Genomic DNA, 57,091 nt, shown 5'->3' with positions numbered 1-57,091 from the left:
ATCGTGCGCAGCCACCGCACGCTGCACGCGGCCGGCCTCGCCGTGCCGCACTGGCCCGCGGAGTGGGGCGGGCGCGACTGGAGCTCGCTGCGCCGCCACCTGTGGCACGAGGAGATGCAGCGCGCCTGCGTCCCGCCGCCGCTGGCGTTCAACACCTCGATGATCGGCCCGGTCATCGCCCAGTTCGGCAGCCAGGAGCAGAAGGAGCGCTTCCTGCCGGCCACGGCGAACCTCGACATCTGGTGGAGCCAGGGCTTCTCCGAGCCCAACGCCGGCTCCGACCTCGCCTCGCTGCGCACCTCCGCGGTGCTCGACGGCGACACGTGGGTCGTCAACGGCCAGAAGACGTGGACCACGCTGGGGCAGTACGGCGACTGGATCTTCACGCTGGTGCGCACCGACCCGTCCGTGAAGAAGCAGGCGGGCATCTCGATGCTGCTCATCGACATGACCAGCCCCGGCGTCGAGGTCCGCCCCATCGAGCTCATCGACGGCAGCCACGAGGTCAACGAGGTCTGGTTCACCGACGTGCGCGTGCCCGCGGAGAACATGGTGGGCGAGGTCAACTCCGGCTGGACCCAGGCCAAGTTCCTGCTCGGCAACGAGCGCGTCGGCGTCGCGCCCGTCGGTGCCACGAAGCGACTGCTCGCGCAGATCAAGGAGTGGGCCACCACGGTGACCTCGCCCCACGGCACCCTGCTCGACGACCCGTTCGTCGCCGCCCGCATCGCGGAGCTGGAGAACGAGCTGAGCGCCCTCGAGCTCACCGCGCTGCGCGTGGTCGCGCACTCGGCCGACGGTCGCCCGCACCCCGCCTCCTCGGTGCTCAAGCTCAAGGGCAGCGAGTTGCAGCAGGCGGTCTCCGAGCTCGCGATCGACGTCGCCGGCCCGGGCGCCCTGGCCTCGGGCGCGGACGACGAGACCAGCGACCTGCCGGCCTGGCAGCGACGTGGCACCCCGGCGTACCTGAACCTGCGGAAGGCCTCCATCTACGGCGGCTCCAACGAGGTCCAGCGCCAGATCATCGCCGGCACCATCCTCGGGCTCTGACCCGCACGCGAGAGGACGAGACGTGGACTTCACCTACGACGAGGAGCAGGTCGCGCTGCGCGAGGCGGTGCGGGGACTCCTCGGCCGGGCGTACGGCGACTTCGAGAACCGGCGCCGCGCGGTCGCGGACGACCCGGGGTACGACGCGGCCACCTGGGGCCGGATGGCCGAGATGGGCCTGCTGGCCCTCCCCTTCGCCGAGGACGACGGCGGCGTCGGCGCCGGCCCGGTCGAGGTGGGCGTGGTGGCCGAGGAGATCGGCCGCGTGCTCGCGCCCGAGCCCTACCTGGCGGCCGTCGTGCTGGCGGGCGGCCTCGTCGCCGCCCTCGGCACCGACGAGCAGCGCGCCGAGCTCGTCGGCGGCCTGGCCTCCGGCGAGCTGGTGCCGGCCCTGGCCCACGCGGAGCCGGGCAGCCGCTGGAGCGCCGAGGCCACCGCGGTGACCGCGCAGCAGGCCGGCGACGCCTGGACCCTCGACGGGGTGAAGGAGCCGGTGCCGTTCGGCGCCTCCGCCGACGTCCTGCTCGTGACCGCGGCCCTGCCGGGCGGCGGCACCGGGGTGTTCGTGGTCGACCCGTCGACCGACGGCGTCACCCGCGACGGCTACCGCACGCCCGACGGCGGTCGCGCCGCCCGGGTGCGCCTCGCGGGCGCGACGGGTACGCCGCTGGGCGAGGCCGGCGTCGACCGCACGGCCGCGGTCGCGGCGGCCCACGACGCCACCCGCGTCGCGGCCGCGCAGCAGGCGGTCGGGGCGATGCAGGTCGCGCTCGAGACGACGGCGGGGTACCTCAAGAGCCGCGAGCAGTTCGGCGTGCCGCTCAAGACGTTCCAGGCGCTCACGTTCCGCGCCGCGGACATGTACGTCGCGCTCGAGCTGGCCCGCAGCCTCGCGCTCTGGGCCACGATGGTCCACGCCGACCCCGACGCCACCCCCGAGGAGAAGGCCGACGCGGCCCGCCGGGCCTGGGCCCAGACCTCCGCGGCGGGGCGCCACGTCGGCCAGGAGGCCATCCAGCTCCACGGCGGCATCGCGATGACAGCGGAGTACTCGACGGGCTCCTACACCGCCCACCTCACGGCGCTCGACCACCTGCTGGGCGACGCCCGGCACCACCTCGGCCTCCTGGCGCTCGACGTCGCCGGCCACGGTGAGGTCGACCCGCTGCGCTGAGCCCCGCCGTACCCCCGGTTCGTGGTGGCAGCGCCAGGCATTCCGCGGCGCTGCCACCACGAACCGGGCAACGGGGCTGCCTAGCGCGGCAGCGGCACGACCCACTCCAGCAGCGTCCCGCCGCCGTGCTCGCTCATCACGCGCGCGGTCCCGCCCAGCGCCTCGGCGCGGCGGCGCACGTTGACGAGCCCGCTCTCGACCGCGTCGTCGAAGCCGACGCCGTCGTCGAGCAGGCGCAGCGCCACGATGTCGTCGTCGGCCTGCAGGTCGATCGTCACCGCGCTCGCCCGCGCGTGCCGCACCACGTTCGACAGGCCCTCTCGCAGCGTCGCGAGCAGCTCGTCGGACTCGCGGTCCGGCACCGTCGTGTCGACCGGGCCGCGCACGTGGACCTCGGGGGTGAAGCCGAGCGCGTCGGCGTACTCCGCGGCGAGCTGCAGCACCTCGGCGCGCAGCGAGGTGCCCTGGAGTCGGCTGAGCTCGAAGATCGTCGTGCGGATGTCGCGGATCGTCTGGTCGAGCTCGCGCACGGCGGCGTCGAACCGGGGCCGGGCGTCCGGCGCGACCTGGGCGCGCAGGCCCTGCAGCTGCAGGCCGGTGGCGAAGATGCGCTGGATGACGACGTCGTGCAGGTCGCGCGCGATGCGGTCGCGGTCGGCGAGCACCATCAGCTCCTGGCGCTCCCCCACCGCCCGGATGCGGTCGATGGAGGAGACGGCGTGCGACACGAACGACTCGAGCAGCTCGAGCTCCTCCTCGGCGGGGGCCCGGTCGCCCGGCCGCAGCGCGACGCCCAGCACGAGCGGCTCGGCGAGCTCGGAGCGGAACGGCACGAGCACGACGACCGTGCTGTCGGCCCGGGCGACCACGGAGCGGCGGGACCGGTTCGCGGCGTGCACCGCCTCGAACACCGCGGCGCCGGGCGCCAGGTGCTCGGCGGGCACCAGGTGCTCCGTGCTCGACACGTCGTCCTCGGCCACCACGACCACGGCGTCGGCGACGAGGCGCACGAGCACCACCGAGCGCGCCCGGAAGACCCAGCTGACGAGCTCGGTGACGTGGGCCAGCGCGGCGTCGGCAGCGATGGGCGGCTGCAGCAGCTCGGCGAGCCGCTGCGAGACCGTCAGCCACTCCGAGCGCCGCACGGCCCGCTCGCGTGCGCCGGCGACGTCGAGCACGTGGGCGGCGCGGTCGGCCAGCCAGCCCAGCAGCCGCTCGTCGTCGGGGGTGAAGGGGGCCCGGTCGTCCTCGTCGCCGAGGTAGAACATGCCGAGCCGCCGCTCGCGCCGGTCGATGCCGACGCCGACGAACCGCTCGACCGGCGGGTGGCCCGGGGGCAGCATCGTGGCCAGCGGGTGGGCCGTGACGTCGTCGAGTCGCATCGGCTCGTCGGAGCGCAGGAGACAGCCGAGGACGCCCCGACCGACCGGGAAGTCGCCGATCTCGTCGCGCGCGGACTCGTCGAGGCCGTGGAGGTAGAAGTCGCCGAGGCGCCCGTCGATGTCGAGGACGGTGAGGACGCCGTACCGGGCCCCGACCAGATCGCAGGCGCTCGAGACGACGTCCTGCAGCAGCGTCCGGACGTCGCCGTCACCGGTGAGCCGGGCCAGCAGGTCGAGGACGTGCGGCAGCCGGTCGCCACCGACGATGCCGGTGATGGAGCGCGGGGTGGGCCGGGGGCTCGAGGCCATGCCCGCCACCCTAGGTCGTCGCTGCGCGCGGCGGCGGAAATAGGACGACCCGCAGGCGTGGCCCCTCGGGAGGGGCCGTCTCCAGTAGGACAAGGTCTGGAGCGCCTGCGGGCCGGGTGACTGCCCTCGTATTGCCAGCGGCTCGACGCCGCCTACTGCGTTCCGCGCGACCGGCACCTCGCCGGTCGGGCGTCCCGCGTCTGGTGCGGAGCTGCTAGCGAGCAGCCACCTCACGCGTCCTGGAAGAACTCATTCTCCGGACCACCTCCTTTCCCGTGTACCCCAGAAAGTACGCCGGTGCCCGGGGGGTCTCAAGGGGTTTTTCGGGCCGTTCGCCGAGGGCGAATCAGGTGCCACGTCACGGCGCCAGGCGCCGCACGGTCCAGCCGTCGCCGGAGCGCTCGTAGACGAGCCGGTCGTGCATCCGCCCGGTGCGGCCCTGCCAGAACTCGACGGCGTCGGGCACGACGTCGTACCCGCCCCAGCCGGGGGGCGCCGGCACGTCGTCGGTGTCCGCGAAGCGGCGTTCGGCCTCGGCGTAGGCGGCGGTCAGCTCGTCGCGCGAGGCCACCTCGGCGGACTGCTGCGAGGCCCAGGCGCCGATGCGGGAGCCGCGGGGGCGGCGCGCGAAGTACTCCTCGACCTCCGCCCGTGGCACGGGTACGGCGTGCCCGTCGACCCGCACCTGCCGCTCCAGCTGGTGCCAGGGGAACAGCAGCGCGCAGCGGGGCTCGGCCGCGAGCCCACGGCCCTTGCGGGAGCCCGTGTGGGTGAAGAAGCGGAAGCCGTGGGGGCCGAACCCCTTGAGCAGCACGAAGCGCGACGAGGGCGCGCCGTCGACGTCGACGGTCGAGACGACCATGGCGTTCGGCTCCCCGATCGCGGCGGAGGATGCGTCGTCGTACCAGCGGGAGAACATCGACACGGGGTCGGGCGTGAGGTCGGCCTCGGCGAGCCCGCCGCTCGCGTAGTCCTCGCGCAGGTCGGCCAGGTCCCTCTCGTCGCTCATGCCCGCCACGGTACGGCGGAGCGCGCCCGACCACCGCCCGACCACCGCTCGGACGCCCCCGTGGCGGGCCCGCGGAGCGCGCGGGCACAATGCGACGCGGCACACACGCCACCAGCACGCGCACGTGAGCACGCGGGAACCGCGCCGACGAAGGAGTCGCCCCATGACCGAGGTCCACCACGGCCTGGAAGGCGTCGTCGCCTTCGAGACCGAGATCGCCGAGCCCGACAAGGAGGGCTCCGCGCTCCGCTACCGCGGCGTCGACATCGAGGACATCGTCGGCCGGGTGCCGTTCGAGAACGTGTGGGGCCTGCTCATCGACGGCAGCTACACCCCCGGCCTGCCGCCGGCGGAGGCCTACAACCTGCCGGTGCACACGGGTGACGTGCGCGTCGACGTGCAGGCGGCCATCGCGATGCTGGCGCCGGCGTTCGGCTTCGGCCAGACCTACGACATCAGCGACGAGCAGGCGCGCGACGACCTGGCGCGGGTGGCGGTCATGGTGCTGTCGTACGCCGCGCAGTCGGCCCGCGGGCTGCACCAGCCCGTCGTACCCCAGAAGGCGGTCGACGAGGGCGCGACGCTCGCCGAGAAGTTCCTCATCCGCTGGAAGGGCGAGGCCGACCCGAAGCACGTCAAGGCGATCGACGCCTACTGGTCGTCGGCGGCCGAGCACGGCATGAACGCCTCGACGTTCACCGCCCGCGTCATCACCTCGACGGGCGCCGACGTGGCGGCCGCGTTCTCCGGCGCGATCGGCGCGATGAGCGGCCCGCTGCACGGCGGCGCCCCCTCCCGCGTGCTCGGCATGATCGAGCAGGTGGAGCGTCGCGGCGACGCCCGCGCCTACGTCAAGGAGCTGCTCGACGGCGGCGAGCGCCTCATGGGCTTCGGCCACCGCGTCTACCGCGCCGAGGACCCCCGCGCCCGCGTGCTGCGCCGCACCGCCCGCGAGCTCGACGCCCCGCGCTACGAGGTCGCCGAGGCGCTGGAGCAGGCGGCGCTGGCCGAGCTGCGCGAGCGTCGCCCCGACCGCGTGCTGGAGACGAACGTCGAGTTCTGGGCCGCGATCGTGCTCGACTTCGCCGAGGTGCCGGCGCCGATGTTCACGTCGATGTTCACGTGCGCCCGCACGGGCGGCTGGTCGGCGCACATCCTCGAGCAGAAGCGCACGGGCCGCCTGATCCGCCCGTCCGCGGTCTACACCGGCCCCGCCGCCCGTCCCGCCGACGCGGTCGACGGCTGGCAGGAGGCCTGGGGCGCCTGAGCCCCCGGCCCCTCCCCAGGGCCGAGCAGGTACGACGACGGGCGGGTCCCGCAGCCAGCGCTGCGGGCCCGCCCGTCCGTCGTACCAGGGGTGACCGGGGCTCAGCCGCCGGTGTACCAGCTCGTGAGGCCGCGCGCGCCGGCCCAGCTCAGCGAGACGTGCACGTGGTCGACGTGGCGCAGCGTGGGCGAGCACGCAGCGACGCTCGTGCAGTTGGCGTGCAGGTAGGGCTTGACCTGGAAGCCGTTCCAGGCCGACCAGATGCGGTCGTTCCAGATGACGTACATGACGCCCTGGCGACGGGCGCGGGCGGCGACGTTGCCGGCGGCGTCGGTGGCCTGCAGCTCGGCGAGGAAGCGGTAGAACGCCTGGCGCTGGTTGGCGTTGCGGGCGTCGAGGTTCCAGTCGAGCGCGCGGCTCTCCTTGTGCTCCGAGCGACCGCCCGAGCTGCAGGCGCGGGTGATGCCGATGATGCGGCCGCCGTAGCGGGCGGTCAGCTGGCTCGAGTACGCCTGCATGCCGGGCATGATCTTCGACGTGCAGCCGGTCTGCGGCTCGTAGCGGGCGAAGGGCTCGACGGGCGACGCGACGCGGGCGTCGGCGGTCGTCGGCTGGGGGCCGATGACGGCGACGAGGGCGAGCAGGACGGCGCCGACGATCGTGAGCAGGCGCGGGTGACGCAGGGACATGACAACTCCTCCGAGGGGACTCGTCACCCTTTCGGCCGTGTCGCTCCCGACCTGAGCACCCCAACGGGTGGTATCGGGCCCGGGCGCCTCAGGTGCCCGGCTCCGCCTCTTGATCGGGTACGACGCGCGTCGTCGCCGCGAGGTAGGCCCGGCCGCGCGGCGACAGGTCGTAGCCCACGTCGAAGCTCTGCGTGAGCCCGAGCCCCTTGAGCTTGCGGACGTCGATCTTGAACGGGTCGCGCTCGCGTCCGACCTCGGCGGCGAGGTCGGGGGCGCGGGTGTGGGGGCGGCGGCGCACCAGGTCGAGGGTCTGCATCGTCCACGGGCCGTGGCTGCTGGCGCGGTCGAGCCGCTCGAGGCGGCGGTCGATGTCGGCGACGTCGTCGGCGGTGAGGTCGGCGGACTCGCGCAGCGCGATGCGGGGGTCCTCCCCCGCCCAGGTGAGGCCGACGCGGTAGACGACGGGCTCGCCGGCGCCGGGCCGGGCGGCCTCGTCGACGGGGCGCAGGCGGCGGCGCAGCGCGTCGGCGTCGGGGAAGCCCGCCGCGCGGGCGTCGTCGGGGGTGATGGCGTGCTCGTCGACGACGTCGACGCTGGTCACGCGCACGACGCCGGCGGAGCTGCGGAACTCCGACCCGACCCGCACGTCGGGGCGCGCCCACCGGCGGAACGCGAGCGTCACCGACCCGTCGGCGACGCCCTGGGCGACCTTCGGCGGGAGGCGCACCGGCTCAGCCCGCCTGCTCCAGCGGCGAGAGCCGCCGCCCGAGGTGCACCGACTCGGGCGAGCACCTGTAGTGCCCGTACGGCGTCACCGCCGCGTAGCCCGCCGCGGTGTAGAGCGCGATGGCGGTCGGCTGCATCGTTCCGGTCTCGAGCACGAGGGAGTCGAAGCCGGCGCGCAGCGCGTCCTGCTCGAGGTGGGCGAGCACCAGCTTGGACAGCCCGCGCCCGCGGTGGGAGGGCACGACGTACATGCGCTTGATCTCGGCGATCCGCCCCAGCCCCGGCTCGTCGAGGTCGAGGTGGGAGCGCCAGGCGCCGGTGGCGACGGGCACCTGCGCGCCGTCCTCCTCGACGTACCCGACGAAGAAGCTGCCGGTCGGCGGCTCGAACATCTCGGGCTCGAGCGGGGTCTCGTCGGGGCCGCCGTAGAGGCTGCGGTACTCGTCCTGCACCTGCGCGACGAGCCGCGTCGCGTCCTCGTGCCCGTAGCCCACGCGCTCGAGCCGCAGACCGCTCATCCCTCGTCCTCCTCGCCGTGCCCGATCCCGCCGGTGGGAGACTAGCCCGGTGACCCGCGCGCTCGAGATCCCCGCCGACCTGCTGCCCGCCGACGGTCGTTTCGGCTCCGGCCCGTCGAAGGTGGCGCAGTCCGCGCTCGACGCGCTGGCGGCGTCGGGCCGCTCACTCATGGGTACGTCGCACCGCCAGGCCCCGGTCAAGGACCTGGTCGCGCGGGTGCAGGGCGGGCTGGCCGACCTGTTCGCGCTGCCCGACGGCTACCGGGTGGTGCTGGGTCTCGGCGGGTCGACCGCGTTCTGGGACGTCGCGACGTTCTCGCTGGTGCGCGAGCGCAGCGCGCACGGCGTCTTCGGCGAGTTCGGCGGCAAGTTCGCCACCGCCAGCGCCGCCGCGCCGTGGCTGGGCGAGCCGGTGGTGGCGCGGGCCGAGCCGGGCTCGGTGGCGCTGCCCGAGGCGGTCGCCGGGGTCGACGTCTACGCGTGGCCGCACAACGAGACCTCGACGGGCGTGATGGCGCCGGTACGGCGGGTGCCCGGCGCCGACTCGGACGCGCTCGTCGTCGTCGACGGCACCTCGGCCGCCGGCGGTGCGGCCGTCGACCTGCGCGAGACGGACGTCTACTACTTCGCGCCGCAGAAGGGCTTCGCCGCCGACGGCGGCCTGTGGTTCGCGCTGATGTCGCCGGCCGCGCTGGCGCGGGTGGAGGAGGTGAAGGGGTCGGGGCGCTTCATCCCGGCGTTCCTCGACCTCGCGACCGCGGTCGACAACTCGGCGAAGCACCAGACGCTCAACACCCCCGCGATCGCGACGCTGTTCCTCATGGAGCGCCAGCTCGCCTGGATGCTCGCCGAGGGCGGGCTGGAGGCGATGGCGGCGCGGACCGCCGCGTCGTCGGCCGCGCTCTACGGCTGGGCGGAAGCGTCGTCGTACGCGACCCCGTTCGTCGCCGACCCCGCGATCCGCTCGCAGGTCGTGGGCACGATCGACCTGGCGACGTCCGGTGACCGGGCCGTCGATGCCGCGGAGGTCGCGACGGTGCTGCGCGCCAACGGCGTCGTCGACGTCGACCCCTACCGCAAGCTCGGCCGCAACCAGCTGCGCGTCGCGATGTTCCCGGCCATCGACCCGGGCGACGTCGAGGCGCTGACGCGGTGCGTCGACTGGGTCGTCGAGCGGATCTGAGCGGCGTCAGCCGGCACGGCCGCCCGGGTGGCGTGTGCGGAGGTCTGCTGCGACACGTCTGCTCAGCGGATCTCCGCACGTGCCCGGCTGGCGGCTCGCCGCCGTTCACGCTCGCCGACGAGCTGGGCGACGGAGAAGCTCCCTGCCCCGACGAGGTAGAGCCACATCACCCACGCGTCTCCGCGGCCGTGCGCAGCCGCAGCCAGGTAGAGCCAGAGGGTGATGGCCACGGCGGCGCAAACGCGGCTGACCCACTCGCGAGCCGGCCGCCGGGGCCGCGCGGGGGATGCACCGGTCACCAGGGCCCCCCGGTCGGGGCGGGAGCCGACGCGGCAACAGCCTCCCGGCGGGCGTGACGCACTTCCCTGACGAGCGAGGAGGCGAGCCAGACGACGCCGACGGCGTACCCCGACGCCCAGAGCATCTCGTCCCGCTGCAGCGCATCGACGGCGAAGAAGACCCACGCGACCGCCACCACGACGGTCGACGCGCAGCGGAACGCGTCTCGAGGTCGCCAGCGCGGCGGGTCGGTCGAGGTCACGGACCCATGATGGCGGACCGCCGGGGTGCCCCGCCGGTGTTTGGGCCGGCCACGCTGGTCGGCCGTCAGGGTCCGTCCGCGTCGGTCCCGGCGGAGGGCGCCCGCTTGTGCGGGGGTCTGCTGCTCGACGTCTGCTCAGCGGACCTCCGCACATGCCGGGCGACCGGCGGCTCGCCGCCGCGCCTCAGCCGTCCTGCGCGTCGGCGGGCGGCGTACCACCGCCGGGGGGCGTGCCACCCATGCCGCCGCCCATGCCCGTCGACTCCTGCTGGGTGGCGCTGCCTGCGTAGTCGTTGGTCGGGTCGCGGTAGATCGTGTGCACGTGGCCCCAGCCCGACGTGGTGACCCCGTCGACGTCGGCGCCGGCGGAGCCCTGCTGGGCGGCGAACTCGACGTACGCCTTCGGCCCGGAGATCTGGAAGTAGATGCCGTCGCCCTGCGTCATGTCGTAGACGGTGGCGCCCGACCAGTTCACGTAGGTCTCGTCGAGGGTCGCCTCGATCGCGGCGAGCTCGGCGGCGGTGGTCTCCTCGTCGGCGAGGCCCACCCAGTTGGCGATCACGTCGAGCAGGAGCTGCTTCTGCTCGTCGGTGAGGTCCGCGCCGGACAGGCCGGTGCCGGTCGGGTAGCTGCAGGTGCTGCCGGGCGCGCACACCATCGCCGCGACGGACTCACCCTGGTAGAGCGCGGCCTTCTGCTCGTCGGTGAGGCTGTCGTAGAACGCGAAGGCGGTCTCGTAGATGGTCCCGAAGGGCTGCACCTCCTCGCCGTCCTCGTTCGTCCAGACGGCCGGCTGCACCCCGAGGTGCGTGGGCGCGAAGGTGATGGCGTCGGTGCTGCCGTCGAGCGTGGCGTTGATGCCGAGGTGGTGGCCGCCGAACTGCACCTCGAAGGCCGTGGTGTCGGACGGGTCGCCGAAGAAGGCGATGTAGTACTGCCCCAGCGACTCCTCCGTGCTGCTGCTGTTGTCGAGGAGGTACTGGTCGCCCGCCATGATCCCGGTGACCGTGGCGTACCCCTCGTCGCTCAGCAGCGCCTCGAGCACCTCCATCGCGGCGACCTGCTGCTCCTCGGTGAGGTCGGCCAGGTTGAGGCCCGCACGCTCCACGAAGGTGACCGGAAAGTTCGACCACGACGTCGTCTTGGTCTCGTCGTCGTAGTCGTAGAGCACCTGCTCCCGCTGCTCGTCGGACAGCGTCGCGAGGAACGCCTCGGCGGCCGCGGCGGTGTCGGTGATCGTGGCGGCCGTCGTCGTGGCGTCGGTGGTCGACGTCGTACCGGCGGCGGCAGCGGCCGACGACACCGCCGACGACGTGCCGGACGAGGACGACGTGGTCTCGGCGGCGCACCCCGTGAGGGTGAGGCCGAGGGTCAGCGTGGTGGCCGCGATCCAGCGGGCGGTACGGCGGGCGCGCGGGGCGGCGGTCGCGCCGCCGGGTCGGGTGTTCACGTTCATGGCGGGGACGTTAGGAACGGATCCTGTCCGGTTCCTGTGCGTCGTCTTTGCGCCCGCCACGAGCCCGTGGGCGGTCGCACGCGCCGCTGTAACGCGGTGTCCGGGCTACTGAACACGCCGCAGACCGCCGCACCAGACACCCCAGCGCCGCAGGAGACATCAGCGCCGCACCAGAAGGACCGCCCGAGGTACGTCGCGGGCCCGCCGTCGCCGAAGCCCGAGCGTTCCGAGCATCGCGGCGCTAGCCTGCGGCGATGCGGGTCGTCAGCGTCGTCCACGTCATGGCCGAGTACTTCGCCTCGCCTCTCTGGGACCGCACGCCGGACGGCCCCTACGGAGAGATCGAGCTGGACGAGCTGCCGATCAGTCCCGACCTCGCCGAGGCGCTGACGGCGTGGAACGACGCCTACGGCGTCGAGTCGGAGTCGCCGTTCGAGGTCGACCAGGTGGCGGAGGCGTGGCGCTGGTGGAACGACGGCCTGCAGCTGGCGAAGCGTCTCCAGGGCGAGCTGGGCTCGGACGTCGAGGTCGTCTACTTCGAGGAGGAGCCCCCGCGCCCCTGACGCCCTCGCGCTGGGCGCGACGCCCGGCCCGCCGCTGTAACGCGGTGTCCGGGCTACTGCACACGTGGCGGGCCACCGCACCCGACACCCCAGCGCCGCAGGAGACACCACCACCGCACCAGAGCGCCCCTCGAGCAGTACGCCGCGCGTCAGCCGCCCTCGCCTCGACGCCCCTCGCGTTCCAGGGCGGCGTCGAGCCAGGACCGCAGGCCGTCGCCGGCCACCGCCGCGTCGTCGACGGCTATCCACCCTTCGCCCATCGACCGCCCGGCGCCCATCTCGGCCCGGCGAGCGCCCGCCGCCCGCACCAGCTCGGCGTCGCGGGCGGGCGACACCCGCACCAGCAGCGCTCCCCCGCCGGTCGAGACGCAGACGGCCATGGCGCCGTCGACCATGAACGCGAGGCCGCCGAACATCTTCACCTCGCGGACCTCCGACTCCCCGGCCAGGGCGCCCCGGACGCGGGCGGCGAACTGCTCGTCGTACGCCACCGGGGTCAGGCCAGACGCTCGCGCAGCGTCGCGACGCCGTCGCCGGCGAGGTGCTCGAGCGCGGCGGCGCGACCGGTGATCGCGAGCAGCAGCGCCTCCGCGCGGCCGCGCACGACCGGGCCGCTGCCGTGGGCCCAGTCGACGTCGTCGGCCTCGAACCGCAGTCCGTCCAGCGCCCCGCGGGGCACGAAGCTGCGGTCGCGCGACGAGGCGAGGAAGTTCAGAGTCGCGGTCAGTCGTTCCGCCGGTACGTCGCGCGCCAGCCCGAGCGGCCACCGGACGTCGAGGCCGTGCACGAGGAGGTCGGTCAGGGGCGCCTCGGGGCCGTGGCCGGGAGGGGTGAACCGGGAGTCGGCCTTCGCCCGCAGCACCCCGGCGAGCTCGGCCAGCGGGCGGCGCGCCTGCTCGTGGGCCAGCCGCACGTTCGCCCGGTGGAAGCTGCCGCGCGCGACGATCATCGCCCGCGCGAACCCGCCGAGCCCCACCTCGAGCGGCACGACCAGGTGGGCGGCGACGTCGTGCACGGTCCACCGGTCGCAGAGACTCGGCGTCGCGGCTTGCGCGGGGGTGAGCCCCGTCAGCAGCGCGGCCAGGGCTCGGCGCTCGTCGGCGATCGCGGCGAAGGTGTCCACGCGGTCATCGTCGCGCGCCGGCCCGGCCGCGTCCGCGTGTCGCGGCGACGTGCGCCGTACCTCTCCGCTTGACGGACGCCGGCGCCGGACGGGACCGTTGCCCTCGGCGGCCGAGCGGCAGCCGGGGCGACAGGGGTACGTGATGGTGCGCAGGACGTGGACGGCAGCAGCCCTGGTCGCGACCGCGATGGGGCTCGGTGCGGCGCCCGCCGCCAGCGGCGCGGCGACGGCCCCCACGATCGTCGTCGACGACGCCCGCGGCGACGTCACCCTCGACCCCTACGCCAGCTCGGGTCCGTCGTTCACGCCGCGCATCGACCCGGCGGCGGTCGACCTCGAGCGGGTCACCGTCACCTCCAACCGGGACACGATCTTCGTGCGCGTCGACCTGAGGAAGTTCTACGGCGCGGCCAAGGTGGCGAACCGGCAGCAGGGCGCGCAGTCGGTGGTCGTCGACCTGTACGACGGCACGTCCGCCTTCCTCACCGGCACGGCCATCTGGGAGGTCGGGGCCCGTCCCCAGGTCACGGCGACCATCTCCGAGCGCGACGGCGTCTGCCGGAGCCCCGCCACCGTCAGCACGTCGACGGTCGACCACTGGATCCTGCTGCGCCTGCCCGCCGCCTGCGTGCGGTCCGGCGCCACCCTGCGCGGCGCCGAGGTGCAGTCGTCGCAGGTGCTCGAGCAGCGCAACGGCGCCGGCACGGTCACCTCGCGGCGCGTGTACGGCGACGCGGCCACCTCGCCGGGTATCTGAGCAGCCAGACGCGATCCACAGTCAGGAAGCCGACCCGCGCCGACCCGCCTCGGCGGCCTGCCGCTTCTTGCTGTAGACCGCCCGGATATTTGCGATCTTGCGGCGCTGTCCCTCGGTCAGAGGATCGCGCTGGGACGACGACCTCACCGGGACGCTCGCACCCGCTGCCGAGGACTTCTGGTCCTTGCTCATCTCGCCTCGCCTCTCCTGAGCGTTCTGCGCGACGCTCGTCGCGCCCGGTCCACCCACGACGGACCGTCCACGGTACTCCGCGACGACAGCCGCGTCGGCGGGTTCCCGGGGACGTCGAGCTCCTCGATGGCCTCGACCACGGCACGCTAGGGGAGGCCACCGACAGCGACCCCAGGCGCCGTGGTCACCAGTTTGCGGACGGCGCCCCGAAGAGCTGCGGCTGCCCGGCGACGACGGCCTGCACCGCGGGCCACAGGCCGTCGAAGCTGAACTCGTCGTACGCCGCGTCGCCCGATCCGCGGACGGACAGGTCGACGTCCGGCACCGCCGCCGGCGGGTCCGACACCAGCGCAGCACGCCCCGAGAGGATGGCCTCGGCTGCGGCCGACATACCGAGCAGGCGGCAGCTCGCGATGACCCGGTCGAGGGGGAAGCCGACATCGCCGTCGAGCTCGGCCACGGCGGCCCACAGGCTCCGGTCCATCGCCAGGTCGTCGAACGTGAGGACGTCCCGGAGGGCTCGGTCGCCCACCTCGAACGTCTCGGCCGGGAAGTGCTCGGCGAGCGCCTCGTCGTACACCCCGACGGCGTCCTTCGCGCGGCTGAAGACGACGGTGTCGAAGGACAGCTCGAAGAGCGGCGGCCCGTCCCACGGCTCGACGTCCCGCTCCGTCGGCTCGGCCTCGAACTCGGTCACACCGCGCTCGCGCAGGCCCTCCAGCACCCGGGCGCTCACGGTGAGCATGGAGTTGCGCTGCGTCGTCAGCCCCGCGCGCACCTCTCCGCGCCCGATGGGCTCGACGAGCCCCAGGTAGTCGGCCTCGATCACGCGCCGACGGCGGTCCAGTATCGCCGCCGGGTAGGTCATGAGGTCGTCGAGCACCCCGAGCTCCCCGAGCGCGTCGACGAATCGTCGCGAGACCACCTTGGTCCTCGATCCGCCGCCCCAGAGGAGGTCGCCGCGGCGCCGCCCACGGGAGCCCTCGACCTGGCGGAACCAGAACGGGAAGCCGAGCTCGTCGGCCTGGCCGTCCTCGATGAGCCGCGGGATCTCGCGCCCGTCGGGCAGGAGCCACGGCCCGAGCTTCGGCTGGCCCTCCCACTCCGGCGCGACCCACAGGTCCCTGATCGCCGACTTCCCGCGCAGCGAGAACCACTCACCGTCCACGTCTCCCCCTCACTCGATCGCGCTCGCCGCGAACTGCGACCGGTAGAGCGCGGCGTACGCGCCGTCGGCCTCCAGCAGCTCGCCGTGCGTCCCCTGCTCGACGATGCGCCCGGCCTCCATCACGAGGATGACGTCGGCGTCGCGGATGGTGGAGAGCCGGTGGGCGATGACGAACGACGTCCGGTCCTCGCGCAGCGCGCCCATCGCCTTCTGCAGCAGCAGCTCGGTGCGGGTGTCGACGGAGCTGGTGGCCTCGTCGAGGATCAGCAGCGCCGGGTCGGCGAGGAACGCGCGGGCGATGGTGAGCAGCTGCCGCTCGCCGGCCGACAGGTTCTCGCCGTTCTCGGTGACGACGGTGCCGTAGCCGTCGGGCAGCGAGCCCACGAACCGGTCGACGTACGTCGCGCGCGCGGCCTCGAGGATCTCGTCCTCGCCGGCGCCCGGGCGGCCGTAGGCGATGTTGTCGCGGATGGTGCCCTCGAAGAGCCAGGTGTCCTGCAGCACCATGCCGGTCTGCGCGCGCAGGTCGTGGCGCGACAGCTCGGTGACGTCGACCCCGTCGAGCGTGATGCGCCCGGCGTCGAGCTCGTAGAAGCGCAGCACGAGGTTGACCAGCGTCGTCTTGCCGGCGCCGGTCGGGCCGACGATCGCGACGGTCTGGCCGGGGCGCGCGACGAGCGAGAGGTCCTCGATGAGCGGCCGGTCGGCGCTGTAGGAGAACGAGACGTGCTCGAACGCGACCTCGCCGCGCCCCCGGGGTGCCTCGGCCGCGGCGGCGGCCCGGGCGGCCACGATGGTGGCGTCGACCTCCTCGTCGGCGTCGAGCAGCTCGAAGACCCGCTCGGCGGACGCGACGCCCGACTGCAGCAGGTTCGTCATCGACGCGACGGTGGTCAGCGGCTGGTTGAACTGCCGGGAGTACTGGATGAACGCCTGCACGTCCCCGATCGTGATCGCGCCGGCGGTCACGCGGAACGCGCCGACGACGGCCACCACGACGTACGACAGGTTGCCGATGAGCATCATCACGGGCATGAGGAGCCCGGAGACGAACTGGGCGCGGTAAGCCGCGTCGTAGAGCGCGTCGTTCTGCTCGGCGAAGACCTCCTCGGCGGCTCCCCGGCGACCCATGACGGTGACGAGCGCGTGCCCGGAGATGGACTCCTCGACGTGGGCGTTGAGCGAGCCGGTGCGGCGCCACTGGGTGACGAACTGCGGCTGGCTGCGCTTCATCACCGCGCCGGTCAGCACCAGCGAGACCGGCACCGCGATGAGCGCCACGACGGCGAGCAGCGGCGAGATCCACAGCATCATCGCGAGGATCCCGACGACGGTGAGCAGCGAGGTGAGCAGCTGGCTCATCGTCTGCTGCAGGGTCTGCCCGACGTTGTCGATGTCGTTGGTGACGCGGCTCAGCAGCTCGCCGCGCGGCGCCTTGTCGAAGGTCGCGAGCGGCATGGCGTGGATCTTGCGCTCGACGTCGGCGCGCAACTCGCGGATGGTCGACTGCACGACGTCGTTGAGCAACCACCCCTGCAGCCACGCGAGCGCGGCAGCTGCGACGTACACGGCGAGCACGACGAGCAGCGCCTGCCCGACGGCCCCGAAGTCGACCCCCCGACCGGGCACGAGGCCGTCCATCCCCGACACGAGGTCGGCGAGCTCGCCCTGGCCGCCGGCCCGCAGCACGGTCTCGGCCTGCTCCGCGGTCTGGCCGCCGGGCAGCTGGCGGCCGATGTAGCTGGCGAACACGAGGTCGGTGGCGCGTCCGAGCAGCCACGGCCCGAGCGACATGAGGGTGACGCTGCCGATGGCGAGCAGCACCACGAGGGTGGCCTTGGCACGCTGGGGGCGCATGCGGCGCAGCAGCCGGCGGGCCGACGGCACGAACGCCATGGCCTTCTCCCCCGCGCCCATGGCGCCGGCGGGCCCGGGCCCGCGCTGGGGTACGGCGATCCGCTCGGTCGCGCGCAGCCCGCCGCCGTGCTTCTCGTCGGTGCGCTGCTCCTGGTCGGTGCTCATGCCGCCTCCTCCGCGCTCAGCTGGGACGCGACGATCTCGGCGTACGTCGGGCAGTCGTCGACGAGCGTCTCGTGGGTGCCGGAGCCGACGAGGTGCCCGTCCTCGAGCACGAGGATGAGGTCGGCGTCACGGATGGTGGAGATGCGCTGGGCGACGACGAGCACGCACGCGTCGGTGGTCCACGGCTTCAGCGCCGCGCGGAGCCGGGCGTCGGTGGCGAGGTCGAGGGCGGAGAACGAGTCGTCGAAGAGGTAGACCTCGGGGCGGCGCACGAGGGCCCGCGCGATGGCGAGGCGCTGGCGCTGGCCGCCGGAGAAGTTGGTGCCGCCCTGGGCGACGACCGAGTCGAGCCCGTCGGGGAGCGCGGCGACGAAGTCGCGGGCCTGGGCGACCTCGAGGGCCTCCCACAGCTCGTCGTCGGTCGCGTCGGCCTTGCCGTGGCGCAGGTTGCTGGCGATGGTGCCGCTGAAGAGGAACGCGCGCTGGGGCACCAGCCCGATGCGCGACCACAACAGCTCGGGGTCGACCTGGCGCACGTCGACGCCACCGACGAGCACGCGGCCCTCGGTGGCGTCCATGAGCCGGGGCACGAGGTCGACGAGGGTCGACTTGCCGGAGCCGGTGGAGCCGATGACGGCGACGGTCTGGCCGGGGCCGGCGGAGAACGAGACGTCGGTGAGGACGGGCTTCTCGGCGCCGGGGTGGGTGAAGCCGGCGTGCTCGAAGCGCAGCGTCGCCGACTCGGGCAGGTGGGTGACGGGCTGCTCGGGCGGGTGGACGCTGGAGGAGGTGTCGAGCACCTCGCTGATGCGATCGGCGCAGACCGCGGCGCGCGGGATCTGCATGAGCATGAAGGTGCCCATCATCACCGACATGACGATCTGCATGAGGTAGGCGATGAACGCGGTCAGCTGGCCCACGCCCAGCTCGCCGGAGTCGACGCGGTGGCCGCCGAACCAGATGACGGCGACGCTCGCGACGTTGACGACGAGCATGACGAGCGGGAACAGGGTGGCCAGCCAGCGGCCGGCGCGGATGGAGACCTCGGTGAGCTGGGCGTTGGCGTCGTCGAACCGGTCGGTCTCCTCGCGCTCGCGCACGAAGCTGCGCACGACGCGGATGCCGGTGATCTGCTCGCGCAGCACGCGGTTGACGGTGTCGATGCGGCCCTGCTGGGCGCGGAAGCTCGGCACCATGCCGCGCACGACGATCGCGACGACCACGAAGAGGGTGGGCACGACGACGGCGAAGATCCATGACAACCCGACGTCGGTGTAGAGCGCCATCGCGATGCCGCCGAACATCATGATCGGCACCGACACCGCGATGCTGCACGTCATCAGGGTGAGCATCTGCACCTGCTGCACGTCGTTCGTCACCCGCGTGATGAGCGACGGCGCCCCGAACTGCCCGACCTCCCGCCCGGAGAACCCGGTGATGCGTCCGAACAGCTCCGCCCGCATGTCCCGCCCGACCGCCATCGCGGTGCGCGCCGAGAACCAGACGGCCGTCACCTGGCAGGCGATCTGCCCGAGGCAGATGAGCAGCATGAGCGCGCCGATGCGCAGCACGTGGCCCGTGTCCCCCTGGGTGACGCCCTCGTCGATGATCGAGGCGTTGAGGTTGGGCAGGAACAGCATCGCCCCCGTCGACCCCAGCTGCAGCAGCCCGATGACGAGCAGCTGGCGGCGGTAGGGACGCAGGTGGTCACGCAGCAGGCGGAACAGCAAGTGGGCCTCGGTTCGAGCGGTGGGGGTACGGCGGCAGTCGCGGTGGCGGCGCGTCTGCGGCGGGGTGCGAGGCCCGTCAGGCGGCGCGTCGCGCGCCGGTCGCCCACGATATCGGGGGTGGCCTCGCCGGGCTTCCGACTTTCGGCGGGGTTCGGGGGTCTCGGGTACGGCGTGCGGGTGCGGCGTTCGCGGCACGTGGGCGGGCGAGGGGCCTACGGTGGCGCGCGTGGGATACACGAGATGGCGGACGAGCCGGATCATCGCCTGGCCGGGGATGCTCCTGGTGCTCGCCCTGTTCCTGAGCCCGGCGCTGGACCACCTGTCGTTCCCGCTGCGGATCCTCATCGGTCTCGCGGCGCTCGGCGTCAGCGCCACCGTGCTCGAGCGGGTGATCTACCGCGTGTGGACCGCGGTCGACGAAGCCGCCGAGCGGCGCGCGGCCGCCCGACTCCCCTGAGGCGCCCGCGGGATCGCGGGTGAGCAGCACCCGGCGGTCTCCGTGAGGGGTCAGTCGGTGGCGAGGCCGAGCGCCTCGCACTCGTCGGCGACGTCGTCGAGGGCACCGGACAGCGCGTCGGTGTCATAGGTCTGCAGGGACCTCCCGATGACCTGCGCCGCCTCGGCGAGGTCGGCGTACTCGTCGTCGGCCGTCCCCGCTGCGCTGGCGAGCGGCGCCATCGCGGACAGCTCCCAGAAGGCGGGGTCGTCCATGGCGGAGTCCTCGGTCAGCGGCTCGTCGCGGTCGATGTCGACAAGTAGCCCGCAACCCGTCGAGGCGTTGCGCTCTCCTCGGTCGTCGCTGCCGCCACCCTCGATGAGCAGCCCGATCGCGATGCCCGCGCCGACGCCCACCAGCGCGGTGGCGAGCGCGAATAGGGGCCAGGCGAGGCTGCGGCGGGCACGGCTGTGGGGAGGCTGCTGGCTCACGGGGCCCACGCTCCCCCGGTACGACGGCACGAAACGCCCCGCCTCGTCCGACCGCCCGGCTACTGCCTGTACGTGCTGGCGCTGTCGAAGGCGTAACGCCTGGACTCCGAGACGGTGCGCGTTCCGACGACGACCTCACGGGTCAGCACCATGTTCACCCCCGCCGAGAGGTGGTCGTACCACAGCTCGTCGGGGAGGCACGCGTCCGGCAGCGTGAGGCCGACCAGGTCGTGCACGCGGGAGAACGTCACCTGCCCGGCGGTCGCGCAGCGCTCCCTGCTGCCGTCCGCGTGCCAGGTGACGGTGGCCTCGACGAAGAACGCCGTCCCGGCCTGGGTGGGGCGCACCGAGACCTCCACACCGCGGTACACGCCGTGCACGCGCTGCTCCGCCACGTTCAGGTCCCGCCTGTCGCCGGACCGCGCGTACTTCAGGAGGTAGACGAAGACGTCCTCCACCTTGATTTCCAGCAGGTGGTTGGCTCCCACCTGCTTCACCGTGACCCACTCGACGTCCACGCTGCTCATGGGCACGGCGGGCGTGAAGCTGGGGCCGTACGCGCCGACGTAGCTGACGCCGACGTCGCCCCGCTCGTCGTCGATGCGCTCGATCACGGCCGCGGCGCCCGCCGGCATGGCGGTGACTGCCGTGAGCGACAGCGCGGCCGCTGCAGCACCTGCCCCGACGATGGTCTTGCGGATCCAGCCCATGATCTCCCCCGTTTCGGCTCACGCCCTCGCGGCGCTGCACGCCCATAATGAGAACGCAGACACAGGCGACTCGTCTCGCTTGTCACCGGTCTGGCGGCGGCGTGAGCACTGCCCAGCGGTTCTGGCCCCCGTCTCGGCACGACGGGCGCAACCACCAAGCGCGGGAGCGGGTGGCGCTCCTAGTGATCGGCACGTCGTTCCTGCTGCTCGCCGCGTTCGCCTCGTTCGTCGCCGTGCGCGCAATGCTCGGCGGCCACGAGGCGGAGCACTCGAGCGTCGGCATCGCCATCGCGGCGCTGAGCCTGGCGATCATGCCGCTGCTGTCGTGGGCCCAGGGGCGGGCGGGGCGCGAGCTCGGGTCGCCCTCGGCGGTGGCGGACTCCCACCAGACGCTGCTGTGCACCTACCTCTCGGCGGTGCTGCTCGCCGGGCTGCTGCTCAACAGCCTGTGGGGCATCAGCTGGGCCGACCCCGTCGCCGCGATGGTCATCGCCGCAGTCGCGGTGCCGGAGGGCGTCGGGGCGCTGCGCGGGGACGCGTGCTGCGCGCCGACGGCGCCGCGGGACCTTGGCGCCGACGGGTCCGTCGAGGCGGAGGCGTGCGGCTGCTGCGCCTCCTGCTGAGGTACGGCGGTCAGCCGAGCGCCGCGGCGATCTCGTCGTAGGCGCGGCGGCCGTAGGCGACGAGCCGGGCCTCGCGGACCTGCGTCGGGGTGGTGCGCAGCGTCTCGACCGCGCAGGCGATGGCGTCCTCGCGCGGCCAGCCGTAGATGCCGGCGCTGACGAGCGGGAACGCCACCGTGCTCGCCCCGAGCTCGTCGGCCACCTCGAGCGCGCGGCGGTAGCAGGACTCCAGCAGCCCGCGGTCGCGCTCTCCGGCCGAGTAGTTCGGACCCACGACGTGAATCACCCACCGCGCGGGCATCACTCCGGCGGTCGTCCAGCCGGCGTCACCTGTGGCAAGCCCGTCGGGGAAGCGGCGCGCGCAGTCGGCCAGCACCTCCGGCCCACCCGCGGCGTGGATCGCGCCGTCAACGCCTCCCCCGCCCCGCATGCGCCGGTTCGCGGCGTTGACCACCGCGTCGACCCGCTGCTGCGTGATGTCGCCCTCGACGACCGTCACCTCGGCGAACCTGATCATCAGACCTCCCTCAGTACGACGACCCTCGCCGCGACAGTACGCCCGGGCGGACGACACTTCGGAACACCGGACGCTGCGGCGCAAACTTCGACGCACCGCCCGCGAATGACAGAGCAAATGACTGGACCCGGCGGATGCCCAACCCGGACACGTAGCCGCAAATCCACCGCATGTACCCCTGCCGACGGTCGTTGCGCGTCCCCGCGCGGGATCGGTCCTACTCGCTGCGCGCGTTGCCATCGGTGGTCAGCCTGCTTTGAGGGTCATCCTGTTCCGTAGGCTGCCCGCGTGAACGCAACAAACCTCGTCGAGCAGGCCGAACTCCGCCGCTCGACGACCTTGGCCAGACTGAATCCGGAAGATCGGGCGCGGCGGGGTCAGTACTTTACGCCGGCGAAGGCTGCTGAACTGCTCACTAACATGGTCACGCTCCCGTCTGACGGCACATTCCGAGTGCTCGACCCAGGAGCCGGAACTGGATCGCTGAGTGCTGCGCTTGTAGCTCGGCTCATCTCACAGGCTCCGGGAGTGCACCTTCACCTTGTGTGCTACGAACTAGACCCTGTGCTCCTCGGCCCACTTCAAGAGACTATCGCGGAATGCGAAACCGCTGCCACTACCGCTGAGATGTCACTGACATGGGAGATCATCAACGCGGACTACATCCAGTCTTCAGTTGGCATAACTCGGCACTCCCACCTGGGTGGCTTCGATCTGGTTCTCATGAACCCCCCCTACGGCGAGTTGGCCGGGATACACCCTGCTAGGCGCGAACTGGCAGGACACCTAGTCGACACACCAAATCTCTACGCGGCCTTCATGGCCCTGGGTGTGAATCAACTAAATGACGGCGGTCAGTTGGTTGCCATAACTCCCAGGTCTTTTGCCAATGGGCCCACATTCGCCCCATTTCGCAGATACCTGCTGAGCGTCGTTCACCTTACCCATATTCACGACTTCGCCTCCCGCTCGGCGGTCTTCTCCGACAGCAAAGTCCTTCAAGAAACAATTGTCATTGCCGCACAGAAGGGCCGTCACGCTGACCAAGTGATCCTGTCAACGAGTTTCGGGCATCTCGATGAGCCTCTCCGCCGGCTGGTCCGCGCCACGGACGTTGTCGATCCCAGTGATTCCGCCCAGTTCATACGGATCCCCACGGAAGATGCCGATGTCGCAAAAGTGCTCGCTTTGCCAGGCGATCTGGCCTCTTTGAACATTTCTGTCTCAACCGGAAAGATTGTAGACTTTCGCTTGCGCGAAAACCTGATGACCGAGGCCGACGAGACGTCCGTTCCGATGATCTATCCACTCCACTTTGACGCCGGCGTCATTCGATGGCCGGTTGCCCGGGCGAAGCCGCAGCACTACGCGCTGCGAACCGAGCGAGACGCCCGACGCTTGCTGCCCTCTGGCAATTATGTAGTTGTGAAGAGATTCTCCACGAAGGAAGAGAGGCGACGCGTAATCGCCGCAGTTTGGTCACCCGAGGTCTCGGACTCGGGCATAGCGTTCGACAACAAGACCAACGTTTTGCACATCCGCGGCGCAGGAATGGACCTGGAACTCGCCCGCGGCTTGTGCATCTGGCTAAACAGTACGCCGGTTGATAAGTTCTTTCGAACCTTCTCCGGCCACACTCAGGTGAACGCAACTGACATGCGGATCATGCGTTTTCCATCGGACCAGACGCTTCGCGTCTTAGGCGCGTCTTGGTCCCCCCCGCTCGTGCAGAACGAGGTCGACGAACTCGTCGACAGATGCGTCTTTGGCAGTGTCGGAGCTGTTAACTGACTCCAGGCGTCTCAGGGCTTGCCGGACACACCAGGATTGGCGACCCCGACCAAGCTGGCTCCGCGATGCTTGTGGTGGAAGCACATGCCCATGACCACGACCATGCGTCATATCTGCCACCGCGGCTCATCTAGGGATCGACGACAACGGCACCTCTAGCCTGCTCTCTCGACACTGATAGCGAATCGAGAACCTCTGAGTAGACCAGAACCTTCTGTTTAGGCCCTCCATTCTTCAACCTACTCTTCAATCTATCTGCGTAGTCGTTCGCTATGTAGTTCAACACAGACCTGTAAGGCGACCAGTCTATGCTGTGGGCGCCCGAACTCCTCGCCTTGCCAGATGACAATAGCTCCGAGAGAATCCTGGGCCGGTTCGCATTATGACTTTTGTCCACGATCTGTAGCAAGTGAGAAATCGACTCCGCGAGCCTGCGCACATCCCCTGGCAACAGCTCGGATTCCCACTCGGCTTTGAGTATCGAGATAATGGCATTGAGTTCGTCAATTTCGGGACTCGCAGCCGGTAAGGCTGGTGTCGCCGCGAGGGTCTCGACGCTTCCGATCACTACTTCGGCTTGCTCAAGGGTCGCCCGAATTTGATGCGCGATCCGTTCTCGGCGCCAGTCTCGTTGCTCAGTCTTATAGATCAGGTCATGGGTCGCCACGCCCCACGCGTGCTGCAGAAAGGTTTTTATCTGAATCTCAAAGAGCGCACCATCAGGGATGCTCGTCCGTTCGCCCTCGGTGCGGATGTATCGCACGTACAGTCGTACGTCATCGAACCGAAAACTATCCGGAGACTTGCTCGTGGATTCCGGCGAGGGGGGGCGCCTTTCGTGCAGTGCGTACTTGGACGTCACGACGTCTTCGGCAACTGAAACTTGAGTGACGTCGGGCACGACTAATGTAGCGGCGAAAACGTCCTCGATTTCATGAAGCGCAGAAATCCGTCCAGTCTCAACTTTGAGTGCAAAACTTTCCAGGTTCTTGACACGACTGACGTAGTGCCAGGATGGAAGTTTTCGCGTCTGCAGGTCGCGGTCAACCTCTTCACGGAGGCTCTTCGCGATCCGCTCTTGGCGGTTGAAGGACTCGCGCAGATTGGGGTCAATTTTCAACACAATTAACTCAACTGCATGGCTTCGCGCAGAGCGTTCAATCGGGCGACGCGCTGGGGCTCTTCGGTAGTAGCGCCAACAGAGGCGGCCTTGTACCGCGCTGCTAAGAGTTCGACGGCGCCTTTCTCGGCTTGCAAGGCCGACTCATCGTCCCCGGTCGTCAAGTCGTGTGCAGCTACTGCTTCCATGAATTCTCGGTAGCGGATGCTAAACGCAATAGCATCACCCGGCGCATCGCCGAGGCCATCGAGGTAGGCCCAAAGAGTATAGAAGTGCAAGAATGGCTGAGCAGCCTCAGATACCACGCCGGAACGTTTGTCGAGATCGTCCAACCAGTCACGGGTAGCAAAAAACTTGCCAGTAAATTCTTCCAGGTCGAAGGCCGAATCTTCGTCTTCGGCCTCATCATGCTCCGCAAAGAAGGCATCAAGGTCCTCCTGGTCAAACCCAGAAACCCGATTTCGAATCGTCACCATTGCAAGTTCAGCCAAATTCTGAACGTCCGCCATTCTCTTCTCCTTGGCGGTGGTATGGATTTTGAATCTCTTCCACACCGGCTGAAGAATCTCTTCCTCGAGAAAGTTGATGAGCCAACCGTCGAATCTCGCGTGCCTAAGTTCCTGTGGGGTCAGCTTCCGAGAGTTCTTATTGAGACGTTCGAAAACCTCGCGAACGAACGTGGGTGAGACGTCGTCAATTTCTTCCACCGTCACCCGGTAGTTCCATAGCCGCAAACGCGCCTCGTCATCGACCGCCAGATCGCGCCATCGTTTCCCATCGAATCGCGAATCGCCAAAATCGTTAGGCAAATATACTTTGTTCTGAATGAACTGGAGGACTGTGCTTAACCTCTGTTTCCCGTCCACTACGTGATACATCGCTTGACCCGTGGCAAGATCGATTGTCTTGTGCAAGAAAATTGGGGGAGATGGGTAATTCTTAAAGATTGTATCCATGAATGAGCGCCGATCTCTTGGAGTCCACACACTCCGGCGCTGATACGGCGGATCCAAGTCGAGTTGGTTTCTGCGGTTCTGTTCAAGCAGCCAACTCATGTCCTGCGTGGTCACTGTTCTATTGACCGTCTCGTATGGCTGCTCTGACACAATTCCTCATTCCTATGCGAACGTGACTGTAGTCGACCATGACGACTCGGATTCCGCAAGGCTATCAAGCCGCATCGGTGGCCCATGCTGCTCCTTGACGTCAAGCCCGTGCTGACAGAGACCCGCGCCACAACGACTCCCGGTTGGGTCCGAAGGTAGACCGGTAGGCAGTTGATTGGCCCGCACGGTTGTCGGCCCCTGGCGTTCTGGAACAATCGGACGAACGTGGCCTGCTATCACGATCACGTCACGCGGCGCCGAACGCTCCGCCAACTGGCGGGCAGAGTCGTTCGAATCCGTTTTACGCTCGAGTTCTAGGAGGGCAAACAACATTCTTAAATGTACCCGCTAGCGGCCGGAAACGGCGTCCCGTTCGAATGCGTGGCGTTCACGGTCGCATTGACTTGCTGTCGGACGCCAAGTGAACCGTCAATCTTGTCGCGGGACCGTGACGGCGCCCGCAGCAGGGGACCTGAACCTGATTCCGCACATGGAGACAGGGTCAGGCGTTGCGGAGAGTCGACCGACGAAGTCTTGGTTGACCGCGCTAGTTCGAGCAGCTGAGATCGTAGTCCTTCTCAATACTATTCAGTGACCTCACGCTTGGCGTTCCCAATGTCAGGCATCTATTCCCCACCGGTGGGCGTCTCCGTGTCTGGGCTAAGAACGTCCTCCCGTGGCGACGGTAACTTCCGTACGCTCGTCCCGTGGCAAAAGACATCAGAGAGTTCGACGGCTGGCTCGACGAGTACGACTGGCCGCGAGTGGCCTGCCCTACGTGCGTCTACGGCAGCCTCTCCTTCAATCCGGCCGAGATGACAAGGTCGACCGACACCCACAGCACCGAGCTTGTCGATCTGCACCTCAAGAACCTGGGCCCGCCCGAGGAACTCACAGGGACCTTCCACGGGCACTTGGACTGCGACAACACTGGGTGCGGGGAACGCGTCACCCTCGCCGGCGACTGGCAGCTGGTCTTCAACGAGGGTTTCGACCCAAGTCGCGGCCAGCTCGGCAACATCTACCGGGTTCGGTACGTCAACCCGCCGCTGCGGCTCATTAGGCTCCCCAAAGACACTCCTCCTAAGGTCGCTGATGGCGTGACGAGCGCCGCCAAAGTTATCTGGGTGAGTCCGAGTTCGGCCGCCAACCGTCTGCGTTACGCGGCAGAGGCATTGCTGGCTCATGAAGGCGTGCCGCCCACTAGCCCGAGCGGCGGATTGGTCCCCCTCGGGCGGCGCATCAGTGAGTACGCGAAGACGGAGCCCGAGCTGGCGAAAGCACTGAAAGCCGTTTCGTACATCGGCAATGAGGGCAGCCACGACGAACTGCTGACTATTACCCAGGTCCTTGAGGGAGCGACCATACTCGCACACGTGATCGCGGCACTCTATGACAAGTCAGAGGCTGCTATGGCCGCCAGAATCAAGGCCATCAACGACGCCATGGGGGTACTCAACCTGCCGTGAAGCCTCCCGATGTCGCACGAGTTGCGACAGGATGGCCTATCGGGCCGCCTTTCCAAACGGAACCTGAACCAACGCCGACCCCGCACGGGGACGAATCTCGCCAAGGGCTTCATTCGCTATGAATCCGCGGCGGCGCTATCCATGCCGGCGACCGTTACGTCTACGGACGACGCAAACCACCCTCAATACAGCGGTCGAATGTAGATACTACTGAAAGTCCAGTATCCACCCAGGTGGGTCACTCGGCCGCTGGTACCGCGCTCTAAGCGGAAGCGCTTAACTCATTACAGGGCAACGACACCTAGCAATCCGCAGCGGTAGGCAACCCACGCTAGCCCTCTCCTTTCCTCCCTCTGCATGACGGCGTCACGCTGATGGGCGGCGCTGGGCCGCTCTCACCTGCTTTCAACAAGTCGGGCTTACCGGAGGGGAGGGCGTCGTACTGGCGTGCCCCCTCACACCACCGACAACGGCAACAACTTCCGACCGGTCGGGCCCACCTGGATCTCGGTGCCCATCTCGGGGCAGACGCCGCAGTCGTAGCAGGGTGTCCAGCGGCAGTCCTCGACCTCGACGTCGCTGGAGCCGTCGGCCACGGCGAGCGCGTCCTCCCAGTCGGCCCACAGCCAGTCCTTGTCGAGGCCGGAGTCGAGGTGGTCCCACGGCAGGACCTCGTCGTACTCACGCTCGCGGGTGGTGAACCAGTCGAGGTCGACGCCCGTGCCGGCCAGCGCCTTCTCGGCGGAGGTGATCCAGCGGTCGTAGGAGAAGTGCTCGCTCCAGCCGTCGAAGCGGCCGCCGTCGCGCCAGACCTCCTCGATGATCGCGCCGACGCGGCGGTCTCCGCGCGAGAGCAGTCCCTCGATCGTGCCGGGCTTGCCGTCGTGGTAGCGGAAGCCGATGGCGCGGCCGAACTTCTTGTCCTCGCGCACGACCTCGCGCAGCTTGCGCAGCCGCTCGTCGGTGGTCTCGTGGTCGAGCTGTGCGGCCCACTGGAACGGGGTGTGCGGCTTCGGCACGAACCCCCCGATGGAGACGGTGCAGCGCACGTCGTTGCGCCCCGACACCTCACGGCCCTTCGCGATCACGCGCTTGGCGAGCTCGGCGATCTGCAGCACGTCCTCGTCGGTCTCCGTGGGGAGGCCGCACATGAAGTAGAGCTTCACCTGGCGCCAGCCGTGGGAGTAGGCGGCGGCGACCGTGCGGATGAGGTCCTCCTCGGTCACCATCTTGTTGATGACCTTCCGCATCCGCTCGCTGCCGCCCTCCGGCGCGAACGTCAGGCCGGAGCGCCGGCCGTTGCGGGAGAACTCGTTGGCCAGGCTGATGTTGAACGCGTCCACCCGCGTGCTCGGCAGCGACAGCGAGACGTTCGAGCCGTCGTACCGGTCCGCGAGGCCCTTCGCGACCTCGCCGATCTCCGTGTGGTCGGCGCTCGAGAGCGACAGCAGACCGACCTCCTCGAAGCCCGACTTGCGGATGCCGTTCTCGACCATGTTGCCGATCGTCTCGATCGAGCGCTCCCGCACGGGCCGCGTGATCATGCCGGCCTGGCAGAAGCGGCAGCCGCGCGTGCAGCCGCGGAAGATCTCGACGCTGAACCGCTCGTGCACCGTCTCCGCGAGCGGCACCAGCGGCTTCGCCGGGTACGGCCACGCATCGAGGTCCATCAGCGTGTGCTTGCGGACGCGGTGGGGCACGCCGGGCAGGTTCGGCTCGTACGCCGTGATGGTGCCGTCCGCGCCGTACGTGACGTCGTAGAACCGCGGCACGTAGACGCCGCCCGAGACCGCCAGGCGGCGCAGCACCTCGTCGCGCGGGCCGAGGCCCAGCTGCGGGTTGCCCGGGCAGCCCTGCGTCTTCCACTCCTGCACGACCTCGGAGATCGCGAGCACGACCTCCTCTCCGTCGCCCAGCACCGCGGCATCGATGAAGTCCGCGATCGGCTCCGGGTTGAAGGCCGCGTGGCCGCCGGCGAGCACGATCGGGTCGCCCATGGCGCGGTCGCGGGTGTGCAGCGGGATGCCGGCCAGGTCGAGCGCGGTCAGCATGTTCGTGTAGCCCAGCTCGGTCGAGAAGCTGAGGCCGAACAGGTCGAAGGCCCGCACCGGACGGTGGGCATCGACGGTGAACTGCGGGATCGGGCCCTGCTCGTCACCGGCCCGCAGCACGGCCTCCATGTCGGGCCACACGGCGTACGTGCGCTCCGCGACGATCCAGTCCCGCTCGTTCAGCACCTCGTAGAGGATCTGGACGCCCTGGTTGGGCAGGCCCACCTCGTAGGCGTCGGGGTACATCAGCGCCCAGCGCACCGTCGGGCCGGTGCCGGCCTGCTCGCCGCAGTCCCAGTCCTTGACGGTCGAGTTCAGCTCGCCGCCGACGTACTGGATCGGCTTCGAGACGCCCGGCAGCTTCGGCTCCAGGCGGGGGAACACGGACTCGGGCCCGGTGGTGGTGGGCGCGAAGGACGGCACGAGGACACCTCGGTGGTCGGGGACGGCGGTGCAGCCTGGTTCCAGGCCAGCGTCAAGAGTACGGCGCGAGCCCCGGCCCTGCCGAGTCTGCGGCCCTCGCGGGCCGACCGTCCGCTCAGCGCCGACGGCGCCGCGCGCCCGCCGAGCGCGGGGGCGCGGCGCGCATGTGCTCGCGCACCGGGCTCAACAGCTCCCCGAGCGCCCGCGTGCCCGCCTCCGACAGCGGCGCGAACAGCTGATGGCGCACCACCTCCACGTGCCCGGGCAGCACGCGCTCGATGAGCGCCCGGCCCGCGGCGGTGACCATGACCGTCACGCTCCGCTCGTCGTCCGGCGACGGGGCGCGCTCCACGAGGCCGGCCTTCTCCAGCAGCCCGGCCTGGTAGGTCAGGCCGCTGCGGCTGTAGACCACCCCGTCGGCCAGGTCGGTCATCCGCTCGCTACCGCTCGGCGAGTCCAGCGCCAGCCGGGCGAGCAGCTGGAACTGCACGTAGCTGAGGTCGCCCTCCTCCCGCAGCTGCTGCTCGACCGCATGGCGCAGCAGGCCCGCGACCTCCATCAGCGAGAAGTAGGCGCCGAGCTCGACGGGGGCGAGGGGCGGGGGCGTGTCGGGCATGACGCCACCCTACCGACTAATTCATCTTCGAAACACTTGCTTCGACTTCGAACCAGCGCTACCGTCCTCCTCGTGCTTCGAACTCGAAGCACTCCGTCGAAGAGAGGTACCGCCATGAAGGCCATCCGTTTCCACCAGTACGGCGACGCCGACGTACTGCAGCTCGAGGACGTCGCCGACCCCACCCCCGCCGCCGGCGAGGTGCGCGTGCGCGTCGCGGGCACGTCGTTCAACAGCGTCGACGGCAACATCCGCGCGGGGTTCATGCAGGGCCCGATGCCCCTGACGCTGCCGCACGTGCCCGGCCTCGACGTCGCCGGCACGGTCGACGCGCTCGGCGAGGGCGTCACGGGGCTCGCGGTCGGCGACCGGGTCGTCGGCTTCCTGCCGTTCGTCGTCGACGGCGCCTCCGCGGAGCTCGTCGTCGCCCCCGCCGACGGCCTCGCCCCCGCCCCGACCACGATCCCGCTCGCCGACGCGGCCGCCCTGCCCGTCGTCGGCCTCACCGCCTGGCAGGCCCTCTTCGAGCACGCCGACCTCCAGGCCGGGCAGCGCATCCTGGTGAACGGCGCGAGCGGCGCCGTGGGCGGGTACGCCGTGCAGCTCGCCGCCGCGGCCGGCGCCCACGTCGTCGCCACCGGCAGCGGGCGCAGCCGCGAGCAGCTCCTCGCCCGCGGCGCGACGGAGGTCGTCGACCACACCGCCACCGACGTGACCGCGGCGGTCACCGAGCCGGTCGACGTCGTGCTCAACCTGGCGCCCGTGGACCCCGAGCAGCTCACGGCCCTCGCCGGGCTGGCGCGCGACAACGGCGTCGTCGTCAACACCACCGTGTGGATGCCGGCTCCCAGCGACGAGGCGCGCGGCGTACGGGGCATCGACCTCTACGTGCGCAGCGACGCCGCCCAGCTCGGCGAGCTCGTCGCCCGCGTCGACCGCGGCGAGCTCGTCGTCGACGTCGCCGAGCGGGTGGCGCTGGCAGCCCTGCCGTCGGTGCACGCCCGCGCGGCCGCCGGGGCGCTCAGCGGCAAGGTCGTCGTCGTGGCGGCCGAGGAGGGATGAGCGGGCGGGCCGGTACGGTCGGCGCACCCCACGCGGAGGAGGCCACCATGACGACCGCGCTCGTGCTCGACGACGTGCCGCTCACCGACGTCGTCGACGACCTGGTGCACCACCTCGTGGCCGCCGGGGAGGACGTCGCCCTCGTGCCCACGGCCGCGGTCGTCGACCCCGGCCGGCCGTGGGGCGGGCCGTGGGCGGAGATGGTGCGCTCCCCCGGCCTGCCGCCCGACCGCGCCGACGCGGCCGACGCCGTCGTCATCGCCACCGTCGTCGCGCTCGTGGCCGCCGGGACGCTGCGGGCGGTCGACGGCACGGTCGCCGGGACCGCCGCGCCCGAGCAGGCCCTCGACGTGCTGCGGTCGGCGCGTGAGCCCGGCGTTGACGTGCTCCTCCTCGTCGAGCCCGCGCCCGACGAGACCGACGCGTCGTGGGCGGCGCTCGCCGCCCGCTTCCCCGCCGCCCACTGGCTCGACGCGAACACCGGCGACGTCACGGCCCCCGGGGCGACGCCGCCGCGGCCCGCGCCCACGGCCGACGAGGCGGTCGGGGCGTTCGACGCCTCGAGCGTCGAGCCGTGGGCGTGGCTGCCGGACTGAGGCTCCGGGCGGCGGAACTTGTCAGGTGCGTGACAAGTCCCGGCACCGGTACGGACCACGACCGTGCCGGTTCACCGAACCCCGGTACGGCGGGTGCGCGCCGCCGTACGCTCGCTGCGCGGGCGAGCGCCCGGCGAGGAAGGGACGCGAGCAGACCGATGACCGGCACGACCGTGGAGCGGCCCGCCCCCCGCCGCACGCCCCCGCGCACCGCGAGCCGCGAGGACTGGCTGGCGTGGGGCTCGCTCACCGCGACGCTGACCGCCGTCGTCGCGTCGTTCCTCGAGCAGCCGTGGGTGCCGGCGCTGCTGATGGTGGCGGGCTTCGTGCTCGCCCTCGAGGCCAAGGGCGCCACCGGTCCCGCGCGCGTCGGGCGGATCGCGGCGCTGACGCTGCTCGCGCTGCTGCTCGTGCTGTTCGCGGCGTTCACCGCGCTGTGGGTGTCGCTCGAGAGCGGCGGGGCCTGAGCGGCCCCGGCCGTCAGCGGCGCCCGGCGGGTGCCAGCCGCGGCGCGGTGGCGTAGCGCGCGACGGCGCCGTCCTCGCCGCGCAGGCCGTTGCGCAGGTGGATGCTCTGCAGCACGCCGACGGCGAGCATGACCGCGAAGACCGAGCTGCCGCCGTACGACACGAAGGGCAGCGGCACGCCGGTGACGGGCATGATGCCGAGGCACATCCCGACGTTCTGGAACGCCTGGAACCCCAGCCAGCACGCGATGCCGCCGGCGGCGACGCGGCCGAACGCGTCGTGGGAACCGGCCGCGATGCGCAGCGCGCGCCACACGACGAGGCAGAGCAGCAGCACGATGACGCCGGCGCCGACGAGGCCGAGCTCCTCCCCCGCGACGGTGAAGATGAAGTCCGTCTGCTGCTCGGGCACGAAGCCCGAGCGGGTCTGCGAGCCGTCGAAGAGGCCCTGGCCGAAGAGGCCGCCGTTGCCGATCGCGATGCGCGCCTGCTCGACGTTGTAGCCGGCGCCGCGCGGGTCGAGGTCGGGGTTCGTGAACGCCATGAAGCGGTCGACCTGGTAGGCCTTCAGCACCCCGGCCGCCACCGCGACGGTGGCCGCGGCGACGCCCGCGACGAGCAGGCCGACGATCCACGCCCGCGGAGCGCCGGCGATTGCGAGCACGCCGAGCACGGTCGCGGTCAGCACCAGCATCGTGCCGAGGTCGGGCTGGCCGAGGATGAGCACGGCCGGCACGGCGGCGATCGCGAGCAGGCCCACGACCTCCTTCGTGCCGATGGAGCGGCGCCACGTGCCCTGCGTGCGCTCGGCGACGAGCAGGGCCATGCCGATCACCACCGAGAGCTTCGCGAACTCCGCGGGCTGGATCGACATGCCGCCCAGCTGGATCCACGAGCGCGAGCCGTTGATCGTCGATCCCATGACCAGCACGAGCACGAGCCCGATCACCGACACCACGTAGACCAGCGGGGTGAGGATGCGCAGCCAGCGGTGGTCGGTGGCCACGACGACGACCATCATCACGACGCCGATGGCGACGTTGACGAGCTGGCGGCGCAGGTACGCCGTCGTGTCGTCGCCGACGAGCGCCTCGCGGGTCGCGGTGGCCGACCAGACGAGCAGCGTGCCGAGCACGAGCAGCAGGGCGACCGCGGCCATCAGCACCCAGTCGAGGCCGGGCACGCGGGTGCGCTCGCGCAGCGCGCCCGCGGTGGGCCGCGGCGTGGCGGCGCGGGGCCGCATCGGGATGACCGTCACGACGTCTCCTGCGGGTCGCGGGCGGGCGGGAGGATCGAGCCGTCCTCGGTGAAGGTCGGCAGCGCGCCGGTGGCGACGACGCCCGGGATGGCGGTGGTCGCGGGGTCCACGGCCTCGCCCTGCACGCCGTACAGCGACTCCCAGATCGCGCGCACCGCGGGGCCGGACGTGCCCGAGCCGGTGCCGCCCTGGCTGACCATCATGATCACGACGTAGTCGTCGGTGTAGGACGCGACCCACGACGTCGACTGCTTGCCGTAGACCTCGGCCGAGCCCGTCTTGGAGCGCACGGCCACCTGCTCGAGCGGGAAGCCCGTCATCCGCCACGACATCGTGCCGGTCTCGGTCACGCCCAGCAGCGCCTGGTCGATGTAGTCGACGACCTCGCTCGGCACGTCGACGGTGCCGCCGACGACCGGGGCGATCTCGCGCACCAGCTGCCCCTCGGGGTCCACGACCGCCTTCGCGACGCGCGGCTCGTAGAGGGTGCCGCCGTTCGCGAGGGCGCCGTACGCACGGGCCAGCTGCAGCGGGGTGACGATCGTGTCGCCCTGGCCGATGGAGAAGTTCACGGCGTCGCCGGCGCGGTAGGCGAAGCCCTCGACGCAGAACTCGCGGGCGAAGCGGTGCTGGAAGTCGTCGCCCTCCTCCTCGCCGAGCGCGCAGTAGTAGTCCTTCTGCGCCGCGTAGTACTCCTGCTTCCACGCGCGGTCGGCGATGCGGCCCGACGCCTCGCCCGGCAGGTCGACGCCGGTGGCGGTGCCGAAGCCGTACTCCTTGGCCTCCGCGACGAGCGGGTCCGGGGCGTCCACGTCGCTCACGTCGGAGCCGTAGCGCTGCCAGTAGTCGTAGCCGATGCGGTAGAAGAACGTGTTGCACGAGACCTCGAGGGCCTCGTCGAAGCCGATGCTGCCGTAGGCGCCCGACTCGTAGTTCTTGAAGTCGCGGTTGCCGACCCGGAAGCTCGACGAGCAGTTGAGCCGCGTGTCGGTGTCGTAGCCGTTGGTCAGCGCCCCGGCCGTCATGAACGGCTTCCACGTCGAGCCCGGCGCGAACTGCCCCTGCGTGGCCCGGCTCAGCAGCGGGGTGCCGGCCTCCTCCGAGTACAGGTGGTCGAGGTCGCTCTGCGAGATGCCGCCGACCCACACGCCGGGGTCGTACGTCGGCTGGCTCGCCATCGCGACCACGCGCCCGGTGCGCGCCTCGAGCACGACGGCCGCGCCGGCGTCCGCCACGTAGCGCTTGCCCGTGACGGTGTCGACGGTCGCGCGGGCGGTCTCGATGGTCGAGGCCAGCTGCTGCTCCACCACCGCCTGCACCTGCGCGTCGATGGAGGTGACGAGGGTGTCGCCGGGCGTCGCCTCGATCTCGGAGTCGTCGCCGAGCACGCGGCCCATCGAGTCGACCGCGACGCGGCGGTAGCCCGGCATGCCGCGCAGCCACGCGTCGTACTCCTGCTCGATGCCGGCGCGCCCGACCACCGAGGCGCCGTTGACGGAGCGGTCGCCCGCGGTCTCGGCCGCGTCGAGCTCGCTCTCGGTGACGGGGCTCAGGTAGCCGAGCAGGTGGGCGGCGTTGACGCCGTACGGCGAGGGGTAGTCGCGCAGGGTCTCGCGGTCCACGACGACGGCCGGGTAGTCCTCCGGCTGCTCGTCGATCGCGAGCGCGACCTCGCTGTCGACGTCGACGGCGACGGGCACCGGCTGGTAGGGCGAGCCGTTCCAGCACTCCCCCTCCACCGAGCCCGGGTCGCCGCAGTCGAGCAGCGCCGCGTCGATGGCGGCGCGGTCGACGCCGAGCGTGGTCGAGAGCCGGCCGAGCAGGTCGTCGGCCGTGGCGTCGTCCATGCCGCCGAGCACGGTGCGGTCGACGCCGACGGTCCAGGCGGTGCGGTTCGCGACGAGCGGGCGGCCCTGGGCGTCGACGATGAGACCGCGCGCGGGCTGCACGACGATGTCGCGCACCGACTGCGACGCCGCCTTCGCCTGGTAGGCCTCGCCGTCGGCGACCTGCAGGAACCACAGGCGCACCAGCAGGGTGCCGAAGAGGGAGAGCACGAGCGCCTGCACCACGATCAGGCGCAGGCGGCTGCGCCGGGCGCCGGGCGCCTCGGTGGTGGAGCCGCTCACGCGAGCCTCCGCTGCGGCTCGAACCGGGTCAGCAGCACCATCAGCGGCAGCAGCACGAGCGGCGCGACGATGAGGTCGCCGGCGACGCCCGCGACGACGGCGAGCAGCACGTCGGTGACCGCGACGCCCGGGTCGCCCGTGACGACGCCCAGCAGCCCGAAGACGGAGGCGCCGACGAACGACGCGACGGCGGCCGTCACGAGCACGACGGGGATGGTGGGGCGCTCGTCACGGCGCACGAGGCCCGCGACGAGGCCGACCGCCATGAGCGCGAGCGCCCAGCGGCCGGCGAGGTGGTCGGCCGGCGGCGCCAGGTCGAGCGCGAGGCCCGCGCAGAAGCCGAGCACGACGCCGAAGTGCGCGCCGCGGGTGAGCGCACCGGCCACGACGACGAGCAGGCAGAGGTTGGGCACGACGCCGCGCCAGCCCACGTGGGGCAGCAGGGCGGCCTGGAGCACGATGGCGAGCAGCACCGCGAGCGCGGTGACGCCGGTGCGGAGCGCGGTCATCGGACCTCCCCGTCCGGGCCGATGACGGCGCGGTCGCTGGCCGTGCCCTCGGGCACGTACACGCCGACGACGTCGAGACGGCTGAGGTCGACGAACGGGTCGATGATCGCCCGCTGCGTGGTGTCGCGCGGGGTGGAGAACAGCTGGGTGACGGTGCCGATCGGCACGCCCGCCCGGTAGGGGCCCTGGCCCTCGGCGCTGCCCCAGGTGAGCACGACGTCGCCCTCGGCCGGCACCGCGGAGGCGTCGACGAGCTCGAGGTCGAGGCGCGTGGGGTCGGTCAGGCTGCCGTTGCCCGAGAGGAACCCGACCTCCGACGAGCGCCCGACGCGGGCGCCGACGGTGGAGTCGGAGTCGACGATGAGCAGCACCGTCGCCGTCGTCGAGGTCGCGGCGATGACGCGGCCGACCAGGCCCTCCGCCGCGACGACCGTCATGTCGGGGCGCACGCCGGAGGTGAGGCCGGCGTCGATCGTGACGGTGCGGGTGAAGGTCTGGGCGGCGCCGTGGGCGACGACGCGGGCGGGCACGATGCTGCCCTGCTGGTCGCGCGCGGCGGCGACCAGTCCGTCGTACTGCTCGAGGCGGGAGCGGTCGAGGTCGGAGGTCGCCAGCTCGTCGCGCAGCGCGGCGTTCTCGGCCTCGAGCGCGGCGACGTCGTCGCGCAGCGAGCCGCGGGTGGTGAAGAAGTCGGGGATGGCGGCCAGCGGGCGCACCACCGTGCCGGCGGCGACCTCGAGCGGGCCGACGACCTCGCCGACGACGCTGCGGACCGGGTCGACCGGCGAGTCGTCGCCGCCGACCTGGTCGAGCGTCATCAGCGACAGGCCGGCCACGACCAGCGCCACCACGAGCAGGCGCGGCGGGCGGCGCTCGGCCGCGTCACCGGGGCCCCACGAGACGGCCAGCGGCCAGCGGCGGCGGTCCCAGTGCGGGCGGGTACGGCGGCCCGACGGCCGGTTGCCCAGGTCGCCGAGCGAGGGCGGGAGGGGGGTACGCAGCGCCATCAGTACCTCCGCCGGTCGGAGACCAGCACCGCCTGCAGCGCCTCGAACTCCTCCACGCAGCGGCCCGCGCCGAGCGCGACGGAGGTCAGCGGGTCGTCGGCCAGGTGCACCGGCATGCCCGTCTCGTGGCGGATGCGGTCGTCGAGACCGCGCAGCAGGGCGCCGCCGCCGGTGAGGACGATGCCGCGGTCCATGATGTCGCCGGCCAGCTCGGGCGGCGTCTGGTCGAGCGTGGTGCGGACGGCGTCGACGATGGCCTGGACCGGCTCCTCGAGCGCCTTGCGGATCTCGCTCGCGCCGACCGTGACCGTGCGCGGCAGGCCCGAGACGAGGTCGCGGCCGCGCACCTCGACCTCCGGCTCGCCCGTCGACGACGGGAACGCCGAGCCGACCGTCTGCTTGATCTCCTCCGCGGTGCGCTCGCCCATGAGGAGCGAGTGCTCCTTCTTCATCCACGCGATGACCGCCTGGTCGAGGTCGTCGCCCGCCGTGCGGATGCTCAGCGAGGTGACGATGCCGCCCAGCGAGATGACGGCGACCTCCGTCGTACCGCCCCCGACGTCGACGACCATGTTGCCCGTCGCCTCGTGCACGGGCAGCCCGGCGCCGATCGCGGCGGCCATCGGCTCCTCGACGATGTAGACCCGGCGGGCGCCCGCCTGGTAGCCGGCCTCCTTCACCGCGCGCTGCTCCACCGCGGTGATGCCGCTCGGCACGCAGACGACGAGGCGGGGCTTCGCCAGGTAGCGGCGCTTGTGCACCCGCTGGATGAAGTAGCGCAGCATCTGCTCGCACGCCTCGAAGTCGGCGATGACGCCGTCCTTCAGCGGGCGGACGGGGGTGATCGTGTCGGGGGCGCGGCCGATCATGCGCTTGGCCTCGTGCCCGACCGCCAGGATCTCCTGCGTCTGGGTGTTGAGCGCGACCACGGACGGCTCGTCCAGCAGCACGCCCTTGCCGCGCACGTAGACCAGCGTGTTGGCCGTGCCGAGGTCGACCGCCATGTCGCGGCCGATGACGCCTCTCATCATCGCGGGTGCCTTCGCTCTGTTGTGGACCCCGGCGAGCGCCGGGAACCTCGGGGAAGTGGGGGTACGACGAGCAGCCGCACCCGAGCGACGAGAGTAGGAGCGCGGAGGTCCCGCCGTGGGGAGGCACGCCGGGGGTGGGGCGGTGGTGGCCCGGTGGGTCGGTGATCCCCGGTGGTCGAGGTGGGCGCGCTGGTTCCCGTTCGGTGGTTGAGGTGGCCGCGCCAGCGGCCAGCCCGGTGGTTGAGGTGGCCGCGCCAGCGGCCCTCGAAACCACGGCGCGCCACCCCGGTGGTCGAGGTGGGCGCGCCAGCGGCCGGCCCGGTGGTTGAGGTGGCCGCGCCAGCGCCCCTCGAAATTACGCCCCGGTCCTGCGGCGGCCCGCCGCGCACGGGCCTGCGGCGGCGAGCACCGCCGTACCGGCCCGGGGGCCCACGTCTCCCGCGGTGCTGATGTCTCCTGCGGTGCTGAGTGTCTGCTGCGGTGGTCCACCGCGTGTCCAGTAGCTCGGACACCGCGTTACACGCGGGTACGCCGGATTCGCGCCTCGTCCACCCGCCTCACCGCGCCCGCACGACGCGCCCCTCGTCCCAGACGGGCTCGGGGGTCTCGCGCACGTGGCCGTCGGCGCCGTACGACAGGAAGCGGTCGAACCCGCGCGCGAACCAGCGGTCGTGAGTGACGGCGAGCACCGTGCCCTCGAACGCCGCCAGGCCCTCCTCCAGCGCCTCGGCGGAGGCGACGTCGAGGTTGTCGGTCGGCTCGTCGAGCAGCAGGAGCGTCGCGCCCGACAGCTCGAGCAGCAGCACCTGGAACCGCGCCTGCTGCCCGCCCGAGAGCTGCTCGAACACCTGGTCGGCGCTGGCCGCCAGCTCGTAGCGGTCCAGCACCCGCGCCGCCTGCTCCCGCCCCATGCCGGCGCGGCCGTGGGCCGAGCCGTCGCCGCGGTGGAGGATCTCGGTCAGCGTGCGCCCGACGAGCTCGGGGTGCTCGTGGGTCTGCACGAACCACCCCGGCCGCACCCGCGCCCCGAGCCGGGCACGCCCGGTGTGCGGGACGGGTTCGGGTACGACGTCCCCCACCGGCCGCTGGTCCGGCTCGGGGTCGGTGCCGCCCGCCGCGAGGAGGCGCAGGAAGTGGGACTTGCCCGAGCCGTTCGCGCCGAGGACGGCGACGCGCTCGCCGTACCAGACCTCGAGGTCGAAGGGCTCCATCAGCCCGGTCAGCCCGAGCTGCTCGCAGACCACGGCGCGCTTGCCGGTGCGGCCGCCGCGCAGCCGCATCGTCACCTGCTGCTCGCGGGGCTGCGCCGCGGGCGGGCCGGCCTCCTCGAACTTGCGCAGCCGCGTCTGCGCCGCCTTGTAGGCGCCCGCCATGCCGTCGTTGAACTCCGACTTCGTGCGCAGCCGGTGCACCAGCGCCTTGATCTTGGCGTGCTCCTCGTCCCAGCGGCGCCGCTGCTCCTCGAAGCGGGCGAAGCGGTCGCTGCGCGCGGCGTGGTACGACGCGAAGTCGCCCGGGTGCGTCCACACCGAGTTGCCGGCGCCGGCGCTGCCGAGCTCGACCGTGACGACCCGCGTGGCCGCGTTGGCCAGCAGCTCGCGGTCGTGGCTGACGAAGAGGATCGTCTTGGGCGACTCCGCGATGCGCTGCTCCAGCCAGATCTTGCCGGGCACGTCGAGGTAGTTGTCCGGCTCGTCGAGCAGGAGCACCTCGTCGGGGCCGCGCAGCAGGTACTCCAGCACCAGCCGCTTCTGCTCCCCGCCCGACAGGGTGCGCAGCACCCGGTGGCGCGCCCGCTCCCATGGCACGCCGAGCGCCGCGGTGGTGCACGAGTCCCAGACGACCTCGATGTCGTAGCCGCCCGCGTCGGCGAGCTCGGCCAGCGCCTCGGCGTACTTCATCTGCGTCGGCTCGTCGTCGGTCTCCATCAGCGCCAGCTCGAGGGTGTCGACGCGGGCGAGCGCCTGCTGGACGCGCAGCGGCGCGACCGAGGCGAGCAGGTCCGCGACCGTCGGGGCCTCGACCTCGACGCCGTCGGTGGGCCGCACGACGCCCTGCCCGACGAACTGCCGCATGACGCCCAGCCCGCCCGAGCGGTTCACCGCGCCCTCGTGCGGCGCCAGGTCGCCGGTGACGATCTTCAGCAGCGTCGTCTTGCCCGCGCCGTTCGCGCCGACCAGCGCCACCTTGTGCCCGTCGCCGACGCGAACGACACGTCCGCGAGCAGCACCCTCCCGTCGGGCAGCTCGTAGCGGACTCCCTGGACGTCGACGTGACCCACGAGCAGCCATCCTCCGGTACGGCGGCGCTCGCCGTCATCCGAGTTGTCGGGGCGGTGGTGGTGTCGGCGCACCGGTGGAGGTGGGGGGCACGCCGACGCACCGGCGCAGGTGGGGGCGCCAGCGGCCCGGCGGTCGAGGTGGCCGCGCCAGCGGCCCGGTGGTTGAGGTGGCCGCGCCAGCGGCCCGGTGGTCGAGGTGGCCGACGGGTTCGCTCCGGCGGTTGAGGGGCCGGCGGGTTCGCTCCGGTGGTTGAGGGGCCGGCGGGTTCGCTCCGGTGGTTGAGGTGGCCGCGCCAGCGGCCCTCGAAACCACGCCGGGCAACATCGGCGGTCGGGCGCTCGGGCGAGCGAAAAAACTACCGAACTTCTTTCCCCAGCCCCCGTTCTCGAAGCCAAGAATGTCGGTGCCCACGCCTAGCGTTGTCGCTATGAACCAGCCGAGCACCGCAGTCGTCGAGGCCCCGCCGGCCATCGACACGACCGCGCTGCTCGCCACCGCCCACGAGGCCGCTGCGGCACAAATGTCGGCTGAGGTCGCGACGTTCGTCGCGGTGGCGGACTGGGCCGACGCCCACACGGACGGCGTGGTGGGCGACCCCATCGGTCCGCTCGGTCTGTGGCACGAAGACCCGTCCGCCGTTCCCGGCGGTGACCGGTTCCTCGAGCTCGGTGGACCGGGCGCACCCCTGGTCTCGGAGTTCTGCCTCTACGAGATCTCCGCGGCCCTCGGCCGATCGGTGGCCTCCGGTCGGCCGCTGGTGGGCGACGCGATCGAACTGCGCCACCGGCTGCCTCGGCTGTACGCCCGGGTGCTGGCCGGAGCCGACCCGGCGACGCAGAAGCGCGCACTGCCGGTGTGGCGGGCCCGGAAGATCGCCGCCCTGACCCGCACGCTCACGGCCGAAGCGGCGGACTTCGTCGACCGCAACCTCGCCCCCGTCGCCCACCGCGCGACCATGCCGACCGTCGAACGACTCGTCGCGGAAGCGATCGCCCGGTTCGATCCCGAGAACGCCGAGCTCGACCGGGTCGACGCCGACGCCGGCCGCTACTTCACGATCGAGACCACCGCCGTCGACGCAGCATCACCCTGGACCGGTGTCGTGCCCGTCCACGGCACTCTCGACCTGGCCGACGCGCTCGAGCTGAACAACGCCGTGCAGCGGGTGGCCGCCGACCTCGCCGCCGCCGGGTGCGAGGCCGACCTCGACGTCAGGCGGTCCATGGCAGTCGGAGAGCTCGCCCGACGACAGACGGCGCTCGACCTCTACGGGGCTGACCCGGCCGGCGGCGAGCCCGCAGTCACCTCGACCCGGGCGCCGGCGCGTCAGGTCGTGCTCTACGTCCACCTCTCCGACGCCGCCATCACCGCACACCGCAGCGGCGGGCCCGGCATCGACCCGGCCACCGGCCGTACAGGTATCGCCCTCGCCCGCCTCGAGAACACCCGCAGCCTCGTCACCGCCGACCAGGTCCGCGACTGGTGCCGCACGCCTGGCACGAAGATCGTCGTGAAGCCCGTCATCGACCTCGCCGAGCACGTCGCCGTCGACGCCTACGAGATCCCCGACCGCATCGCCGAACGCGTCCGACTCGACCGCCCCACCTGCGCCTTCCCCTACTGCGGACGACCGGCACGCGGGCTCGACCTCGACCACATCGAGCCGTACCGCTCGAACGCGGCACCGGGCGCGGGTCAGAGCTCGACCGCCAACCTCGCCCCGCTCTGCCGCGGCCACCACCGGCTCAAGACCCACGCATCGCCGACCGGCTCCAGTCCGCCGGGCGGCGACCCACCCGCCCGACGATGGCGGTACGACCGCGACCCCCTCGGCACCTACCTCTGGACCAGCCCCCACGGGCTCCAGTACGCCGTCGACCCCACCGGCACCACCCCGCTCGACTAGCCGACCCCGCCACCCCGTGTCGGGGCCACCGGCATGCCCGGGCGTGGTTTCGAGGGCCGCTGGCGCGGCCACCTCAACCACCGTCGTACCAGCGCGGCCACCGCGACCAGCCGGATCGTGCGCCCGCACCCCTCAGAACGACACCTCGCCGCCGCGGACCAACTAGCCTGCGGCGGTGGCGCTCACCCTCACCTCGATCCACCGCTTCCCCGCCAAGTCGATGCGCGGCGAGGCGCTCGACGCGTGCGCGGTCGAGCCGTGGGGGCTGGCGGGCGACCGTCGCTGGATGCTCGTCGAGGGCGAGGGCCCGACGGCGGGCACGTTCCTGTCCGCGCGCCGCGACCCGAGCCTCGTCCTCCTCGAGCCGACGCTCCTCGACGGCGCCCTGCGCCTCGCGGCGCCGGAGGCGGCGGGCGGGCCGGAACCCCTCGTCGTACCGGAGCCGGACGGCGCCGAGCAGGCGCCGCTGACGCTGTGGTCGTCCTCGATCACCGCGGCGGCCGCCGGGGCGGCGGCGGACGCGTGGGCGAGCGCGTACGTCGGGCGGCCGGTGCGGCTGCTCCACCTCGACGACCCGACGCGGCGCCCGACGAACCCGGGGTTCAGCCGGCCGGGGGACCGCGTGTCGTTCGCGGACGGCTACCCGCTGCTCGTGACGACCGAGGCGTCGCTGGCCGCGCTGCACGCGGCGATGGTGGAGACGGGCTCCGAGGAGCCGCCCGTGCCGATGGAGCGCTTCCGTCCCAACCTCGTCGTCGACGGCGACGAGCCGTGGGCGGAGGACGACTGGCGGCGGATCCAGGTCGGCGACGTCGTCCTCCGCGCCGTCAAGGGCTGCGCCCGCTGCGCCATCACCACCGTCGACGCCGCCACCGGCACCCGGGGCAAGGAGCCGCTGCGGACGCTCGCGCGGGTACGGCGCTTCGACACCGGCGTGTGGTTCGGGGTGAACCTCGTGCCGGACGTCGAGCCGACCGGCGCGGACCCCGCGGCGGGCGACGCCGCGGCGTACCCGGTGGTGCGGGTCGGCGACCCTGTCAAGGTGCTGGACGCCGTGACTTCGGGCCGCGGACCGTTGCGGGCCGCCCCTGCCCGGGTGTCCTGACCTCTGGTAGAACCGGCGTGAGCGGCGTCACGACGACGCCCGGCTCCCCACCGCCGCACCCCTGGAGGACCTTCCATGCCCGCATCCCCCGGCCTCTCCGGCAAGACCGCGATCGTCACCGGCGCCAGCCGCGGCATCGGTCTCGCCATCGCCCAGCGCCTCGTCGACGAGGGCGCGCGCGTCGTCATCACCGCGCGCAAGGACGACGCGCTGCAGGCCGCGGTCGCCGAGCTCGGCGGCCCCGAGAAGGCCATCGGCGTCGCCGGTCGCGGGGACGACGCCGACCACCAGGCCGACGTGGTCGCGACGGCGCTCGACACGTTCGGGAGCCTCGACCTGCTGGTCAACAACACGGGCATCAACCCGGCCTACGGCCCGCTGATGGACCTCGACCTCGACGCCGCCCGCAAGATCCTCGAGGTCAACGCGATCGGCACCCTCGCCTGGACCCAGCGCGCCGTCGGCGCCTGGATGAAGGAGCACGGCGGCGCCATCGTCAACGTCGCCTCCGTCGCCGGGCTGCGGCCCGCGCCGGGCATCGCGTTCTACGGCGCCTCGAAGGCCCTGCTCATCCACCTCACCGAGGAGCTGGCCGTCGAGCTCGGCCCGAAGGTGCGCGTCAACGCCGTCGCCCCCGCCGTCGTGAAGACCCGCTTCGCCGAGGCGCTCTACACCGACCGCGAGGAGGAGGTCGCCGCGGCGTACCCCCTCAAGCGGCTCGGCGAGCCCGCCGACATCGCGGGCGCGGTGGCGTACCTGCTGTCCGACGACGCCGCCTGGACCACGGGCCAGACCCTCGTGCTCGACGGCGGCCTGACGCTCAACGGCGGCGTCTGAGCGGGCGGGGTTTCGAGGCTCGCTGGCGCACCCACCTCAACCACCGACGGCTGGCGCGAGCACCTCAACCACCGAGGGCGCTCAGCCCAGCGGGTACGACTGCACGAACTCGGTCAGCCGCTTCAGCTGGTCGGGGTCGGTCGACGGGATGACGCCGTGGCCGAGGTTGAACACGTGGCCCTTGGCGGCGCGGCCGGCCTCGATGACCTCGGCGGCACGGGCGGTCATCACCTCGGTGGGGGCGAAGACGAGCGTGGGGTCGAGGTTGCCCTGCACGCCGCGGTCGCCGACCCGCTCGATGGCGTCGGCCAGCGGGGTGCGCCAGTCGACGCCGACGATGTCGGCGCCCGCGTCGCCCAGGTGGCCGAGCAGATTGCTGGTGCCGACGCCGAAGTGGATGCGCGGCACGCCGAGCTCGCCGATCTGGGCCAGGACGCGGGCGGAGTGGCGCTGCACGTGCTCGACGTAGTCGGCCGGCGTCAGCGCGCCCGCCCACGAGTCGAAGAGCTGCACGGCGGAGGCGCCGGCGCGCACCTGCACCTCGAGGAACGCCGCGGCGATGCCGGCGATCTTGCGCATGAGCGCGTCCCACACGTCGGGGGCGCCGAACATCATGGCCTTGGTGCGCGCGTGCTCCTTCGAGGGCCCGCCCTCGACGAGGTACGACGCCACGGTGAACGGCGCGCCCGCGAAGCCGAGGAGCGGGGTGCCGCCGAGCTCGCGCACCAGCGCCTGCACGGCCTCGGTGATGAAGGGGACGTGCTCCGGGGTCAGGTCGGGGATGGCCTCGACGTCCGCCAGGGTGCGCACGGGCTCCGCGACGACAGGGCCGATGCCGGGCTTGATGTCGAGGTCGACGCCGACGGCCTTGAGCGGCAGCACGATGTCGGAGAAGAAGACGGCCGCGTCGACGCCGTACCGGCGCACGGGCTGCAGCGTGATCTCCGTGGTCAGCGCCGCGTCCATGCACGACTCGAGCATGCCGACGCCCTCGCGCACCTTCAGGTACTCCGGCAGCGAGCGCCCCGCCTGCCGCATGTACCAGACCGGGGTGTGCGGCACCGGCTCCCCACGGGCCGCCTTGAGGAAGGCGGAGTCGGCGAGGCGGAGGTCGGGAGCGGGGGTGCGGGACACCCCACGATCCTCGCAGGTCAGGCGGCGTGGCGCACGGGCGACCTCGGGCGGGAGGCTTACCGTGAGCCCCATGGTGGCAGGACACGACGCGCGTCCCGGCTCCGCATCGGGTCCGGCGCCGCGCGCCTTCACCGAGGCGGTCGCGGCGCTGCGCAGCGCACGGGTGCGCCCCGAGGTGCACCTCGAGGAGATGGGCGCCCCGCAGCGGATCGCGCCGTACGCGGTCGCACTGACCGGTGACGTCGAGGTCGACGAGGACGAGGTCGCGACCGGCCGCATCATCCTGCTGCACGACCCGGCCGGCAACGACGCGTGGGACGGCACGTTCCGCTGCGTGACCTACGTGCGCGCCGACATCGACGGCGAGCTCGCCACCGACCCGCTGCTCGCCGAGGTCGGCTGGTCGTGGCTCGAGGAGGCGCTCGCGGCGCACGGTGCGGGGTACGCCGCCGCGGCCGGCACCGTCACGTGCGTCACCACCCAGAGCTTCGGCCAGATGGCCGGCGAGGAGACGACCGCGCAGATCGAGGTGCGTGCCTCCTGGACCCCGTCCGGCCTCGACCTGGACAGCCACGTCGAGGCGTGGGCCGAGCTGATGTGCACCGCCGGCGGGCTGCCGCCCGTGCCCGACGGCGTCGCCGTCATGCCGAGCCGGCGCGGCCAGCGGGGCAGGTCGTGAGCGAGGAGTCCGCCGCCAAGAACACGACCCCCGGTACGACGGACGCCCCCGCCCCCGAGCAGGCCCCCGCGGAGGCCCCCGAGCAGGCCCCCGCGGAGGAGGAGGCGCCCCCGGCGCCGCTGCTCGAGCTGCGCGAGCCGCTGACCGACGTCATCGACACGCCGGCGGCGCTCGCGGCGTACTGCGAGGCGCTGGCCGCCGCGACCGGCCCGGTCGCGATCGACGCGGAGCGCGCGTCGGGCTACCGCTACTCCTCGCGCGCCTACCTCATCCAGCTGCGCCGCGAGGGCGCCGGCAGCGCGCTCGTCGACCCCATCGCGTTCGACTCGCTCGCCCCCGTGCAGGAGGCGATCGGCGACGCGGAGTGGATCCTCCACGCCGCCACGCAGGACCTGGCGTGCCTCGCCGAGGTCGGGCTGCGCCCCACGTCGCTCTTCGACACCGAGCTCGCCGGGCGCCTCCTCGGCCACCCGAGGGTCGGGCTCGCGAGCCTGGTGGAGACGCTGCTGGGCCGGCGCATGCGCAAGGAGCACTCGGCCGTCGACTGGTCGAAGCGGCCGCTGCCGCGCCCGTGGCTGGAGTACGCCGCCCTCGACGTCGAGGTGCTCCTCGAGCTGCGCGCCCTCCTGGTCACCGAGCTGGCCGAGACGGGCAAGACCGAGTGGGCGCGCCAGGAGTTCGAGCACCTCCTCGACTTCACCCCGGCCGTGCGCGCCGAGCCGTGGCGCCGGGTGTCGGGCAGCCACCGGCTGCGCGGGCGCCGCGCCCTCGGCGCCGTGCGCGAGCTGTGGACGACCCGCGACGAGATCGCCCGCACCCGGGACGTCACCCCGGGCCGCGTGCTGCCCGACGCCGCGATCATCGCCGCCGCCGAGGCCATGCCGACGACCCGCGCGGCGCTGCTCGCGACCCCGGGCTTCAAGGGCCGCGGCGCCGACCGGTACGCCGCCCGCTGGGTCGCCGCCGTCGAGGCCGTGCTGGCCATGCCGGAGTCGGAGCTGCCGGCGCGCGTGCCTCGCGGCGACGGTCCCCCGCCCCCGCGGGCGTGGGCCGACAAGGACCCGGTCGCGGCCCGCCGCCTCGTGCTCGCGCGCGAGCGCACGGTCGCGCTCGCCGAGGAGCTGCACCTGCCGGTGGAGAACCTGCTGACCCCCGACTACCTGCGCCGGCTCGTCTGGACGCCGCCGGCCACCCGGGTACGCGCGGACCTGCTGGTCGCGGTCGGCGAGCAGCTCGCGTCGTACGGCGCGCGCCCCTGGCAGGTCGAGCTCACCGCCCCCGTGCTGACCGACGCCGTGCTCGACGGCGACGTCGAGCCCCCGGTCACCTCGCCCGACGAGGCGGCCGCGGCCGCCGACGACTGAGCCGGCCGCCGGAGCGATCGGAGCGACCGGTGCCGGTCACTCCTCCGCGGGGGTGCCGCCCAGCACGAGCTGCGACTCCTCGTCGATCTGGCCCGTGATGGCCTCGATCGTGTCGGGGTTGAGGATCGCGAGGTTGAGCAGGTCCTCCAGGTAGGGCTCCACCGCGGCGTCGAGCGCGGCGCGGTCGGGCACCGGCGGCAGGAACGTCGTGTAGCGCAGCGCGTCGAAGAAGACCGAGGAGTTGAGCGGCATCGCCTCGGGCTGCAGGTAGGCGTCGGACTCGGCGACCTCGACGTTCGACGGCACGAAGTAGCCCGTCTCGGCGACCGGGGTCATCGCGTCGGCGGAGACCAGGTCGACGATCGTGTCGGCCGCGGCCTCGACGTTCTCCGAGCCGGCCGAGACGCAGATGCCGTCGGCCGTGCCGACCGTGGCGCGCTCGCCGACCTCCGGCGTCATCATCACCTCGAACTGCAGGCCCTCGACGGCACGCAGCTGCGGCACCAGGGAGCGGGGGCCGATCATCATCCCGAGCCGGCCGCCGGTGAACCACTCGAGCGGGTCGGCCTGCGCCAGCTCCTCCGGCGTCAGGGTGACGGCGGCCTGGCGCAGCACCGACAGGATCGGCACGAGCGCCTCGACGGTGCCCTCCTGCGACAGCGCGAGGCTGGTCGGCTCGGGCGCGTCCTCGAAGACCTGCCCGCCGCCCGACAGCACGAACGGGGACAGCTGGTCGAGGGTGGGCGCGACGTGCACGCCCTTCGTGCCGGCCACCGGGTCGCTGGCGAACGCGGCGGCCGCCTCGAACTCCTCCAGCGTCCAGCGGACCCCGTTGGGCGTGTCGAGGCCCTGCGCGGCCATCGCCTCGAAGTCGACGAGCGCGGGGTTGTAGTAGACGACCAGCGGGTCGATGGCGTACGGCATGCAGAGCAGCCGGTCGTTGACCGTGAAGGCGCGGACGCCGTCGAAGGAGAAGCCGTCGCCGAAGTCGAGCTCGCGCGCCTGGAGGTAGGAGTCGACCGGCTCGAGCAGGTCGGCGTCGTCGAGCCACGCCAGGTCCTCGCTCGAGGCGAAGAAGAGGTCGGGCAGCGGCTCGCCCGCGGCGACGGCCTCGCGCAGGCTGGCCGAGCCGTCGCCGGTCACGGTGACCTGGCGGGTCTCGGTGTCGGCGTTGACGGTCTCGACGGCGCTCGTCAGCCCGGCGGCGACCGGGGCGGGCAGCCCGTAGAGGCCGAGGCCGAGGGCGGCGGGCGTCTCGTCGACCGGCGGCTGCGGCTCCGTGCCGCCGCCGTCGTCGTTGCAGGCGCTCAGCGCGGTCGCGACCAACGCCAGCGAGACGGCGCTGGTCCATCGAGCCATCCGGCGACGCTGCACGGGCAGAACTCCTCTCCTGCCCCGTTCCCGAGGCCCCCGGTCAACGATACCGGCCGGTCACCTTCGGGTACGGCGGGGAGGTGGCGGTGCACCGGACCGGGAGCGCCTCACGGCGCGTGGCCGCTCGAAGCGGCTTCCATTGGGACCCGGGGCTGCCACGGCCCGGTGCACCGACGTCGATCGTACGACGCACCCGGCGCCCGCACGAGGGTCAGCCGGTCAGGCGGTGGAACCGCTCGAAGTCGCGCTGGTCCCCCGCCTTCCACAGCGGGACGCTGGCCTTCAGCACCAGCGTGAGGGCGACGACGAACTCGGGGTCGTGCAGCGCCTCGCCGAACAGCTCGTTGATGCGCTTCCAGCGGTAGCGCACCGTCTGGGCGTGCACGCCGAGCCGGGCGGCGATGGCCGGCGCGCTGTCGCGCGACTCCAGCCAGGCGAGCAGCGTCTCCGACAGGATCTCTCGCGAGTTCGGCGTCTCGGCCAGCAGCGGCGACAGCAGGTCCTGCACCATGCCCTGGCGCAGCAGCGGCTCGGCGTGCAGCCACAGCTGGGTGCGGTGCTCGGCGCAGCGCAGCACCGCACCGTCGGGCACCACGCCGCTGGCGGCGAGGGCCAGCGTCGTGCGCACCCACCGCAGCGCGTCGCGCAGCTCGCCGGGGCCCACCGCCCAGCCGACGCCGAGCCGGTTGCCGCCGCCCGTGACGACGGGGTCGAGCACCTCGAGCACCTCGTCGACCTCCGCGGCCGGCACGAGCAGCAGCAGGCCCGAGGCGTCGGGGCGCACGAGCACGCGGTCGAGCAGGCGTGAGCCCGCGAGCAGCCCCCGCACCTCCTGGCGCAGGTGGGTCGCCGCCTCCTCGCCCGCCTCCCGGTCGCCGTGCTGCAGCCCGGCGACGACGACGCGCTCCGGCACCCGCCACTGGGCCGCGGTCGCGAGCGTCCGCAGGCCCTCGCCCTCGGTGCCCCGCAGCAGCGCGTCGAAGAGCCGGCGCCGGGCGCGGCCCCGGTCGGCCTCGAGGCGGCGGCGGGCGACGTCGTACCCGATGCGGGTCTGCTCCACGAGGTGGTCGAGGTAGGCGAACATGCGGTCGCCCAGCACGCCGAGGGCGTGCGCGGAGAGGCCGTGGGTGCGGGCCAGCGAGCGCAGGTGGCGCCAGGCGTCCTGGGTCGCGATGCGGAACGCGGCCTGCGTCGCGTCGAGGTCGCCCTCCTCGAGCGCCTCCCCCTGGCCCATCTGGCGGAACATGTCGTCGACCCGCGCGTTCGGGAACGGCCGGCCCTCGGTCACGGCCAGCGGGTGCTCGATCGCCGCCACGACGGCGTCCTCGATGAGCCGGTGCCGGCGCCCGTCGGGCGGCCCGGCGTAGCTGGCGACCTTGTCCTGGATCTCGTCGGCGATCTCCGCCGCGAGGTCCGCCGCGACCGCCCGCGCAGCCGTGGCCAGCCGCGCCAGCGCCGCGGCGTCGTCCCCCTTGATCGGCAACGTCACGCTTCCCATGCCTGCTCCCCCATGTGCCTCTCTCCTCCCGTGTCCTGCTCGCCGACCCGTCGCACCGATCTCCCGCCCGGTGCGACCGGGCCGTTCACACCAGCACGCCGGCTCCCGCCAGCAGCAGCCCCACCACCGCGAGCGCGAGGCCCGCGACCCGCAGCGCCCGCACCCGCCCGGGCAGCGCCCGCAGCGCGGCCAGGAACCGCTCGACGCGCTGCACGGCCAGGTCGGGCAGACGTACGACGGGCCCGCCCGCGGTGGGCGGGCGCGCCCCCTCACCCGTGCTCAGCCACAGCGCGGCCTCGCCGGGCGCCGCGCCCCAGGTGCCCGGCCCGGCGACGCAGGCGACGGTGCGCCCGGTGGCCCGCAGGTCCGTCACGACCGCGCGCCAGCCGTCGGCGTCGTCGGCCGGGGTCACCTCGCCCGACGTCTCGGAGGCGATCCGCTTCGCCTCGAGGTCGCCCGCCGCGCTGACGAGGCGGGTCGTCAGGCCCGCGTCGGCCAGGCGCACCAGGGCGCCCGCCGCCTCGGGGCGCACGCGCTCGGCGACGGTGATGCAGCCGAGGGTGCGGCCGTCGACCTCGACGGCCACCGTGTGCCCGCCCGTCGCGACCGGCGGCGCGGTCACCCCGATCCACCGGGGGTCGCCGACGCGCACGGGGTGGCGGTCGACCGCGCCCTCGATGCCGGCGCCGGGCACGCGGCGCACGTCGGTCACCCGCCCGCTGCTCGACAGGCGGGCGATGGCCCGGGCGACGGGACCCTCCCCCTGGTGCTGCAGCGCCCCGGCGAACCACCGCAGGTTGCGGTCGTGGTCGGGCTCCACGGGCTCGACCGCCACCACCTGCAGCTCGCCGTCCGTCACGAAGCCGCTGACGTCCGCGACCAGGGCATCGACGCGGCGGGCGACGGCGAGCAGCGCGCCCCCGCGGGGCAGCACCACGCCGTCCGCGCGCAGCGGCGCCAGCGCGATCGTCTCGGCGAGCAGCACGAGGAGCACCGCGGCGAGCAGCAGCACGGCGGCAGCGGCGACCAGGGCCGTGGTCCGTCGCCGAGCTCGACGACCCGACGGCCGAGCCCACGGTGAAGCGCAACCGGTTCGCCGCCGACCTCCGGCTCGTCGACGACGTGTGGCTGCTGGAGGACCTGCAGCAGGTGGCGGTGACGCTGTGAGCGCCGCCCTCCCCGCCGTCCTCCCCCTCCTGCGCCGCGGTGCCCCGTGGGTCGCCTCGGCCGCGCTCGCCGCGGTCGGCGTCGTCGGCCTCGTCCAGGCCGACGAGGTGCGCTCCACCCCGTCGGCCGAGAACACCGCGCTCGTCGACGCCGCCACCACCGCCGAGGTGCAGGCGGCGCTGACGCAGGGGCTGGGCAAGGTGCTCAGCTACGACCACGCCGCGCCCGATGCGACGACCGCCGCGGCCGACGCGCTGCTCACGGGCGCCGCCCGCGAGGAGTTCGACACCCTGTACGCCGGTCTCGCCGAGCGCGCCGGGGACCAGGAGCTGGTGCTCTCGGCGCGGGTGCAGTCGGTCGCGGTGCGCGAGCTGACGGGCGACACCGCCCGGGCGCTGGTGTTCCTCGACCAGACGAGCACGCGGGCCACCGACGAGGAGAGCACCGTCTCCGCGGCCCAGCTCGCCGTCGTCGCCGAGCGCGACGGGTCGACCTGGACCATCACGGAGCTGACGCCGCTGTAGTGCGCGGTGGCGCTCAGGCGGTGGTCACGCGAGGGTGCCGGCGAGCTCGAGGTGCCCGGCGTGCTCGAGCTGCTCGGAGAGGGCGAGCACGCGCTCGGTCTCGTCCTCGGCCACCTCGAGCGCGGCGCGGCCGACGGCCACGACGCGGGCGAAGGCCGCGGCGCGCAGCAGCACGTCGGCGAACTCGCGCTCCGCGATGCCGCGCAGCACCTCGTCGATCATCCGGCGCAGCTCGTCCGGACCCGGGGGCTCGGAGACGCCCGCCACGACGCGGGCCAGGGGGGCGCGCAGGCGCCCGGCGTCGAACTGGCGCGCGGCGCCGACGGGGTCGGCGTACACCCACGAGCGCAGCGCGTAGAGGCGCCACAGGCACCCCGACAGGGTGTCCGCGCCGGCGCCGGACCACAGCTCGGCGAGGGTCTCGAGGCCCTCGGTGTCGGCGAGCCGCACGACCCGGTCGGCCAGCGTGCTGTCGTCGGTGGCGGCGGCGCCGCGCACCAGCAGGTGGGCGGCACGGTCGGCGGCCGCGGTCAGCTCGGCGGGGTCCGGGCCCCCGTTCCGCGCCTCGAAGAACGCGGAGCCGGGCCGGGTCGGGCGGTGGTGCGGGCGCGGCTGCTCGGTCATCGCCCCAGCCTAGGACGGGCGCGGGAGCGCGCCGGGCGCACCCGCGGACGCACGCTCAGCCCGCGAGCGCCTTGCGGATGCGGGCGTCGCTGACGGGCACCGCCGTGCCGAGCTGCTGCGCCCACAGCGACACCCGGTACTCCTCCAGCAGCCACCGCACGGTGCGCAACGCCTTGCCGGGCGGGCGGCCCGCGGGCAGCGCCGCCACCTGGTGCGCCCACGCGGCCTGCAGGTCGCCGATCTGCGCCATCAGCTGCCGGTCGCGCGACAGCGCCGTCGTGCCACCGGTGACGAGGCGCTCGTGGCGCTCCTCCATGGCCCGCAGGTACGTCGGGTAGCGACGCAGCTGCGCCGGCCCCGCCTCGCCCACGAAGCCCGGACCGACGAGCCGGGCGAGCTGGGCCTTCAGGTCCGTCAGCGAGGTCAGCAGGTGCATGTCGGCGCGGCCGGTGAGCCGCTTGTCGACGGCGCGGTGGGCGGCGAGGGCCCGGCCGACGTCGGCGACGACGCCGCGCACCCGCGGCTCGAGGTCGGTGCGCACGGCGGCGAGCAGCGCGTCGTACGCCGCCTGGTCCCGCACCGCGGGCCGCGCGTCGACGGCCTCCCCGACCACGGCGGCGCGGCAGTCCTCCAGCAGCTCCGCGGTCGAGGGGTACGGCGAGCCCACGAGCCCCAGCTTGTCGGTCGTCGACAGCCCGTCGGCGACCCGCTTGAGCAGCCCGGGCTCGGCCTCCTCCAGCGCCAGGAGCAGCAGGCGCCGCACGCCGAGGCGGTGGCGGGCCTCCTGCTCGTCCTTCGAGCCGACGACCCGCAGCGCCACCGACGCGCCCTCGTCGTCCAGCGTCGGGAAGCCGCGCACCTCGTGGCCCGCGCGCTGCTGGGTGAAGGACGGCTCGATGGCGCCGAACACCCAGGCGGTGGCCCCGGTGACGGTCTGGCCGGCGTCGGCGGCGACGTCGGCGATGGCCTGCTCCAGCGAGGGGCGCAGGGGCTCGGCGAGACCCGCGAGGTCCTTGCCGCGCGACACCTCGCCACCGGTCTCGTCGACGACGCGGAAGGTGGGCCGCAGGTGCGGGGCGACCTTCGACCAGTCCCACGCCTCGCGCGGGATGATCGCGCCGGTCGTCGAACGGGCGTAGCGCTCGAGCGCGTCGAGCAGCGGCTCCTCCCCCGGCGGCGTCTCGGCGAGGAAGCGGCGGGCGTGGTCGGGCGCGGGCACGAGCGCGGTGCGCAGGTTCTTCGGCAGCGAGCGGATGAGCGCGGTCACCAGCTCCTCGCGGAGCCCGGGCACGTTCCACGAGAAGTCGCCGGGCTCCAGCTGGTTGAGCGAGGCCAGGGGCACGTCGATCGTCAGGCCGTCGTCGGCCGCGCCGGGCTCGAAGTGGTAGCTGATGGGGAACGTCAGGTGCCCGCCGCCCGCGCCCGTCGCGCTCCACTGCTCGGGGTAGTCGTGCGCCCGGATCTCCTCGGCCGAGGAGTGGGTGAGCATCGACGGGTCGAAGACGAGGAGGTCGGGGCGCTTCTGCCGCTCCCGCTTCCACCACTGGTCGAAGTGGGCCGCGCTGACGACGCTCGCGGGCACGCGGGCGTCGTAGAACTCCAGCAGGGTCTCCTCGTCGACCACGATGTCGCGGCGCCGCGCCCGGTGCTCCAGCTCCTCGGCCTCCGCGAGCAGGCGCTGGTTCTCCACGAGGAACCGGTGGCGCCCGGTCTCCGCGGCGCCCCACTCGCCGAGCACGAGGGCGTGGCGCAGGAACAGCTCGCGCGCCAGCGGCGCGTCGACGCGGCCCAGCTGGACCGTGCGGTCGACGACGAGCGGCACGCCGTACAGCGTCACGCGCTCGTTCGCCACGGCGCTGCCGCGCTTCTTCGACCAGCTCGGCTCGGAGTAGGTGCGCTTGACCAGGTGGGCGCCCGCCCGCTCGGCCCACGCGGGGTCGATGGCCGCGGCCTGCCGCGCCCAGAGCCGGCCGGTCTCGACGAGCTCGGCGGCCATGACGAACGGTGGGTTGCGGCCCTTGAGGACGCTGCCGGGGAAGATCGCGAAGCGGGTGCCGCGCGCACCGAGGTACTCCCGCGGGCCCGGACGACGGCCCTTCTGCCGCTCCTTGGCGCGGGTGCCGTCCTCGCGCTCCTCGAGCAGGCCGATCTGCGAGAGCAGCCCCGACAGCAGCGCCTGGTGGATGCCGTCGGCGTCGGGCTCCTCGGCGGGCGTGCCGATCTCGACGCCCATCTCCTTGCAGACCTGCCGCAGCTGCGACTCGAAGTCCTGCCACTCCCGCACCCGCAGGTAGTTGAGGAACTCCGCCTTGCACATCCGGCGGAACGCGCTGCCGGACAGGTCGCGCTGCTGGCGCTTCAGGTGGCGCCACAGGTTCAGCCAAGTGAGGAAGTCGCCCGACTCGTGCTTGAACCGGGCGTGCGCCTGGTCGGCCTGCGCCTGCTGCTCGGCGGGGCGCTCGCGGGGGTCCTGCAGGCTGAGCGCGGCGGCGATGACGACGACCTCGCGCACGCAGCCGAGGCGCTCGGCCTCGATGATCATGCGCGCCAGCCGCGGGTCGATCGGCAGGCGGGCCAGGCGGCGGCCCACGTCGGTGAGCCGGTGCCGCGGCGCCTCGCCGCGGGGGCGCTCCGCGCCCTCGTCGGGTACGACGCCCGCCAGCGCCCCGAGCTCCTCGAGCAGCTGCGTGCCGGCCGTGACGTTGCGGCGGTCCGGCGGCTCGACGAAGGGGAAGCGCGCGATGTCGCCGAGCCCGAGGCTGGTCATCTGGAGGATGACGCTGGCCAGGTTGGTGCGGAGGATCTCCGGGTCGGTGAACTCCGGGCGGGACTCGAAGTCCTCCTCGGAGTAGAGGCGGATCGCGATGCCCTCGGCCACGCGCCCGCAGCGCCCGGAGCGCTGGGCCGCGCTCGCCTGGCTGATCGGCTCGATGGGGAGGCGCTGCACCTTGGTGCGCGCCGAGTAGCGCGAGATGCGCGCGACGCCGGAGTCCACGACGTACCGGATGCCCGGCACCGTCAGCGACGTCTCGGCGACGTTGGTGGCGAGCACGACACGGCGCCGCGACCCGCTCGGCGAGAACACGCGGTGCTGCTCCGCCGACGACAACCGGGAGTAGAGCGGCAGCACGTCGACCCCGCGGGGGCCCTGCACCTTCGCCAGGTCGCCCAGCGCCTCCGCGGTGTCGCGGATCTCCCGCTCGCCCGGCAGGAAGACCAGCACGTCGCCGGGGCCCTCCGCGGACAGCTCCTTCACCGCGTCGACGACCGCCTCGGTCTGGTCGCGGACGATGACCTCGCCGTCCTCGTCGTCCTCCGGCGTCTCCATGAGCGGGCGGTAGCGGACCTCGACGGGGAAGGTGCGCCCCGACACCTCGATGATCGGGGCCGGCTTGCCCGAGCGGTCGGCGAAGTGGGCCGCGAAGCGCTCGGGGTCGATCGTCGCCGAGGTGATGATGAGCTTCAGGTCGGGGCGCCGCGGCAGCAGGCGGCGGAGGTAGCCGAGCAGGAAGTCGATGTTGAGGCTCCGCTCGTGGGCCTCGTCGATGATGATCGTGTCGTAGCGGCGCAGGTCGCGGTCGCGCTGCAGCTCCGCCAGCAGGATGCCGTCCGTCATCAGCTTCACGCGGCTGCTGCGGGAGGTCTTGTCGGTGAAGCGCACCTGGTAGCCGACGAGGTCGCCCAGCTCGGTGCCCGTCTCCTCCGCGATGCGCTCGGCCACCGCGCGCGCCGCGATCCGGCGGGGCTGGGTGTGGCCGATCAGGCCGCCGCGACGGCGGGTGCGTCCGTCGCGACCGACGTGCTCGCTCGCCTGCCCGCGCCCCAGCTCGAGGCAGATCTTCGGCAGCTGGGTCGTCTTCCCCGAGCCCGTCTCGCCGGCGACGATGACGACCTGGTGGTCGCGGATCGCGGCCGCGATGTCCTCGCGGCGCGCCGAGACCGGCAGCTGGGGTGGGTAGTCGATGCGCACAGCCCGCCCATTCTCCCCGACGGACCCCAGCGGCGCGAACGGGTTCCCTCCTGTCCTGCGCCCGGGTCCCGTTCGTGGTGGCAGCGCCAGGCTTTCCGCGGCGCTGCCACCACGAACCGGGTCAGCTGCCGGGTGCCTGAGCCCCCGGCGGCACCTGCCCACCTGGCGGCACCTGCCCACCGGGCGGCACCTGGCCACCGGGCGCGAACTGGCCGCCCCGACCCCCCGGTCCGCCCTGGCCGGCCTCGTCCGCGCCGTCGCTCACCGCCCCGAGCGCCACGGCGCCCCCGGCGCCGAGGACCACGCTCGCCAGGGCCACGGCGGCCGTCGCCCGCAGCGCCATCGCGCGCTGGCGC

The 57,091-nt window shown here is 72.6% G+C and carries 51 protein-coding genes and 2 pseudogenes (1 of these 53 cut by a window edge); 19 read left to right on the top strand and 34 right to left on the bottom strand.

The features are described 5' to 3' along the window. Both KK617_RS09240 and KK617_RS09235 read left to right on the top strand, forming a co-directional pair. A protein-coding gene (locus KK617_RS09240; protein WP_277499651.1) for an acyl-CoA dehydrogenase family protein crosses the window boundary here: on the top strand, positions 1–1,050 show its 3' portion. The gene continues 126 nt to the left of window position 1, outside the view; the window shows 1,050 of its 1,176 coding nt (coding positions 127–1,176); its start codon lies off the left edge, out of view; the stop codon is at positions 1,048–1,050. A gap of 22 nt (positions 1,051–1,072) precedes the next feature. Continuing rightward, a complete protein-coding gene (locus tag KK617_RS09235; RefSeq protein WP_277499650.1) occupies positions 1,073–2,224 on the top strand; it encodes an acyl-CoA dehydrogenase family protein in 1,152 nt (383 codons plus the stop codon). 80 nt (positions 2,225–2,304) lie between these two features. On the opposite strand, the gene KK617_RS09230 is transcribed toward KK617_RS09235, so the two are convergent. Next, the gene (locus tag KK617_RS09230) at positions 2,305–3,915 is read right to left on the bottom strand and encodes a GAF domain-containing protein (RefSeq protein ID WP_277499649.1); all 1,611 of its coding nucleotides are present in this window, start codon (positions 3,913–3,915) and stop codon (positions 2,305–2,307) included. A gap of 358 nt (positions 3,916–4,273) precedes the next feature. Continuing rightward, positions 4,274–4,924: a pyridoxamine 5'-phosphate oxidase gene (gene pdxH / locus KK617_RS09225; RefSeq protein WP_277499646.1), complete on the bottom strand. Its 651-nt coding sequence runs from the start codon at positions 4,922–4,924 to the stop codon at positions 4,274–4,276. Between the two features lie 163 nt (positions 4,925–5,087). Here pdxH and KK617_RS09220 point away from each other — a divergent pair, with 163 nt between their 5' ends. After that, positions 5,088–6,191: a citrate synthase 2 gene (locus tag KK617_RS09220; protein WP_277499644.1), complete on the top strand. Its 1,104-nt coding sequence runs from the start codon at positions 5,088–5,090 to the stop codon at positions 6,189–6,191. 101 nt (positions 6,192–6,292) lie between these two features. On the opposite strand, the gene KK617_RS09215 is transcribed toward KK617_RS09220, so the two are convergent. The 3 genes from KK617_RS09215 to KK617_RS09205 all read right to left on the bottom strand — a co-directional run bounded on the left by KK617_RS09215 (position 6,293) and on the right by KK617_RS09205 (position 8,124). Beyond that, the gene (locus tag KK617_RS09215) at positions 6,293–6,880 is read right to left on the bottom strand and encodes a hypothetical protein (RefSeq protein WP_277499642.1); all 588 of its coding nucleotides are present in this window, start codon (positions 6,878–6,880) and stop codon (positions 6,293–6,295) included. A gap of 88 nt (positions 6,881–6,968) precedes the next feature. Next, positions 6,969–7,607 carry a hypothetical protein gene (locus tag KK617_RS09210; protein ID WP_277499641.1) on the bottom strand — a complete coding sequence of 213 codons (639 nt, stop codon included), beginning with the start codon at positions 7,605–7,607 and terminating at the stop codon, positions 6,969–6,971. A 4-nt stretch (positions 7,608–7,611) separates the two neighbouring features. Then, the gene (locus KK617_RS09205; protein ID WP_277499638.1) at positions 7,612–8,124 is read right to left on the bottom strand and encodes a GNAT family N-acetyltransferase; all 513 of its coding nucleotides are present in this window, start codon (positions 8,122–8,124) and stop codon (positions 7,612–7,614) included. 49 nt (positions 8,125–8,173) lie between these two features. Here KK617_RS09205 and serC point away from each other — a divergent pair, with 49 nt between their 5' ends. Beyond that, positions 8,174–9,307, top strand: coding sequence for a phosphoserine transaminase (gene serC / locus KK617_RS09200; RefSeq protein WP_277499637.1), 1,134 nt, complete (start codon positions 8,174–8,176; stop codon positions 9,305–9,307). Positions 9,308–9,369: 62 nt separating this feature from the next. Here serC and KK617_RS09195 read toward each other — a convergent pair whose 3' ends face one another. From KK617_RS09195 to KK617_RS09185, 3 genes are all read right to left on the bottom strand, one after another. After that, on the bottom strand, positions 9,370–9,537 hold the full coding sequence (locus tag KK617_RS09195) for a hypothetical protein (protein ID WP_277499636.1): 168 nt from the start codon (positions 9,535–9,537) through the stop codon (positions 9,370–9,372). A gap of 65 nt (positions 9,538–9,602) precedes the next feature. After that, positions 9,603–9,848 carry a hypothetical protein gene (locus KK617_RS09190; RefSeq protein WP_277499634.1) on the bottom strand — a complete coding sequence of 82 codons (246 nt, stop codon included), beginning with the start codon at positions 9,846–9,848 and terminating at the stop codon, positions 9,603–9,605. Between the two features lie 184 nt (positions 9,849–10,032). After that, on the bottom strand, positions 10,033–11,304 hold the full coding sequence (locus KK617_RS09185) for a DUF3500 domain-containing protein (RefSeq protein ID WP_277499633.1): 1,272 nt from the start codon (positions 11,302–11,304) through the stop codon (positions 10,033–10,035). A gap of 254 nt (positions 11,305–11,558) precedes the next feature. Between KK617_RS09185 and KK617_RS09180 the strand changes: the two genes are divergently transcribed. Then, the gene (locus tag KK617_RS09180; RefSeq protein ID WP_277499632.1) at positions 11,559–11,867 is read left to right on the top strand and encodes a hypothetical protein; all 309 of its coding nucleotides are present in this window, start codon (positions 11,559–11,561) and stop codon (positions 11,865–11,867) included. A gap of 149 nt (positions 11,868–12,016) precedes the next feature. On the opposite strand, the gene KK617_RS09175 is transcribed toward KK617_RS09180, so the two are convergent. Continuing rightward, positions 12,017–12,358: a TfoX/Sxy family protein gene (locus KK617_RS09175; RefSeq protein ID WP_277499631.1), complete on the bottom strand. Its 342-nt coding sequence runs from the start codon at positions 12,356–12,358 to the stop codon at positions 12,017–12,019. A gap of 5 nt (positions 12,359–12,363) precedes the next feature. Further along, positions 12,364–12,990, bottom strand: a complete 627-nt coding sequence (locus tag KK617_RS09170; RefSeq protein WP_277499630.1) for a maleylpyruvate isomerase family mycothiol-dependent enzyme — start codon at positions 12,988–12,990, stop codon at positions 12,364–12,366. Positions 12,991–13,132: 142 nt separating this feature from the next. Between KK617_RS09170 and KK617_RS09165 the strand changes: the two genes are divergently transcribed. Next, positions 13,133–13,747, top strand: coding sequence for a hypothetical protein (locus tag KK617_RS09165; RefSeq protein ID WP_277499629.1), 615 nt, complete (start codon positions 13,133–13,135; stop codon positions 13,745–13,747). 21 nt (positions 13,748–13,768) lie between these two features. Here the strand turns inward: KK617_RS09165 and KK617_RS09160 are convergent, their stop codons facing one another. The 4 genes from KK617_RS09160 to KK617_RS09145 all read right to left on the bottom strand — a co-directional run bounded on the left by KK617_RS09160 (position 13,769) and on the right by KK617_RS09145 (position 18,859). Further along, positions 13,769–13,939 carry a hypothetical protein gene (locus KK617_RS09160; RefSeq protein ID WP_277499628.1) on the bottom strand — a complete coding sequence of 57 codons (171 nt, stop codon included), beginning with the start codon at positions 13,937–13,939 and terminating at the stop codon, positions 13,769–13,771. Between the two features lie 184 nt (positions 13,940–14,123). Next, positions 14,124–15,107: a hypothetical protein gene (locus KK617_RS09155; protein ID WP_277499626.1), complete on the bottom strand. Its 984-nt coding sequence runs from the start codon at positions 15,105–15,107 to the stop codon at positions 14,124–14,126. 9 nt (positions 15,108–15,116) lie between these two features. Continuing rightward, positions 15,117–17,129 carry an ABC transporter ATP-binding protein gene (locus KK617_RS09150; protein WP_277499625.1) on the bottom strand — a complete coding sequence of 671 codons (2,013 nt, stop codon included), beginning with the start codon at positions 17,127–17,129 and terminating at the stop codon, positions 15,117–15,119. Continuing rightward, positions 17,126–18,859, bottom strand: coding sequence for an ABC transporter ATP-binding protein (locus KK617_RS09145; RefSeq protein ID WP_277499624.1), 1,734 nt, complete (start codon positions 18,857–18,859; stop codon positions 17,126–17,128). Before KK617_RS09145 ends, KK617_RS09150 begins: the two co-directional genes overlap by 4 nt. Before the next feature lie 226 nt (positions 18,860–19,085). On the opposite strand from KK617_RS09145, the gene KK617_RS09140 reads away from it, so the two are divergent. Then, a complete protein-coding gene (locus KK617_RS09140; RefSeq protein WP_277499622.1) occupies positions 19,086–19,316 on the top strand; it encodes a hypothetical protein in 231 nt (76 codons plus the stop codon). Between the two features lie 50 nt (positions 19,317–19,366). Here KK617_RS09140 and KK617_RS09135 read toward each other — a convergent pair whose 3' ends face one another. Together KK617_RS09135 and KK617_RS09130 are read right to left on the bottom strand one after the other, a co-directional pair. Further along, the gene (locus tag KK617_RS09135; protein ID WP_277499620.1) at positions 19,367–19,786 is read right to left on the bottom strand and encodes a hypothetical protein; all 420 of its coding nucleotides are present in this window, start codon (positions 19,784–19,786) and stop codon (positions 19,367–19,369) included. A 59-nt stretch (positions 19,787–19,845) separates the two neighbouring features. Beyond that, positions 19,846–20,496, bottom strand: coding sequence for a hypothetical protein (locus KK617_RS09130; protein ID WP_277499619.1), 651 nt, complete (start codon positions 20,494–20,496; stop codon positions 19,846–19,848). 101 nt (positions 20,497–20,597) lie between these two features. Here KK617_RS09130 and KK617_RS09125 point away from each other — a divergent pair, with 101 nt between their 5' ends. Beyond that, positions 20,598–21,119 (top strand): cation transporter, encoded by a 522-nt coding sequence (locus KK617_RS09125; RefSeq protein WP_277499618.1) that lies wholly within the window; start codon positions 20,598–20,600, stop codon positions 21,117–21,119. Positions 21,120–21,129: 10 nt separating this feature from the next. Here the strand turns inward: KK617_RS09125 and KK617_RS09120 are convergent, their stop codons facing one another. Beyond that, positions 21,130–21,636, bottom strand: a complete 507-nt coding sequence (locus tag KK617_RS09120; protein ID WP_277499617.1) for an O-acetyl-ADP-ribose deacetylase — start codon at positions 21,634–21,636, stop codon at positions 21,130–21,132. 288 nt (positions 21,637–21,924) lie between these two features. Here KK617_RS09120 and KK617_RS09115 point away from each other — a divergent pair, with 288 nt between their 5' ends. Continuing rightward, positions 21,925–23,427, top strand: a complete 1,503-nt coding sequence (locus KK617_RS09115) for an N-6 DNA methylase (RefSeq protein ID WP_277499616.1) — start codon at positions 21,925–21,927, stop codon at positions 23,425–23,427. 130 nt (positions 23,428–23,557) lie between these two features. On the opposite strand, the gene KK617_RS09110 is transcribed toward KK617_RS09115, so the two are convergent. Together KK617_RS09110 and KK617_RS09105 are read right to left on the bottom strand one after the other, a co-directional pair. After that, entirely contained in the window at positions 23,558–24,550 is a 993-nt protein-coding gene (locus KK617_RS09110) for a hypothetical protein (protein ID WP_277499615.1), read from the bottom strand. A 2-nt stretch (positions 24,551–24,552) separates the two neighbouring features. Then, a complete protein-coding gene (locus KK617_RS09105) occupies positions 24,553–25,617 on the bottom strand; it encodes a DUF262 domain-containing protein (RefSeq protein ID WP_277499614.1) in 1,065 nt (354 codons plus the stop codon). A 743-nt stretch (positions 25,618–26,360) separates the two neighbouring features. On the opposite strand from KK617_RS09105, the gene KK617_RS09100 reads away from it, so the two are divergent. Continuing rightward, complete coding sequence (locus KK617_RS09100) at positions 26,361–27,122, top strand: DUF4145 domain-containing protein (RefSeq protein ID WP_277499613.1); 762 nt, start codon at positions 26,361–26,363, stop codon at positions 27,120–27,122. 455 nt (positions 27,123–27,577) lie between these two features. Here the strand turns inward: KK617_RS09100 and KK617_RS09095 are convergent, their stop codons facing one another. Next, entirely contained in the window at positions 27,578–29,596 is a 2,019-nt protein-coding gene (locus tag KK617_RS09095; protein WP_277499612.1) for a TIGR03960 family B12-binding radical SAM protein, read from the bottom strand. Positions 29,597–29,711: 115 nt separating this feature from the next. Continuing rightward, a complete protein-coding gene (locus tag KK617_RS09090; RefSeq protein WP_277499611.1) occupies positions 29,712–30,212 on the bottom strand; it encodes a MarR family transcriptional regulator in 501 nt (166 codons plus the stop codon). A gap of 114 nt (positions 30,213–30,326) precedes the next feature. Between KK617_RS09090 and KK617_RS09085 the strand changes: the two genes are divergently transcribed. From KK617_RS09085 to KK617_RS09075, 3 genes are all read left to right on the top strand, one after another. Beyond that, the gene (locus KK617_RS09085) at positions 30,327–31,274 is read left to right on the top strand and encodes an NADP-dependent oxidoreductase (protein ID WP_277499610.1); all 948 of its coding nucleotides are present in this window, start codon (positions 30,327–30,329) and stop codon (positions 31,272–31,274) included. Between the two features lie 47 nt (positions 31,275–31,321). Then, positions 31,322–31,870, top strand: a complete 549-nt coding sequence (locus tag KK617_RS09080) for a hypothetical protein (RefSeq protein ID WP_277499608.1) — start codon at positions 31,322–31,324, stop codon at positions 31,868–31,870. Positions 31,871–32,028: 158 nt separating this feature from the next. Beyond that, positions 32,029–32,337: a hypothetical protein gene (locus tag KK617_RS09075; RefSeq protein ID WP_277499606.1), complete on the top strand. Its 309-nt coding sequence runs from the start codon at positions 32,029–32,031 to the stop codon at positions 32,335–32,337. Between the two features lie 13 nt (positions 32,338–32,350). On the opposite strand, the gene rodA is transcribed toward KK617_RS09075, so the two are convergent. The 6 genes and pseudogenes from rodA to KK617_RS09045 all read right to left on the bottom strand — a co-directional run bounded on the left by rodA (position 32,351) and on the right by KK617_RS09045 (position 40,552). Continuing rightward, positions 32,351–33,595, bottom strand: coding sequence for a rod shape-determining protein RodA (rodA, locus tag KK617_RS09070; protein ID WP_277499605.1), 1,245 nt, complete (start codon positions 33,593–33,595; stop codon positions 32,351–32,353). Further along, entirely contained in the window at positions 33,592–35,724 is a 2,133-nt protein-coding gene (gene mrdA / locus KK617_RS09065; protein ID WP_277499604.1) for a penicillin-binding protein 2, read from the bottom strand. Before mrdA ends, rodA begins: the two co-directional genes overlap by 4 nt. Further along, a complete protein-coding gene (gene mreD / locus KK617_RS09060) occupies positions 35,721–36,233 on the bottom strand; it encodes a rod shape-determining protein MreD (protein WP_277499601.1) in 513 nt (170 codons plus the stop codon). The genes mrdA and mreD overlap by 4 nt, the downstream gene beginning before the upstream one ends. Continuing rightward, positions 36,230–37,240 (bottom strand): rod shape-determining protein MreC, encoded by a 1,011-nt coding sequence (gene mreC / locus KK617_RS09055; protein WP_277499599.1) that lies wholly within the window; start codon positions 37,238–37,240, stop codon positions 36,230–36,232. The genes mreD and mreC overlap by 4 nt, the downstream gene beginning before the upstream one ends. Beyond that, positions 37,240–38,271: a rod shape-determining protein gene (locus tag KK617_RS09050; RefSeq protein WP_277499597.1), complete on the bottom strand. Its 1,032-nt coding sequence runs from the start codon at positions 38,269–38,271 to the stop codon at positions 37,240–37,242. The genes mreC and KK617_RS09050 overlap by 1 nt, the downstream gene beginning before the upstream one ends. A 557-nt stretch (positions 38,272–38,828) precedes the next feature. Continuing rightward, positions 38,829–40,552 (bottom strand): annotated as a pseudogene (locus tag KK617_RS09045) (ATP-binding cassette domain-containing protein). Between the two features lie 428 nt (positions 40,553–40,980). Between KK617_RS09045 and KK617_RS09040 the strand changes: the two are divergent. The 3 genes from KK617_RS09040 (at position 40,981) to KK617_RS09030 (ending at position 44,401) form a co-directional block, all read left to right on the top strand. Beyond that, positions 40,981–42,459 carry an HNH endonuclease signature motif containing protein gene (locus KK617_RS09040; protein WP_277499595.1) on the top strand — a complete coding sequence of 493 codons (1,479 nt, stop codon included), beginning with the start codon at positions 40,981–40,983 and terminating at the stop codon, positions 42,457–42,459. A gap of 175 nt (positions 42,460–42,634) precedes the next feature. Then, positions 42,635–43,564, top strand: a complete 930-nt coding sequence (locus tag KK617_RS09035) for an MOSC N-terminal beta barrel domain-containing protein (RefSeq protein ID WP_277499594.1) — start codon at positions 42,635–42,637, stop codon at positions 43,562–43,564. Positions 43,565–43,639: 75 nt separating this feature from the next. Next, positions 43,640–44,401 carry an SDR family oxidoreductase gene (locus KK617_RS09030; protein ID WP_277499592.1) on the top strand — a complete coding sequence of 254 codons (762 nt, stop codon included), beginning with the start codon at positions 43,640–43,642 and terminating at the stop codon, positions 44,399–44,401. 81 nt (positions 44,402–44,482) lie between these two features. Here KK617_RS09030 and hemE read toward each other — a convergent pair whose 3' ends face one another. Then, positions 44,483–45,535 carry a uroporphyrinogen decarboxylase gene (hemE, locus tag KK617_RS09025; protein WP_277499590.1) on the bottom strand — a complete coding sequence of 351 codons (1,053 nt, stop codon included), beginning with the start codon at positions 45,533–45,535 and terminating at the stop codon, positions 44,483–44,485. Positions 45,536–45,605: 70 nt separating this feature from the next. On the opposite strand from hemE, the gene KK617_RS09020 reads away from it, so the two are divergent. Both KK617_RS09020 and KK617_RS09015 read left to right on the top strand, forming a co-directional pair. Beyond that, positions 45,606–46,214: a DUF3000 domain-containing protein gene (locus KK617_RS09020; protein ID WP_277499588.1), complete on the top strand. Its 609-nt coding sequence runs from the start codon at positions 45,606–45,608 to the stop codon at positions 46,212–46,214. Then, the gene (locus KK617_RS09015; RefSeq protein ID WP_277499586.1) at positions 46,211–47,578 is read left to right on the top strand and encodes an HRDC domain-containing protein; all 1,368 of its coding nucleotides are present in this window, start codon (positions 46,211–46,213) and stop codon (positions 47,576–47,578) included. Before KK617_RS09020 ends, KK617_RS09015 begins: the two co-directional genes overlap by 4 nt. A 36-nt stretch (positions 47,579–47,614) precedes the next feature. Here KK617_RS09015 and KK617_RS09010 read toward each other — a convergent pair whose 3' ends face one another. From KK617_RS09010 to KK617_RS09000, 3 genes are all read right to left on the bottom strand, one after another. Continuing rightward, positions 47,615–48,937 (bottom strand): extracellular solute-binding protein, encoded by a 1,323-nt coding sequence (locus tag KK617_RS09010; protein ID WP_277499585.1) that lies wholly within the window; start codon positions 48,935–48,937, stop codon positions 47,615–47,617. Positions 48,938–49,163: 226 nt separating this feature from the next. Then, positions 49,164–50,450 carry a helix-turn-helix domain-containing protein gene (locus KK617_RS09005; RefSeq protein ID WP_277499584.1) on the bottom strand — a complete coding sequence of 429 codons (1,287 nt, stop codon included), beginning with the start codon at positions 50,448–50,450 and terminating at the stop codon, positions 49,164–49,166. 85 nt (positions 50,451–50,535) lie between these two features. Continuing rightward, positions 50,536–51,462 carry an HAD family hydrolase gene (locus KK617_RS09000; RefSeq protein WP_277499582.1) on the bottom strand — a complete coding sequence of 309 codons (927 nt, stop codon included), beginning with the start codon at positions 51,460–51,462 and terminating at the stop codon, positions 50,536–50,538. 151 nt (positions 51,463–51,613) lie between these two features. On the opposite strand from KK617_RS09000, the gene KK617_RS08995 reads away from it, so the two are divergent. Further along, positions 51,614–52,141: a hypothetical protein gene (locus KK617_RS08995; RefSeq protein ID WP_277499581.1), complete on the top strand. Its 528-nt coding sequence runs from the start codon at positions 51,614–51,616 to the stop codon at positions 52,139–52,141. A gap of 24 nt (positions 52,142–52,165) precedes the next feature. On the opposite strand, the gene KK617_RS08990 is transcribed toward KK617_RS08995, so the two are convergent. The 3 genes and pseudogenes from KK617_RS08990 to KK617_RS08980 all read right to left on the bottom strand — a co-directional run. Beyond that, on the bottom strand, positions 52,166–52,765 hold the full coding sequence (locus KK617_RS08990) for a hypothetical protein (protein WP_277499580.1): 600 nt from the start codon (positions 52,763–52,765) through the stop codon (positions 52,166–52,168). A 55-nt stretch (positions 52,766–52,820) separates the two neighbouring features. Continuing rightward, positions 52,821–56,735 (bottom strand): ATP-dependent RNA helicase HrpA, encoded by a 3,915-nt coding sequence (gene hrpA, locus KK617_RS08985; RefSeq protein WP_277499578.1) that lies wholly within the window; start codon positions 56,733–56,735, stop codon positions 52,821–52,823. A gap of 121 nt (positions 56,736–56,856) precedes the next feature. Then, positions 56,857–57,091: pseudogene (locus KK617_RS08980) on the bottom strand (hypothetical protein); the annotation flags it as partial.

Source organism: Nocardioides sp. ChNu-99 (assembly GCF_029493445.1).
In the GTDB taxonomy this organism is placed as follows: Bacteria; Actinomycetota; Actinomycetes; order Propionibacteriales; family Nocardioidaceae; genus Nocardioides.
Note: the sequence above shows the minus strand (reverse complement) of the source record. Positions and strands in the feature narration are given on the sequence as shown.

Coding starts and splice junctions, on each gene's coding strand:
- KK617_RS09230 (WP_277499649.1), bottom strand. CDS start 3,915: ATGGCCTCGAGCCCCCGGCCCACCCCGCGCTCCATCACCGGCATCGTC.
- pdxH (WP_277499646.1), bottom strand. CDS start 4,924: ATGAGCGACGAGAGGGACCTGGCCGACCTGCGCGAGGACTACGCGAGC.
- KK617_RS09220 (WP_277499644.1), top strand. CDS start 5,088: ATGACCGAGGTCCACCACGGCCTGGAAGGCGTCGTCGCCTTCGAGACC.
- KK617_RS09215 (WP_277499642.1), bottom strand. CDS start 6,880: ATGTCCCTGCGTCACCCGCGCCTGCTCACGATCGTCGGCGCCGTCCTG.
- KK617_RS09205 (WP_277499638.1), bottom strand. CDS start 8,124: ATGAGCGGTCTGCGGCTCGAGCGCGTGGGCTACGGGCACGAGGACGCG.
- KK617_RS09185 (WP_277499633.1), bottom strand. CDS start 11,304: ATGAACGTGAACACCCGACCCGGCGGCGCGACCGCCGCCCCGCGCGCC.
- KK617_RS09180 (WP_277499632.1), top strand. CDS start 11,559: ATGCGGGTCGTCAGCGTCGTCCACGTCATGGCCGAGTACTTCGCCTCG.
- KK617_RS09165 (WP_277499629.1), top strand. CDS start 13,133: ATGGTGCGCAGGACGTGGACGGCAGCAGCCCTGGTCGCGACCGCGATG.
- KK617_RS09160 (WP_277499628.1), bottom strand. CDS start 13,939: ATGAGCAAGGACCAGAAGTCCTCGGCAGCGGGTGCGAGCGTCCCGGTG.
- KK617_RS09150 (WP_277499625.1), bottom strand. CDS start 17,129: ATGAGCACCGACCAGGAGCAGCGCACCGACGAGAAGCACGGCGGCGGG.
- KK617_RS09130 (WP_277499619.1), bottom strand. CDS start 20,496: ATGGGCTGGATCCGCAAGACCATCGTCGGGGCAGGTGCTGCAGCGGCC.
- KK617_RS09120 (WP_277499617.1), bottom strand. CDS start 21,636: ATGATCAGGTTCGCCGAGGTGACGGTCGTCGAGGGCGACATCACGCAG.
- KK617_RS09090 (WP_277499611.1), bottom strand. CDS start 30,212: ATGCCCGACACGCCCCCGCCCCTCGCCCCCGTCGAGCTCGGCGCCTAC.
- KK617_RS09085 (WP_277499610.1), top strand. CDS start 30,327: ATGAAGGCCATCCGTTTCCACCAGTACGGCGACGCCGACGTACTGCAG.
- KK617_RS09080 (WP_277499608.1), top strand. CDS start 31,322: ATGACGACCGCGCTCGTGCTCGACGACGTGCCGCTCACCGACGTCGTC.
- KK617_RS09075 (WP_277499606.1), top strand. CDS start 32,029: ATGACCGGCACGACCGTGGAGCGGCCCGCCCCCCGCCGCACGCCCCCG.
- mreD (WP_277499601.1), bottom strand. CDS start 36,233: ATGACCGCGCTCCGCACCGGCGTCACCGCGCTCGCGGTGCTGCTCGCC.
- mreC (WP_277499599.1), bottom strand. CDS start 37,240: ATGGCGCTGCGTACCCCCCTCCCGCCCTCGCTCGGCGACCTGGGCAAC.
- KK617_RS09050 (WP_277499597.1), bottom strand. CDS start 38,271: ATGATGAGAGGCGTCATCGGCCGCGACATGGCGGTCGACCTCGGCACG.
- KK617_RS09040 (WP_277499595.1), top strand. CDS start 40,981: ATGAACCAGCCGAGCACCGCAGTCGTCGAGGCCCCGCCGGCCATCGAC.
- KK617_RS09030 (WP_277499592.1), top strand. CDS start 43,640: ATGCCCGCATCCCCCGGCCTCTCCGGCAAGACCGCGATCGTCACCGGC.
- KK617_RS09020 (WP_277499588.1), top strand. CDS start 45,606: ATGGTGGCAGGACACGACGCGCGTCCCGGCTCCGCATCGGGTCCGGCG.
- KK617_RS09010 (WP_277499585.1), bottom strand. CDS start 48,937: ATGGCTCGATGGACCAGCGCCGTCTCGCTGGCGTTGGTCGCGACCGCG.
- KK617_RS09005 (WP_277499584.1), bottom strand. CDS start 50,450: ATGGGAAGCGTGACGTTGCCGATCAAGGGGGACGACGCCGCGGCGCTG.
- KK617_RS08990 (WP_277499580.1), bottom strand. CDS start 52,765: ATGACCGAGCAGCCGCGCCCGCACCACCGCCCGACCCGGCCCGGCTCC.